General features: G+C 71.7%; 60 protein-coding genes and 3 pseudogenes (1 of these 63 only partly in view). 36 read left to right on the top strand and 27 right to left on the bottom strand.

Translation table 11 applies throughout. From position 1 onward, the window contains the following. The 3 genes in view from ACQ86J_RS27440 to ACQ86J_RS27430 are tightly spaced (each overlapping or abutting the next) and all read left to right on the top strand, a layout consistent with a single transcriptional unit that may run on beyond the window. Positions 1-228: the end of an alpha/beta hydrolase gene (locus ACQ86J_RS27440; protein WP_431268031.1), read on the top strand. Its footprint begins 648 nt before the window's first position; only the last 228 of its 876 coding nucleotides appear in the window; its start codon lies beyond the left edge, outside the window; the stop codon is at positions 226-228. After that, positions 225-1,013, top strand: a complete 789-nt coding sequence (locus ACQ86J_RS27435) for an Ldh family oxidoreductase (RefSeq protein WP_431268030.1) — start codon at positions 225-227, stop codon at positions 1,011-1,013. The genes ACQ86J_RS27440 and ACQ86J_RS27435 overlap by 4 nt, the downstream gene beginning before the upstream one ends. Next, a complete protein-coding gene (locus ACQ86J_RS27430; protein WP_431268029.1) occupies positions 1,010-1,273 on the top strand; it encodes an Ldh family oxidoreductase in 264 nt (87 codons plus the stop codon). Before ACQ86J_RS27435 ends, ACQ86J_RS27430 begins: the two co-directional genes overlap by 4 nt. A 40-nt stretch (positions 1,274-1,313) precedes the next feature. On the opposite strand, the gene ACQ86J_RS27425 is transcribed toward ACQ86J_RS27430, so the two are convergent. After that, positions 1,314-2,147: a tripartite tricarboxylate transporter substrate-binding protein gene (locus ACQ86J_RS27425; RefSeq protein WP_431268028.1), complete on the bottom strand. Its 834-nt coding sequence runs from the start codon at positions 2,145-2,147 to the stop codon at positions 1,314-1,316. A gap of 514 nt (positions 2,148-2,661) precedes the next feature. Between ACQ86J_RS27425 and ACQ86J_RS27420 the strand changes: the two genes are divergently transcribed. The 13 genes and pseudogenes from ACQ86J_RS27420 to ACQ86J_RS27360 all read left to right on the top strand — a co-directional run bounded on the left by ACQ86J_RS27420 (position 2,662) and on the right by ACQ86J_RS27360 (position 12,483). After that, positions 2,662-3,531, top strand: coding sequence for a fumarate hydratase (locus ACQ86J_RS27420; protein ID WP_431268027.1), 870 nt, complete (start codon positions 2,662-2,664; stop codon positions 3,529-3,531). Positions 3,532-3,704: 173 nt separating this feature from the next. After that, the gene (locus ACQ86J_RS27415; protein WP_431272553.1) at positions 3,705-4,175 is read left to right on the top strand and encodes a fumarate hydratase C-terminal domain-containing protein; all 471 of its coding nucleotides are present in this window, start codon (positions 3,705-3,707) and stop codon (positions 4,173-4,175) included. A gap of 86 nt (positions 4,176-4,261) precedes the next feature. Next, complete coding sequence (locus ACQ86J_RS27410; protein WP_431268026.1) at positions 4,262-5,212, top strand: 2-hydroxyacid dehydrogenase; 951 nt, start codon at positions 4,262-4,264, stop codon at positions 5,210-5,212. Between the two features lie 240 nt (positions 5,213-5,452). Beyond that, positions 5,453-6,223, top strand: coding sequence for a GntR family transcriptional regulator (locus ACQ86J_RS27405; RefSeq protein ID WP_431268025.1), 771 nt, complete (start codon positions 5,453-5,455; stop codon positions 6,221-6,223). Between the two features lie 224 nt (positions 6,224-6,447). Beyond that, positions 6,448-7,089, top strand: a complete 642-nt coding sequence (locus ACQ86J_RS27400) for a glutathione S-transferase family protein (protein WP_431268024.1) — start codon at positions 6,448-6,450, stop codon at positions 7,087-7,089. Then, positions 7,082-8,325 (top strand): annotated as a pseudogene (locus ACQ86J_RS27395) (CaiB/BaiF CoA transferase family protein). The gene ACQ86J_RS27400 and the pseudogene ACQ86J_RS27395 overlap by 8 nt, the downstream one beginning before the upstream one ends. Before the next feature lie 16 nt (positions 8,326-8,341). Next, positions 8,342-9,034, top strand: coding sequence for a carboxymuconolactone decarboxylase family protein (locus ACQ86J_RS27390; RefSeq protein ID WP_431268023.1), 693 nt, complete (start codon positions 8,342-8,344; stop codon positions 9,032-9,034). Continuing rightward, positions 9,028-9,885: a Bug family tripartite tricarboxylate transporter substrate binding protein gene (locus ACQ86J_RS27385; RefSeq protein WP_431268022.1), complete on the top strand. Its 858-nt coding sequence runs from the start codon at positions 9,028-9,030 to the stop codon at positions 9,883-9,885. Before ACQ86J_RS27390 ends, ACQ86J_RS27385 begins: the two co-directional genes overlap by 7 nt. Beyond that, entirely contained in the window at positions 9,855-10,001 is a 147-nt protein-coding gene (locus tag ACQ86J_RS27380; protein WP_431268021.1) for a hypothetical protein, read from the top strand. The genes ACQ86J_RS27385 and ACQ86J_RS27380 overlap by 31 nt, the downstream gene beginning before the upstream one ends. Positions 10,002-10,005: 4 nt before the next feature. Next, complete coding sequence (locus tag ACQ86J_RS27375; RefSeq protein WP_431268020.1) at positions 10,006-11,001, top strand: Bug family tripartite tricarboxylate transporter substrate binding protein; 996 nt, start codon at positions 10,006-10,008, stop codon at positions 10,999-11,001. Between the two features lie 38 nt (positions 11,002-11,039). Then, positions 11,040-11,420: pseudogene (locus ACQ86J_RS27370) on the top strand (enoyl-CoA hydratase-related protein); the annotation flags it as partial. Positions 11,421-11,457: 37 nt separating this feature from the next. Next, complete coding sequence (locus ACQ86J_RS27365) at positions 11,458-11,826, top strand: enoyl-CoA hydratase-related protein (RefSeq protein WP_431268019.1); 369 nt, start codon at positions 11,458-11,460, stop codon at positions 11,824-11,826. Between the two features lie 369 nt (positions 11,827-12,195). Next, on the top strand, positions 12,196-12,483 hold the full coding sequence (locus tag ACQ86J_RS27360; protein ID WP_431268018.1) for a hypothetical protein: 288 nt from the start codon (positions 12,196-12,198) through the stop codon (positions 12,481-12,483). A gap of 4 nt (positions 12,484-12,487) precedes the next feature. Here the strand turns inward: ACQ86J_RS27360 and ACQ86J_RS27355 are convergent, their stop codons facing one another. Beyond that, positions 12,488-12,667, bottom strand: coding sequence for a hypothetical protein (locus ACQ86J_RS27355; protein ID WP_431268017.1), 180 nt, complete (start codon positions 12,665-12,667; stop codon positions 12,488-12,490). Positions 12,668-12,795: 128 nt separating this feature from the next. Here ACQ86J_RS27355 and ACQ86J_RS27350 point away from each other — a divergent pair, with 128 nt between their 5' ends. From ACQ86J_RS27350 to pcaG, 5 genes are all read left to right on the top strand, one after another. Continuing rightward, positions 12,796-12,996 carry an alpha/beta fold hydrolase gene (locus tag ACQ86J_RS27350; RefSeq protein ID WP_431268016.1) on the top strand — a complete coding sequence of 67 codons (201 nt, stop codon included), beginning with the start codon at positions 12,796-12,798 and terminating at the stop codon, positions 12,994-12,996. Between the two features lie 83 nt (positions 12,997-13,079). Further along, positions 13,080-14,069: a Bug family tripartite tricarboxylate transporter substrate binding protein gene (locus ACQ86J_RS27345; RefSeq protein WP_431268015.1), complete on the top strand. Its 990-nt coding sequence runs from the start codon at positions 13,080-13,082 to the stop codon at positions 14,067-14,069. A 58-nt stretch (positions 14,070-14,127) separates the two neighbouring features. Further along, a complete protein-coding gene (locus ACQ86J_RS27340; RefSeq protein ID WP_431268014.1) occupies positions 14,128-14,256 on the top strand; it encodes a hypothetical protein in 129 nt (42 codons plus the stop codon). Continuing rightward, positions 14,253-14,843, top strand: coding sequence for a protocatechuate 3,4-dioxygenase subunit beta (locus ACQ86J_RS27335; protein WP_431268013.1), 591 nt, complete (start codon positions 14,253-14,255; stop codon positions 14,841-14,843). The genes ACQ86J_RS27340 and ACQ86J_RS27335 overlap by 4 nt, the downstream gene beginning before the upstream one ends. A gap of 13 nt (positions 14,844-14,856) precedes the next feature. Continuing rightward, positions 14,857-15,477 (top strand): protocatechuate 3,4-dioxygenase subunit alpha, encoded by a 621-nt coding sequence (gene pcaG / locus ACQ86J_RS27330; protein WP_431268012.1) that lies wholly within the window; start codon positions 14,857-14,859, stop codon positions 15,475-15,477. A 214-nt stretch (positions 15,478-15,691) separates the two neighbouring features. On the opposite strand, the gene ACQ86J_RS27325 is transcribed toward pcaG, so the two are convergent. Both ACQ86J_RS27325 and ACQ86J_RS27320 read right to left on the bottom strand, forming a co-directional pair. Beyond that, positions 15,692-16,228 (bottom strand): hypothetical protein, encoded by a 537-nt coding sequence (locus tag ACQ86J_RS27325; protein WP_431268011.1) that lies wholly within the window; start codon positions 16,226-16,228, stop codon positions 15,692-15,694. A gap of 10 nt (positions 16,229-16,238) precedes the next feature. Continuing rightward, positions 16,239-16,445 (bottom strand): ABC transporter substrate binding protein, encoded by a 207-nt coding sequence (locus ACQ86J_RS27320; protein WP_431268010.1) that lies wholly within the window; start codon positions 16,443-16,445, stop codon positions 16,239-16,241. Positions 16,446-16,806: 361 nt separating this feature from the next. Between ACQ86J_RS27320 and ACQ86J_RS27315 the strand changes: the two genes are divergently transcribed. Beyond that, positions 16,807-18,063: a sensor histidine kinase gene (locus ACQ86J_RS27315; RefSeq protein ID WP_431268009.1), complete on the top strand. Its 1,257-nt coding sequence runs from the start codon at positions 16,807-16,809 to the stop codon at positions 18,061-18,063. Between the two features lie 330 nt (positions 18,064-18,393). On the opposite strand, the pseudogene ACQ86J_RS27310 reads toward ACQ86J_RS27315, so the two are convergent. From ACQ86J_RS27310 to ACQ86J_RS27280, 7 genes and pseudogenes are all read right to left on the bottom strand, one after another. Then, positions 18,394-18,869: pseudogene (locus ACQ86J_RS27310) on the bottom strand (transposase); the annotation flags it as partial. Between the two features lie 220 nt (positions 18,870-19,089). Next, positions 19,090-19,407: a hypothetical protein gene (locus ACQ86J_RS27305; protein WP_431268008.1), complete on the bottom strand. Its 318-nt coding sequence runs from the start codon at positions 19,405-19,407 to the stop codon at positions 19,090-19,092. 3 nt (positions 19,408-19,410) lie between these two features. Continuing rightward, on the bottom strand, positions 19,411-19,803 hold the full coding sequence (locus ACQ86J_RS27300) for a hypothetical protein (RefSeq protein ID WP_431268007.1): 393 nt from the start codon (positions 19,801-19,803) through the stop codon (positions 19,411-19,413). Between the two features lie 53 nt (positions 19,804-19,856). Then, entirely contained in the window at positions 19,857-20,729 is an 873-nt protein-coding gene (locus ACQ86J_RS27295) for an NAD(P)-binding domain-containing protein (RefSeq protein ID WP_431268006.1), read from the bottom strand. Next, entirely contained in the window at positions 20,692-20,937 is a 246-nt protein-coding gene (locus ACQ86J_RS27290) for an FAD-dependent oxidoreductase (protein WP_431268005.1), read from the bottom strand. The genes ACQ86J_RS27295 and ACQ86J_RS27290 overlap by 38 nt, the downstream gene beginning before the upstream one ends. Next, entirely contained in the window at positions 20,930-22,021 is a 1,092-nt protein-coding gene (gene arsB, locus ACQ86J_RS27285; RefSeq protein WP_431268004.1) for an ACR3 family arsenite efflux transporter, read from the bottom strand. The genes ACQ86J_RS27290 and arsB overlap by 8 nt, the downstream gene beginning before the upstream one ends. Next, entirely contained in the window at positions 22,018-22,392 is a 375-nt protein-coding gene (locus ACQ86J_RS27280; protein WP_431268003.1) for an ArsR/SmtB family transcription factor, read from the bottom strand. The genes arsB and ACQ86J_RS27280 overlap by 4 nt, the downstream gene beginning before the upstream one ends. A 77-nt stretch (positions 22,393-22,469) precedes the next feature. Between ACQ86J_RS27280 and ACQ86J_RS27275 the strand changes: the two genes are divergently transcribed. Then, positions 22,470-23,720, top strand: a complete 1,251-nt coding sequence (locus tag ACQ86J_RS27275; RefSeq protein WP_431268002.1) for an MFS transporter — start codon at positions 22,470-22,472, stop codon at positions 23,718-23,720. On the opposite strand, the gene ACQ86J_RS27270 is transcribed toward ACQ86J_RS27275, so the two are convergent. From ACQ86J_RS27270 to ACQ86J_RS27245, 6 genes are all read right to left on the bottom strand, one after another. After that, positions 23,632-24,045, bottom strand: a complete 414-nt coding sequence (locus ACQ86J_RS27270) for a hypothetical protein (protein WP_431268001.1) — start codon at positions 24,043-24,045, stop codon at positions 23,632-23,634. The two genes, ACQ86J_RS27275 and ACQ86J_RS27270, sit on opposite strands and share 89 nt — an antisense overlap. Positions 24,046-24,154: 109 nt before the next feature. After that, entirely contained in the window at positions 24,155-25,540 is a 1,386-nt protein-coding gene (locus ACQ86J_RS27265; protein ID WP_431268000.1) for an FAD-dependent oxidoreductase, read from the bottom strand. 67 nt (positions 25,541-25,607) lie between these two features. After that, a complete protein-coding gene (locus ACQ86J_RS27260; protein WP_431267999.1) occupies positions 25,608-26,006 on the bottom strand; it encodes a PadR family transcriptional regulator in 399 nt (132 codons plus the stop codon). A 279-nt stretch (positions 26,007-26,285) separates the two neighbouring features. Continuing rightward, on the bottom strand, positions 26,286-27,173 hold the full coding sequence (locus ACQ86J_RS27255; protein WP_431267998.1) for an ABC transporter substrate-binding protein: 888 nt from the start codon (positions 27,171-27,173) through the stop codon (positions 26,286-26,288). 584 nt (positions 27,174-27,757) lie between these two features. Further along, the gene (locus ACQ86J_RS27250; RefSeq protein WP_431267997.1) at positions 27,758-28,906 is read right to left on the bottom strand and encodes a phosphatase PAP2 family protein; all 1,149 of its coding nucleotides are present in this window, start codon (positions 28,904-28,906) and stop codon (positions 27,758-27,760) included. Positions 28,907-28,993: 87 nt separating this feature from the next. Continuing rightward, complete coding sequence (locus tag ACQ86J_RS27245; protein WP_431267996.1) at positions 28,994-30,754, bottom strand: adenylate/guanylate cyclase domain-containing protein; 1,761 nt, start codon at positions 30,752-30,754, stop codon at positions 28,994-28,996. Positions 30,755-31,199: 445 nt separating this feature from the next. On the opposite strand from ACQ86J_RS27245, the gene ACQ86J_RS27240 reads away from it, so the two are divergent. The 3 genes from ACQ86J_RS27240 to ACQ86J_RS27230 are packed head-to-tail and all read left to right on the top strand — an operon-like array spanning position 31,200 to position 32,310. After that, positions 31,200-31,679: a hypothetical protein gene (locus tag ACQ86J_RS27240; RefSeq protein WP_431267995.1), complete on the top strand. Its 480-nt coding sequence runs from the start codon at positions 31,200-31,202 to the stop codon at positions 31,677-31,679. 53 nt (positions 31,680-31,732) lie between these two features. Next, positions 31,733-32,152 carry a S8 family serine peptidase gene (locus ACQ86J_RS27235; RefSeq protein ID WP_431267994.1) on the top strand — a complete coding sequence of 140 codons (420 nt, stop codon included), beginning with the start codon at positions 31,733-31,735 and terminating at the stop codon, positions 32,150-32,152. Next, the gene (locus ACQ86J_RS27230; protein ID WP_431267993.1) at positions 32,152-32,310 is read left to right on the top strand and encodes a hypothetical protein; all 159 of its coding nucleotides are present in this window, start codon (positions 32,152-32,154) and stop codon (positions 32,308-32,310) included. Before ACQ86J_RS27235 ends, ACQ86J_RS27230 begins: the two co-directional genes overlap by 1 nt. Positions 32,311-32,324: 14 nt before the next feature. Here ACQ86J_RS27230 and ACQ86J_RS27225 read toward each other — a convergent pair whose 3' ends face one another. From ACQ86J_RS27225 to ACQ86J_RS27215, 3 genes are all read right to left on the bottom strand, one after another. Further along, positions 32,325-32,483: a hypothetical protein gene (locus tag ACQ86J_RS27225; protein ID WP_431267992.1), complete on the bottom strand. Its 159-nt coding sequence runs from the start codon at positions 32,481-32,483 to the stop codon at positions 32,325-32,327. A gap of 98 nt (positions 32,484-32,581) precedes the next feature. Further along, complete coding sequence (locus ACQ86J_RS27220; protein WP_431267991.1) at positions 32,582-33,994, bottom strand: mannose-1-phosphate guanylyltransferase/mannose-6-phosphate isomerase; 1,413 nt, start codon at positions 33,992-33,994, stop codon at positions 32,582-32,584. Positions 33,995-34,085: 91 nt separating this feature from the next. Continuing rightward, the gene (locus ACQ86J_RS27215; RefSeq protein ID WP_431267990.1) at positions 34,086-35,354 is read right to left on the bottom strand and encodes a glycosyltransferase; all 1,269 of its coding nucleotides are present in this window, start codon (positions 35,352-35,354) and stop codon (positions 34,086-34,088) included. 299 nt (positions 35,355-35,653) lie between these two features. Between ACQ86J_RS27215 and ACQ86J_RS27210 the strand changes: the two genes are divergently transcribed. Continuing rightward, positions 35,654-35,860, top strand: a complete 207-nt coding sequence (locus tag ACQ86J_RS27210) for a hypothetical protein (RefSeq protein ID WP_431267989.1) — start codon at positions 35,654-35,656, stop codon at positions 35,858-35,860. Positions 35,861-35,920: 60 nt separating this feature from the next. Here ACQ86J_RS27210 and prfB read toward each other — a convergent pair. Beyond that, a protein-coding gene (prfB, locus tag ACQ86J_RS27205; RefSeq protein ID WP_431267988.1) for a peptide chain release factor 2 occupies positions 35,921-37,052 on the bottom strand; the annotation gives its coding sequence in 2 pieces (ribosomal slippage) (positions 35,921-36,982 and positions 36,984-37,052; 1,131 coding nt in all). A 143-nt stretch (positions 37,053-37,195) separates the two neighbouring features. Here prfB and ACQ86J_RS27200 point away from each other — a divergent pair. Beyond that, on the top strand, positions 37,196-38,761 hold the full coding sequence (locus ACQ86J_RS27200) for a DUF1800 family protein (protein ID WP_431267987.1): 1,566 nt from the start codon (positions 37,196-37,198) through the stop codon (positions 38,759-38,761). Positions 38,762-38,774: 13 nt separating this feature from the next. After that, positions 38,775-40,004: a DUF1501 domain-containing protein gene (locus ACQ86J_RS27195; RefSeq protein ID WP_431267986.1), complete on the top strand. Its 1,230-nt coding sequence runs from the start codon at positions 38,775-38,777 to the stop codon at positions 40,002-40,004. 49 nt (positions 40,005-40,053) lie between these two features. Here the strand turns inward: ACQ86J_RS27195 and ACQ86J_RS27190 are convergent, their stop codons facing one another. Continuing rightward, entirely contained in the window at positions 40,054-42,627 is a 2,574-nt protein-coding gene (locus tag ACQ86J_RS27190) for a penicillin-binding protein 1A (protein ID WP_431267985.1), read from the bottom strand. Positions 42,628-42,758: 131 nt separating this feature from the next. On the opposite strand from ACQ86J_RS27190, the gene ACQ86J_RS27185 reads away from it, so the two are divergent. Continuing rightward, positions 42,759-43,742, top strand: a complete 984-nt coding sequence (locus ACQ86J_RS27185) for an NAD-dependent epimerase/dehydratase family protein (protein WP_431267984.1) — start codon at positions 42,759-42,761, stop codon at positions 43,740-43,742. Then, positions 43,739-44,647 (top strand): glycosyltransferase family protein, encoded by a 909-nt coding sequence (locus ACQ86J_RS27180; protein WP_431267983.1) that lies wholly within the window; start codon positions 43,739-43,741, stop codon positions 44,645-44,647. The genes ACQ86J_RS27185 and ACQ86J_RS27180 overlap by 4 nt, the downstream gene beginning before the upstream one ends. 210 nt (positions 44,648-44,857) lie before the next feature. Here ACQ86J_RS27180 and ACQ86J_RS27175 read toward each other — a convergent pair whose 3' ends face one another. Then, the gene (locus ACQ86J_RS27175) at positions 44,858-46,057 is read right to left on the bottom strand and encodes an N-acetylmuramoyl-L-alanine amidase family protein (protein ID WP_431267982.1); all 1,200 of its coding nucleotides are present in this window, start codon (positions 46,055-46,057) and stop codon (positions 44,858-44,860) included. 634 nt (positions 46,058-46,691) lie between these two features. Here ACQ86J_RS27175 and ACQ86J_RS27170 point away from each other — a divergent pair. Together ACQ86J_RS27170 and ACQ86J_RS27165 are read left to right on the top strand one after the other, a co-directional pair. Beyond that, on the top strand, positions 46,692-49,457 hold the full coding sequence (locus ACQ86J_RS27170) for an Rne/Rng family ribonuclease (RefSeq protein ID WP_431267981.1): 2,766 nt from the start codon (positions 46,692-46,694) through the stop codon (positions 49,455-49,457). 119 nt (positions 49,458-49,576) lie between these two features. Next, positions 49,577-49,735: a hypothetical protein gene (locus tag ACQ86J_RS27165; RefSeq protein ID WP_431267980.1), complete on the top strand. Its 159-nt coding sequence runs from the start codon at positions 49,577-49,579 to the stop codon at positions 49,733-49,735. 129 nt (positions 49,736-49,864) lie between these two features. Here the strand turns inward: ACQ86J_RS27165 and ACQ86J_RS27160 are convergent, their stop codons facing one another. From ACQ86J_RS27160 to ACQ86J_RS27150, 3 genes are read right to left on the bottom strand one after another with little or no spacing between them, the layout of a single operon-like run. Further along, positions 49,865-50,200 carry a hypothetical protein gene (locus ACQ86J_RS27160; protein ID WP_431267979.1) on the bottom strand — a complete coding sequence of 112 codons (336 nt, stop codon included), beginning with the start codon at positions 50,198-50,200 and terminating at the stop codon, positions 49,865-49,867. Between the two features lie 38 nt (positions 50,201-50,238). Continuing rightward, positions 50,239-50,472 (bottom strand): hypothetical protein, encoded by a 234-nt coding sequence (locus tag ACQ86J_RS27155; RefSeq protein ID WP_431267978.1) that lies wholly within the window; start codon positions 50,470-50,472, stop codon positions 50,239-50,241. 10 nt (positions 50,473-50,482) lie between these two features. After that, on the bottom strand, positions 50,483-50,905 hold the full coding sequence (locus ACQ86J_RS27150; protein ID WP_431267977.1) for an antibiotic biosynthesis monooxygenase family protein: 423 nt from the start codon (positions 50,903-50,905) through the stop codon (positions 50,483-50,485). 265 nt (positions 50,906-51,170) lie between these two features. Here ACQ86J_RS27150 and ACQ86J_RS27145 point away from each other — a divergent pair, with 265 nt between their 5' ends. Beyond that, positions 51,171-51,710, top strand: coding sequence for an ArsR/SmtB family transcription factor (locus tag ACQ86J_RS27145; RefSeq protein WP_431267976.1), 540 nt, complete (start codon positions 51,171-51,173; stop codon positions 51,708-51,710). A 273-nt stretch (positions 51,711-51,983) separates the two neighbouring features. Beyond that, complete coding sequence (locus tag ACQ86J_RS27140; protein ID WP_431267975.1) at positions 51,984-52,976, top strand: MFS transporter; 993 nt, start codon at positions 51,984-51,986, stop codon at positions 52,974-52,976. Between the two features lie 78 nt (positions 52,977-53,054). Here the strand turns inward: ACQ86J_RS27140 and ACQ86J_RS27135 are convergent, their stop codons facing one another. Then, a complete protein-coding gene (locus ACQ86J_RS27135) occupies positions 53,055-53,549 on the bottom strand; it encodes a hypothetical protein (RefSeq protein ID WP_431267974.1) in 495 nt (164 codons plus the stop codon). Positions 53,550-53,648: 99 nt separating this feature from the next. Here ACQ86J_RS27135 and ACQ86J_RS27130 point away from each other — a divergent pair, with 99 nt between their 5' ends. Then, positions 53,649-53,822 (top strand): hypothetical protein, encoded by a 174-nt coding sequence (locus ACQ86J_RS27130; RefSeq protein ID WP_431267973.1) that lies wholly within the window; start codon positions 53,649-53,651, stop codon positions 53,820-53,822. Positions 53,823-54,011 lie beyond the last annotated feature (189 nt).

The raw sequence follows: 54,011 nt of genomic DNA, 5'->3' as shown, positions 1-54,011 counted from the left end.
GACGTGATTCACCAGCTCGCCCCCCGCCCCGTCCTGTTCATGCACGGCGCCGACGACACCGTAACGCCGGTGGAGCAGTCCATCCGCCTCTGGGAAAAGGCCGGGCAGCCGAAGGACCTCGTGCTGATCACCGGCACCGACCACTTCCCGATCTTCGGCAACGACAGTCGGGGCCGCGACATCCTCAAGGGCTGGATGAGCCGCTACTTTCCGGCGGAGGCGGCGTGAGCGTCCGGGTCGCAGCGCCGGACCTCCAGGCTTTCGCCGAGGGCATCTTCCGGTCGGCCGGGGTCGGCGCGGAGCATGCCTCGGCCTGGGCGGCTACGCTCGTCTGGGCGAACCTCCGCGGCGTGGACAGCCACGGAGTGCTGCGCATCCCGCGCTACCTCGAATGGCTCGGGAGCGGGGTGATCAACCCTGCCCCTGCCATGGTGATGCGCGTGGCGGCGGGTGCCGTCGGGCTGCTGGACGCGGACCGGGCACCCGGGCCGGTCGCAATGATGCGGGCCATGGAGGAAGCCGTAGCCATCGCGAGGCGGCTGAGCCTCGGCTGGGTCGTGGCGCGCGACATCACGCATGCGGGCGCGGTCGGCCACTTTGCCCTGCACGCGGCACAGGCTGGCCTGATCGGGATGGTGATGACCGCGTCCGGTCCGCTGATGGCGTGGCCAGGCAGCCGGGGTGCCGTCGTCTCGACCAACCCAATCGCCATCGCAGTGCCCGCGGGTTCGCGGCCGCCGCTGCTGCTCGACATGTCCACTGCCTCCGTCGCGCTTGGGAAGGTGATGGGTGCGAAGGATGCCGGAACTCCCATCCCTGAGGGTTGGGGCGTGGACGCGGCGGGCCACCCGACGACCGACCCTGCGCGGGTGGCAACCCTGTTGCCGATGGCCGGCGCGAAGGGCGCGGGGCTGTCGCTGATGATCGAGTGCCTTGCACGAGCGTGGCGGCGGGCAATCCGGTCATCGCCCCGGCGCTTCGGGGCGGCGGGTCAGCGGACGGGCCGAGGATGAACGGCATCGCAATGGCGCTGGATCCCGCGGCCTTCGGGGACGCGGCTGCGTTCGGCCGCGAGGTGGACGCCCTGTCCGAGGAGGTCGCTGCTGCCCCGGCCGCCGAGGGCACGACCCTGTTGCTGCCCGGAGAGAGAGGCGCCGGTGTGATGCGGGCGCGTCAGCGCGACGGCATCCCCCTCCCGCTTGGAACCTGGAAGCGACTCGCCGAGGCCGCTCGGATCCTCAGCGTACCGATGCCCGCGACGGTTCAGGCCTGAGCATCTCGCCCTGAAGCCGGCCGGGCGCGGCGGGACGCTTTCAATCCGGCCGGACCTGCCGCTCGTCGATGAGTCGGCGCCACCGCCCCATCTCGCTTGCGACGAGGCCGCGCAGCTCCGCCGACGTGCTGGTGCGGACCGTGCCATCCACCAACTCTGCCATTCGCCCGCCCACGGCCGGCTGATCCGCGAGCCGGAGGACCGCCCCGTTCAGCGCGTCCAGCACGGGGCCGGGCAGGCCCGGCGGACCCGCCAACCCAGCCCAAGTGGTCACGACGTAGCCTGGCACCGTGGCCTCAATGGTCGGTACTCCCGGGAGGGAGGCCGAAGGGCGCGACGACGTCAGCGCGACGGCTCGGACGCGGCCGGAGCGGATCTGCGGCAGGGCCGTGGCGCTCGTGACGATGGCGCATTCGATGTTGCCGGCCATGAGCGCGGTCATCGCGTCTGCCTCGCCGCGATACGGGACGTGGACCAGCGGTGTTCCGGTCATCGCGGCAAGCAATTCGCCCGCAAGATGGTGAGTCGAGCCGGTGCCGGCCGATCCGTAGCTAAGGCCGTTCGGCGCCGCGGCTCGCGCCAACAACGCGCGAAGGTCCGCAGCAGGATGATCGGCTCGGACCGTCACGACAAACCCGTATTCGACGACCTGTGCGATCCAGGTGAAACCATCGACAGGATCGAAGGTGAGATTGCGGCCGAAGGCGGCGCTGACCGCGTGGCCGCCGGTCATCAGCCCCATCGTGTAGCCGTCGGCTGCCGCACGCGTCAGGGCGGCCGCAGCGACCATGCCACCGGCGCCGGGGCGCGCCTCAACGACCACGGGCTGGCCGAGGTGACTGCCAAGCGGCGCAGCCAGGATGCGGGCGAGCACGTCCGCCGAACCACCGGGTGCAAACCCGTGCCAGAGAGCGACGGGGCGCTCCGGATAGGCCGCCAGGACCGGGGTGGCGAGCAGGGTCGGGACGGTTCCGATGAGCGCCCGGCGGGACAGGCGAGCAGCGCCTACAGGTCGCGTGCGGCTCATCTGGGCTGAGGCCGTACGTGCGCGACGGTCAGTTGTTGTGTTCCCGGGCTCCGCCGTTGGCGGAACGCGTGCGCTGACAGCCATTCGGCGACCTCACATAGCATCCGTGTCGTTCCCGTCCCAGAGCACAGCGTCGTCTATGCCGGCGCCATAGCTCAAGGATATTCGAAAAGTCAATTATATTCGAATTTTCTTTGTCGATGCGACGTGCGGCCGAAAGCTGTCTCTCTTTAGGTGACAGCGAGATGCTCGACCTTGCGGCAACCTGCCATGACCTGTAGACCAAGGGTATTAGGCCAGTTATATGACTTTTAAAGGGGGCAGGCCGCCCAGTCCCGCGGCGCAAAGGAACCGGACGTCCATGCCGATCACCTACGACATGATGAAGCAGGCCACCGCCCAGCTCTACGAATGGTCGCTCCGCAAGGTGCCCGACGATACCCTGGACGCCCTGCGCCGCGCGCAGGAGACCGAAACCAATGAGGTCGCCCGCAGAACCCTCAGCATCCTGCTCAAGAGCGCGATCGCGGCGGAGACGCAGAACCGACTGGTCTGCTCGGATTCCGGCGTACCGGTCTTCTTCATCCAGATCGGCACCGCGACGCGGCTGGAGGGAGACATCAAGCGCGCGGTCTCCGACGGCTTCGACCACCTGGTGGCCACCACCAACCCGCCCCTGCTCAAGCACGTCACTAATCCGCTGACCAATGAGCGCGGCTATCGCGGCAAGGACATGCCGCTGGTGACCTGGGACCTGATCGACGGCGCAGACTATGTGGACATCACCTGCCAGCCCAAGGCGCTCGGCTCCGGCCGCTGGGCCGCGCTGGAGATCTTCACCTTTCCGACGCTGGAGCAGATCGAGAAGTACGTCATGGATTGCGTGCTGAAGGCCGGCTCGCAGCACTGCCCGCCTGTCAGCATCGGTGTCGGCATCGGCGGCACATTCGACATCGCGGCCAAGCTCGCAAGCAAGGCGACACTGCGGCCATACGGCACGAAGAACCCGGAACCGACCCTGGCGGCGATGGAGGAGCGGCTGCTCAAGGCGGTGAACGGCACCGGCTTCGGGCCGATGGGCACGGGCGGCGACACCACCGCGCTGGGCGTGCATGTCGAGTACGCCGCCGGCCACGGCTTCACGCCCGTTGCAGTATCCTTCAACTGCTGGATCAACCGCCGCACTCGCGCCCGGGTCTACGACGACGGGCGCATCGAGCGGATCGAGTAGGGAGGCCGATGCCATGACGGAAGAGATCCGCCGCCTGCGCCTGCCGTTGAGCGAGGACGACACGCTCTCCCTGCGCGCGGGCGACATGGTGCTGCTGGAAGGCGAGATCGTCATCACCGCCGGCCTGCCGACGCACCACCGCCTGATCGAGTGCATCGAAGGCAAGCGCCGAGCTGCCGCGCGACCTGCGCGGCGCCGGCCTGTTCCACCTCGGCAGCTACTCGCGGGAGACGCCCGAGGGTGGCTTCGAGGTATTGTACATGAACCCCACGACCAGCACGCGCTTCAACCCATTGATGCCGCGCCTGATCCGCCACTTCGGCCTGCGCGCGGTGGGCGGCAAGGGCGGCCTGGATGCGGGCTGCGTCGAGGCGATGCGCGAGGTGGGCTGCGTCTACTTCTCCTTCGTCGGCGGCGGGGCGCCGCTGCTCTCGGACGCGATCCGCGAGGTGGTCTCGGTGCATTGGAACGACCTGGTCTCGCACTACCGCCTGGTCACGCTGCGGGTCGAGGAGCTGGGCCCGGTCACTGTCGGCATCGACGCCCACGGCAACAGCCTCTATGGCGACCTGAGCCAGGCCGCGGCCGACCGCCTGCCGGCGATCATGGCAGACCTCGCCGCCGCCCGCGCCAAGGCCGATTAACCTGCCCGGCTGGACGGGCACCGATGCTGTCCTTCGCTTCGGGGCAGGCACCTGACCTATGCCTTGAGGAACGACGGACCACACCGATGGATGAGGCCATGGAAACCGTCCTGCTGCTCGCCGCCATTCCGCAGGATCTGCGCGACGTCCTCGCCGGCGTCTACGATCTGGCGCGTCTGCCGGACACGTCAGACGGTCCCCCGACCGGGTGCCGCATCGCCGTGACCATCAGCATGGCCGGTGCGGACGCGGCAGTCATGGACCGCTTGCCGGGCCTGTGCCTCATCGCTTGCCAGGGCGCCGGTCTGGACCGGATCGATCTCGCCGCCGCGGCGGCGCGGGGTATCGCGGTGTCGCATACACCCGACGTGCTGACCGAGGATACGGCGGATTTCGCGATCGCGCTGCTCTACGGCACCGCGCGCAAGGTGGTGTTGGCCGATCGCTTCGTGCGCGATGGACGCTGGTCGCGCGAGCGCATGGTCCCTTCCACCCGCCTGCACGGCAAGTGCGCCGGCATCGTCGGCCTGGGCCGCATCGGCGAGGCGGTCGCGCGCCGCGCCGCCGGCATCGGTATGGCGGTATCCTACACCGGACCGCGCCCCAAGCCGAACCTGCCCTACACCTTCGTGCCCTCGGTGCAGGATCTGGCTGAGCGGAGCGACGTGCTGATCCTGGCCTGCCCCGGCGGCGAGGCCACGCACCACCTGGTCGGCGCCGACATCCTGTCCCGCCTGGGTCCGGGCGGCTTCCTGATCAACATCGCCCGCGGCACGGTGGTGCAGGAAGCGGCCCTGCTGGAGGCGCTGGAGGAAAAGCGGATCGCCGGCGCCGGCCTCGACGTCTTCGCGGCGGAGCCAGAGCTCGACCCGCGGTTCCTGCCGCTGGAGAACGTGGTGCTGGCCCCGCACTACGCCTCGCTGACGCACGAGACCCGAGCGGCAATGATTGGACGCCTGCTGGGCGACATCGCGGCGTTCCGGGCCGGCACGCCCTTCCACGATGCGGCCGCGGCGTTTCGCCATTTGGCGCGCTGACCCCGGCACTCGGCTCGCCTCCAGTGCAGGCCTGCACAGACCGGAACGGCTCCGCCGAAGCCGCCACGATGGCCCGGTCGATCGCGCGGGGTCACGGCGAGGCGCCCGGCGTCGCGGCGAGAAAGGTGCATGATCTGGCCTTTTGCGTCCTGCCGCCCTAGCCTTGGGCCGATGACGATGGCGGCCGCCGCCAGCCCCGCGAGGGGCCACGCGGCCTGCGCCAGGAGAAGGGCTCGAAGGATGGAAGGCACGACCCGGACGGCTGCCGGGACAGCCGGCACAGGCAAGGGGCTGGACCTGAGCCGGAGCGCCGTGCCACGTCACATCCAGCTCACCACCCTCTTCCGGCACAGGATCGAGCAGGGCGCCTGGAAGATCGGGCAGCAGATCCCGACGGTGGACGAACTGGCAACCGAGTGTGGTGTGGCGCGCGCCACCATCCGCCAGGCCATGGATCAGCTCGAGGCGGAGGGGCTGATCGAGCGCTTCCGGGCCAAGGGCACCTTCGTCCGCCAAGCCCCGCGCGAGCGACTCTGGTGCGAGGTCGAGACAGACTGGAACGGGTTGCTGCGCTCGCGCGAGGGCGCGGAAATCGAGATCCTGGCGGACGAGGCGGGCCGCGAGCCCCCCACCATCCCGCAGGGCATCGGCCGGCTGGCTGCGCGCTACCGCCATTTGCGCCGCCGCCACTCCCGCAACGGCCAGCCCTTCCTTCTGGCGGATGTCTGGCTGGACGAGCGGCTCTCGCCCAAGGTCACCGCCGCGGACCTGCGCAGCAAGACCGCCCTGAAGCTGGTGGCCGGCATCCCGGGCGTGCGCATCAGCGATGCACGGCAGACGCTGACGATCGGCGCCGCGGATGTGGAGACCGCCGCCGCGCTGAACCTGCCGCTGAACGCGCCGGTGGCGCTTGTGCGCCGCATCGCCGTGGACGCGCGCGGCGTGCTCGTCCTGGTGGCTGATGGCATCTACCGCGGCGACATGGTGCGCATCGACATCAAGCTGAAGTAGCCCGGCGGCGCCGGGAAATCCGTGCCCGCAGGCGGAGACATCCGCTCCCGATCGCTGCGTCTCCTGGGCCGAACATGTCCCGGCGCGTTCGCACGGCGCTCAGCATGCGCAAAGCGCCAAAGAAATGGCTGGACACGGCCTCTGCGACCCGCCTAATAGGCCATAGTGCTAGCCTAAATACTTAAGCGGCGCCCTGGCCGTGCTGCACCCCGGAGAATGCCGTCATGGCCGAAGTGCCGCCCGAAATCCGCATGCGGCTGCACTGGTCGCCACGCTCGCCCTTCGCGCGCAAGGTCATGCTGGCGGCGCACGAGCTCGGCCTCGCCGACCGCATCGAGCGCGTCCGCACCGTGGTCCGCATGACGCGGCCGAACCCGGAGCTGCTGCCGGACAACCCGCTCAGCAAGATTCCGACCCTGGTGCTCGCGGACGGCACGGTGCTGACCGATTCCGTGGTTATCTGCGAATACCTCGACGCGCTCGCCGGCGGCGGCATCCTCTTCCCCGCCAGCGGGCCGGAGCGCTGGACGGCCCTGGCCCGCCACGCGCTCGCCAACGGGCTGCTGGATATCCTCATCCTGTGGCGCAACGAGCGCGACAAGCCGGAGGACAAGCGGCTGCCGGAGCTGCTGGACAGCTTCGCCCTCAAGACCCGCACCGCGCTCGACCGCCTGGAGCGCGAGGCGCCGGACCTCGCCGCCACGCGCTTCGGCATCGGCCACATCGCTCTCGGCTGCTGCCTCTCCTACCTCGACTTCCGCTTCCCCGACCTCGGCTGGCGCGAGGGCCGTCCCGCCCTCGCCGTCTGGCACGAGGGCTTCCTTGCCCGTCCCTCGGCGCAAGCCACGGAGATCGTCGATGAGTGACGCGAACACCCCGGCCCGCAGCGGCCCGCTTTCCCATATCCGCGTGCTCGACCTCAGCCGGATCATGGCGGCGCCCTGGGCGACGCAGATCCTGGCTGACCTCGGCGCTGACGTCGTCAAGGTGGAGCGGCCCGGCGCGGGCGACGACACCCGCAGCTGGGGCCCGCCCTTCCTCGCCGACCAGGACGGCAAGCCGACGCACGACGCCGGCTACTTCCTCGCGGTCAACCGCGGCAAGCGCTCCGTCACCGTCGACTTGGCGCAGCCGGAAGGCCAGGACATCGTGCGCCGCCTCGCGGTGGGGGCCGACGTCGTGATTGAGAATTTCAAGGCCGGCAACCTGGCACGCTACGGGCTGGACGCCACCTCGCTCCGGGCGGTGAACCCTCGGCTGATCTACTGCTCCGTCACCGGCTTCGGCCAGGATGGGCCGCGCCGCGACCAGGCCGCCTACGACTTTGCCATCCAGGCCATGGGTGGGCTGATGAGCGTCACGGGCGAGCGCGACGACGCCCCGGGTGGTGGTCCGCAGAAGGTCGGCGTGCCGATCGTCGACCTGATGACCGGCATGTACGCCGCCGTCGCCATCCTGGCCGCCGTGGCGCGCCGCGCCGAGACCGGCCAGGGGAGGTCATCGACCTTGCGATGCTGGACGTGCAGGCGGCCTTCCTGGCGAACCAGGCGATGAACTGGCTGGTCGGCGGTCGCGTGCCCGAGCGCGGCGGCAACCGCCACCCGAACATCCAGCCGCAGGACGTCTTTCCCTGCGCCGATGGACAGATCGTGCTGGCGGTGGGCAACGACGGCCAGTTCGCCAAGCTCTGCGAGGTCATCGGCCGACCCGACTGGGCGCGGGACGAGCGCTTCGCGAAGAACGCCGCACGCGTGCGCAACAACCTGGCCTTGTCGGCGCTCCTGGCGGAGCGGTTCGGCGATTTCAGCAAGGCCGAGCTCACCGCCGCCCTCGATGCGGCCGGCGTGCCTTGCGGGCCGATCAATACCATCCCGCAGGTGTTCGCGGATCCGCAGGTCGTGCACCGCCGCATGCTGCGCGAGCTGCCGCACCCGGTGGCCGGCACGGTGCCGCAGGTGGTGAGCCCGATGAACTTCGCCGAGGCGCCGCTTACCTTCGACCGTGCCCCGCCGCTGCTCGGCCAGCACACGGCCGAGGTGTTGCGCGAGCTCGGCCTCGACCCGGCCCGGATCGAGGCCCTCGCCGCGCGCGGCGTCGTCTGAAGGAGAGACCATCCCCATGGCCCGCATTCCACTGCCCTCCGCCGACGAGATGACGCCCGAGCAGCGCCGCGTGCACGACGGCATCGTCGCCGGGCCGCGCGGCACCGTCATCGGCCCGCTCCGCGCCGTCATCCACAACCCGGCGCTCGCGGAGCGCTGGTCGGCGCTGGGCGAGATCCTGCGCTTCGGCACCTCGCTGCCGAAGCGGCTGAACGAACTCGCCATAGTCGTGACGGGCCGCCGTTGGACGAGCCAGATCGAGTGGTGGGTGCACGCCAGAGCCGCCGCCGAGGCGGGCCTGTCAGCGGACGCCATCGAGGCGATCCGGCTGGGCGAGCCGCCCGAGTTCGCCGATCCCGATGAGGCCGTCGTCTACGAGTTCGCCCGCCAACTGCAGCAGACCGGTCGCGTGCCGCTCGACACGTACCGCGCGGTGGAGGCGCGTTGGGGCGCGGCGGGCGTGGTCAAGCTCACTGCCGTCATCGGGTACTACACGATGGTCTCGATGACGCTGAACGCGCACGAGATCCCCCTGCCCGAGGGCATCGCCGCGCCACTGTCGCCGCTGCCGGCAGCGAAGAGACGGCCTCACTCCTCTGCCGCCGGCGCGGCTGCGGACGGCAACCGCCGCGGCCGAGTGAGGAATGGGCGCGGGCGGCGGCCGCCATGCCCGACAGCAGCCATGCCGAACAGGAGACGTCCATGCTGACAAGACGAGCCGCGGTGGCGACCTTGCTCGCTTCCGGCGCCGGGATCCGGGCCGCCGGCGCGCAGGCCGCCTACCCGGACCAGCCCGTGCGGATGATCGTGCCCTTCGCCCCGGGCGGGCCGGGCGACACCGTCGCCCGGCTGATCGGCCGCGTCATGGGGGACCGGCTCGGCAAGCCCGTGGTGGTGGAGAACCGCTCGGGCGGCGGCGGCGTGATCGGCGTCGAGGCGGCGGCGCGCAGCCGCCCGGACGGCCACACGGTCGTGCTCGCCTCGACAGGTGCGCTCGCCATCCTGCCGCACCTCATGCCGCGGATGCCCTACGACCCGCTGCGCGACCTCGCGCCCGTGTCCCTCGTGCTGGCGGTCCCGCAAGTCATCGTCGTGGGCAAGTCGCTGCGGGTGCGGACGCTGCAGGACCTCGTGGCGGAGGCGAAGAAGCGGCCCGGGCAGATCACCTACGGCTCGGCCGGTAACGGAACGACGACGCACTTGGCCGCCGAGCTGTTCCGCCTGCGCGCCGGGATCGAGCTGGTGCACGTGCCGTACCGGGGTGCCGCCCCGGCGATGGCCGACCTGCTGGCCGGCCAGGTCGATATGCTCTTGCCGGACGTCCCGGTGGTGCTGCCGCACGTCCGCGACGGCGCCGTCGTCGCCCTCGGCGTGGCGGCGCGCGAGCGCAACGCCGCCCTGCCGGAGGTGCCGACCATCGCCGAGGGCGGCGTACCGGGTGTCGAGTCCGGGACCTGGTACGGCTTGCTGGCGCCCGCCAGCACGCCCCCGACAGGATCGCGACCCTGCAGGCCGCGGCCGCTGCGGCGGTGGGCGATGCGGCAACCCGCCGCGCGCTGATCGAGCAGGGCGGCGACCCCGTCGGCGGCACGCCAGAGGCGTTCGCCGCCACCCTGCACGCCGAGACCGCCAAGTGGGGCGAAGTCGTGCGCGCCGCCGGCATCCGGCTGGAGTAGAGCCATGGCAACCCTTCTCGCCGCCCGACGCCGGCTCCTGGCCGGCCTGGTCGGTGTCGCCGCCGCGCCGCGCACCCTCCGTGCCGCGGAGGGGTCCGGTGCGGGCTGGTCTCCTGCCCGTCCTCTTCGCCTGATCGTCCCCTTCGCGGCTGGCGGCTCGGCCGACCAGACGGCCCGCATGCTGGCCGAGCCCATGGCCGCGGCCCTGGGTCAGCCCGTGGTGGTCGAGAACCGGCCCGGCGGCGGCGCGACCCTCGGGGCGCAACTCGTGGCGCGTGCGGCGCCCGACGGGCTGACCCTGCTCTACGGCACGCCGGGGCCGCAGATCATCAATCCGCACCTGATGCGCAGCCTGCCCTACGATCCGGAGCGCGACTTCGCGCCGATCGTAGGCGTGAAGCGGGCTCCGAACCTGCTCTGCGTCCACCCCTCCGTCCCTGCCCATTCCGTGCCGGAACTGATCGCGCTGGCCAAGGCGAAGCCGGACAGCCTGGCTTTCGCCAGCTCGGGCGTCGGCGCCTCCAGCCACCTCGCGGGCGAGATGCTGAAGCACATGGCGGGGATCGAGATCCTGCACGTGCCCTACCGAGGCACCGGCCCGGCCATCACCGAGCTGCTGGCCGGCAATGTCCAGATGGCAATCGACACGCTCTCCGTCCTGCTGCCGCATGCACGCAGTGGCGCGCTCCGGGCGCTTGCGGTCAGCACGCCGCAGCGCTCGCCGCTGGTGCCGGAGCTGCCGACCATCGCCGAGACGCTGCCCGGCTTCGACGCGGCGCCCTTCAACTACCTGGCGTCGCCGGCGGGCACGCCGGCCGCCGCCATCGCCCGGCTCAACACCGTGGTGAATGCGATCCTGGCCGACCCGGAGTTCCGCCGCCGCATGGCCGAGATGGGCGAGGAGCCCGTGGGCGGAACGCCGGAGGAGCTGGCCGCGACCATCCGCGCCGAGATCCGAGCGCTGGAAAGCGGTGATCGCCGCGGCCGGCATCAAGGCTGAATGACGGACATCCGGAACGAACGCAAGAGGAGCGAACCATGGACGGACTGACGGATCTCGAGGCCTTCTCAGTCGAGGTCGCGGAGCACGTGGCGACGGTAACGATGCAGCGCCCGCCGGTGAACGCGCAGAACCGGCGCTTCCGCGAGGAGATCATCCGCATCTTCGACACGCTGCACGACACGCCGGAGGTGCGCGCGATCATGCTGACCGGCGCGGGCCGGGCCTTCTCGGCCGGCGCCGACCTCAAGGAGCGCCCGGGCCTGTCGGACGAGCGGGGCGCCTACCCGCGCCATAACCGCCTGGTGCGCGCCAGCTTCGATTGCGTAATGGAGTGCGAGAAGCCGGTGGTCGCGGCGATCAACGGCGCCGCCATCGGCGCGGGCTGCGTGCTGGCCCTGTGCTGCGACATCCTGGTGGCGAGCGAGGACGCATTCCTCTCCATGACCGAGGTGGATGTCGGACTGGCCGGCGGCGTCAAGCATGTCCGTCGTCATTTCGGCAGAATCCGACGCACGGCTGATGATCCACACGGCGCGGCGCATCACCGGGCCGGAGCTGTACCGCATGAACGTGGTTTCGGCCTGCGTCCAGGGCTCGGAGCTGATGCCGACGGCGCTCGGCATCGCGCGGGAGATCGCCGGCAAGGTGCCGCTGGCGACCCGCGCCGCGAAGCGCTCCTTCATCCTGACCGAGGAGCTGCCGCTGCACGAGGGCTATCGCTACGAGCAGTCGCAGACCGTGGCCCTGTCGAGCACGGAGGATACCAAGGAAGCGCAGCTCGCCTTCACTGAAAAGCGCAAGCCGGTCTTCGTCGGGCGCTGACCCCAACGGCCTGGACCGGATGGGCACGGCCGCGTCCCGTCCCCGGCACACAAGCGGCGAATATGGTCGTCACCGGGGACAGCCCCGCAATCCTCTGACCGCGGTCCGGCCGCCGCAGATGGGCGCTGGACCGGCAGGCCAGCGGCGTGGCCGCCGAGATGCCGATGGAGGTCGGACGACGGTCCCGCGGGGGCGGCGACGTCCCCGAGCCGGACAGAGAAGGACCGAGCTAGGCACCATCCCGACGCCGCCGGCAATCTCATAGGTCATAATACTGCCCTATTGACGTAAAGTGGCAATGCGGACTAGGTCCCTGCAGCGGACGTCGAATAGCTCCCGTCGGCACGAGAACCACGGAGGAAACGCACGATGACCGGGAGCAGCACGCCCAAGTCCCGCCGGACCATCGTCGTCGCGCTGGGCCTCGCCCCGGCTGCCGCGTCCGCAGCGGCCTCCGCGCTTGAGCACCATGTCGTGGAGCGCGGCGCGGCGCGCGTCGAGGTGCTGGTCCAGGGCAGCGGGCCGACGGTCGTGCTGCTGCCCTCGCTCGGCCGCGGTGCCGAGGATTTCGACGGCATCGCGCCGCACCTCGCCGCGGCCGGCTTTCGCGTGAGCCGCGCGGCATCGGGCGGTCGGAGGGACCGACCGAGGGCTTGAGTCTCTACGACCTCGCGGCGGACGTCGCGGCGGCAGTCGAAGGAACCGGCGGCGCCGGCGATTCGACCCCCGCCATCGTCGCCGGCCACGCCTTCGGCAACTGGGTCGCCCGCGCGCTCTCCGCCACCCGCCCGAAGCTGGTCCGCGCCGTGGTGCTGCTGGCGGCGTCGATCGGCACGGACATCGATCCCGGCATCCGCGCCTCGATCGACGGCAGCTTCGACCCGGCCCTGCCGGAGGAGAAGCGGTTGCGCCACCTACGGCGGGGTAACTACGCTCGCGGCAACGACGCCCGACCGGCGCTGGCAGCGGGTGGCCGAGCGCGTGCCGGTGCTCTACGTCGCCGCCGCCGAGGACGCGATCGCGCCGCCGCCGACCCTCAAGCGGCTGCGGCAGGAACTCGGCCCGCAGGTCTCGCTGAAGGACGTCCCGCGTGCCGGCCATGCGCTGCTGCCCGAGCAGCCGGAGGCAACCGCCGAGGCGGTCGTCAGGTTCGCGCGCGGGCTGCCATGACCGGCGTCCCCGATTTCCTTCAGCCGCCCCGAAGCCCCCGGGGCTGCCCCAACCGCATCCGCTTCGTCGAGGAAGGACCGACCATGGAACGCCCCGTCACCAGCCGCCGCGCGCTGATCGCGGCACTCGGCGCCTTGCCCGCGACCGCGACCCTGGCCAGGAGCGCCGCGGCGCGGCCCGGCCGCATCGGGCGCGCCATCGTCGGCTTTCCGCCGGGCGGCACCGCAGACATCGTCACCCGCATGTACGTGGAGCAACTGCGCAGTTCCATGGGCAGTCAGATGATCGTGGACAACGGTCCGGGGGCGGGTGGCCGGATAGCGCTGGAAACGCTGAAGCCGCTGCCCGCTGACGGCAGCGCCTTCGTCGTGACCCCGGCGAGCATGCTGACCATCTACCCGCACCTCTATACGAAGACGCTGCGCTACGATCCGGCCAAGGACTTCACGCCGGTGACGCCGGTCTGCATCTTCCCCTTCGGCTTCGCCGTCAGCGCCCGCCACCCGGCGCAGAACGTGCGGGACTTCATCGCCTGGGCGAAGTCCCGCGGGACGGTGGACTGGGCGAGCCCGGTCCCCGGCTCCATGCCGCACTTCATCGGCACCCAGTTCGCGCGGAAGGCGGGGCTTTCGTTGAATCACGTCCCGTACCGCGGCTCGGCGCCGGCCGTGCAGGACCTGCTGGCCAGGACCATCCAGGCCGTGCTGCTGCCGATCGGCGAGTTGACAGCGTTCCACCGCAGCGGCGACGCCCGCCTCCTCGCCATCACCTCGCCCGGACGGCTTCCGCGGCTGCCGGAAGTGCCAACCTTCGCAGAGGCCGGCCTGGGCGAGCTGACCCACGAGGAGTGGTACGGCGCCGTGCTTCCGGCCCAGGCGCCGGCGCAGATCGTCGCCGCGCTGCAGGCCGGTATCGCTACCGCCGCGGCATCCCCCGACATCCGCAACGGGCTCGGCCGGCTCGAGATGTTGCCGCTGGTGCTGGATCCCGATGCGTTCAGGACGCGCATGCTGCGGGAGCGCGACAGCTGGGCGCCCATTGTCGCCGCCTCCGGCTTCAACCCGGACGAATGACGCCCGGGCATTCGCTCCGCTCCACCCGCACGACGTCACCTGTTGAGGACAGGACACCATGAGCGCACAGGATGTACCGAACCGCTTCGATCCATGGCCCACGGGCGTCGAGCCCGAGGTACCGGTCCCCGGCTATCCCAACACCTGGATCTACACGCCCTCCCAGCCGCTGCACCTCGACCGGTGACCCGCACGGAGGCAACGGGCCCGCTCGATCTCCAGCGCAAGCTGCCCTGCGGCGACAGCAACCTGGCGGAGCTCGCGCCCGGCCGGATCGCCATCGGCCAGCTCATGCACCTCTCCGGCCGCATCCTCGACGAGGACGGCCGGCCGGTGCGCGGCGCCATCGTCGAGCTCTGGCAGGCGAACGCGGCGGGGCGCTACTACAACCCGCTGGACCAGCGCGCCGCGCCGCTCGACCCGAACTTCGTCGGCAACGGGCGCGTGCGGACCGATGAGGAGGGCCGCTATGCCTTCTTCACCATCAAGCCGGGCGCCTATCCCGTCCCGGTCAAGGACACCTGGTGGCGACCGCCGCATATCCACTTCTCGGTGCTCGGGCCGTCCTCGCTGTCGCGGCTGGTCACGCAGATGTACTTCGCCGGGGATCCGCTGAACGCGCTCGACCGCATCCTGAACTCGGTGCCCGACGCCGCGGCGCGGGAGCGCCTGATCGCGCGCCACCTGCCGCCGGCGGAGGTCGGCGACGGATGGCTGGGCTTCGCGCATGACATCGTGCTGCGCGGCCGGCACGCCACGCCGGCGACACCGTGAAAGGGACAGAGCCGTGACCACCGATCGCCCGAACGCACCGATGCCGCCAAGCTCTCAGCATACCATCGGCCCGTTCTTCCCGCGCACCTTCTTCCAGAAGGGCGACAACGACCTCACCCGCATCGAGGCCGAGGCGGCGCCGACCCGCCGCGGCGAGGCGATCCTGCTGCGCGGCAGGGTTTTCCGCGAAGTCGGCGTTCCCTGCGTGAACATGATTGTCGAGGCTTGGCAGGCAGATGCCGATGGGCATTTCAACCATCCGCTCGATCCCGAACGGCACCTGGCGGACCCCGGTTTCCTGGGCTGGGGTCGGGCCTGGACCGACGAGGAAGGGCGGTACGAGTTCCGCACGGTAATTCCCGGCGGCTATCCCGACAGCGTCGGTCCGCGCGCGCCGCACATCAACCTGACCGCCATGGGGGCGGGCCTGATGCGGCGGGTGTTGACCACCGTGTTCTTCCCGGACTTCCCGGACGAGAACGCGACCGACCCGGTGCTGTCCCCGCTTCCCGCGCCCCTGCGTGAGCGGCTGGTGGCGGTTCCGGAAGGCGAGGAAGAGGGTGCGCGCGTCTTCCGGTTCGACCTGCGCCTGCGCGGCGCGCCGCATGAGGAGACCCCGTTCTTCGAGGACTGACCGGGTTGCGCTTCCGATGGCCGGGGCCCCCGCGCGCTGCCGCCGTCAACACCCAGCCTGCACGGGAAATGAGGGAGGACTCACAGACAGGCTAACCTTCAGAATGGTCAGGCGGCCCCACTCTCGCGGTGCTGATTGCAGAGACGGCCGCTGGTGCAAGGTACGAGCGGTCATACTGCCGCGACGCCTTGCCCGGGTGTCGCGTGGGCGATGGTCACCCACCCGAACGCGGTGTCCTAGTCCATCCTGACCACGCCATCGCGGCTAAGCTCGAGCTCGGCGAGCAGCGTGCTGGCCAGCACGCTGCGCCGCCACAGCGCTGCTCCTCCTCGGCCGGCGCGTTCAGCAGGAGCTGCTGCTCCATCGGCGCGCCAGCCGGCAGGCCGGGCAGCAGAGCACGGATCCGCGCGAGGACGTCCGGCGCGCGCCAGAGCAGCGGCAGCCACAGCCGGCACACCCCCTTGCGCAATGGCAGCTCGAGCAGCTTGAGGCAGGCGCGCAGCAGCTCGGTTACCTCGGCCGCGGGCTCGGTCAGACCTCCAGCGCGGCCGGCTCCACGCGGAAACATCTCGCGGCCGAGCTGCGGCCGGCGTTCCAGCCATTCGGCCAGGCGCCGCGCCGCCTCGCGGTCCGCCAGCCGCCGGCGCAGGTCGGCGGCCTCGCACTCGGCCGCGGCACTCTCCGCCGTGCCAGCCGGCAGCAGCAGCCAGACTGCCATGATGGTCCACTCGGCCAGCCACGACAGCCGCACCGCCCGGCGCTTACTCGTTCACCCGGTCAGCGCGCCTAACCACCTCCGGCGGGATCGTCATGCTGATCGCCCTGGTCATCTTGAGGTTTACGATCAAGCCGTGCCGCGTGACCGCCTTGACCGACAGGTCGCCGGGTTTGGTGCCCTTGAGGATGCGGTCCACCATTCCCGCCATGCGCCGTGCAGTCTCGAGGATGCTCGTCCCATTGGCGAGCATCGGCTCGTGGACCGCTCCGCCGACGGCAGACATCGAGGAAGCCGCGCCGCCGTCGTCAGTTCGGCAATCCGCTCACCATGGGCGTTGGTGACGGGCAGCTCCAGAACCAGCAGGGCGTCAGCACCTGGCTCGGCTGCGGCGTAGCCGGGCAGGCATACCTCGGCCATGCGGCCGCCCTCCTCATAGCGTTGCCAGAATTTCGGGCCGCCTTTCGCTCCTTTCTGGAAGTTGTCCAGAGCCGGGACTGCGGAGCCGCGATGACTGGCTACTCAACAGTCCTGACGATTGCTCCCGAACCAAGGTAGTACGCTGCCGTTTGTGCTGCCGATGCGTTCTGGCATCTGAATAAGGGCAAGAGGCCGTGCGCGTGGATCAGGGTGACGCAGACGATGAGGTGCCGCCCGGATCCGATCCCCGGGTGCTTCAAGAGGAATTGCAGCGTACGAAGGCTGCGCTGGCTGAGGCCCGGAACGAGGCTGCCGAGGCGAAGGCTCAACTGGATGTGGCCCGGCACGCCGAAGGCGTACTATCGGACTTTGCTGCATCCGCGCCGGCAGCGCTCTGGGTAGCCGACGCCAGGAGTGGGCAAGGCGTCTACGTCTCGCCCGGCGTCGGCTCCCTGCTCTGTGCGGCGCCCGAAGAGGTTCTGCCTGAGGCGGGCCGCTGGCTCGAGCTTGTCCACCCCGATGATCGCCCCGCAGTCAGGGCACGCTTCGAGGCGCTGCTGCGGGGAGAGGCAGCGGAAGTCGCCTATCGCATTTTGCCGCGCGGTGAGGCTGCGGCAGGCGCCACGAGCCGTGCCGCCGCGGCCTGGGTGAGCGATATCGGCTTCCCCATCGCCGACGCGCGTGGGCGCGTGCGGCGCGTGGCTGGCTTCGCCCATGCCGCGGAGGGAGGAACTGGCGAGGAGGGACTGCGGCGCCTACTGCTGGCCGAGCTGAACCACAGGGTCCGCAACGCTCTCGCCGCAGTTCAGTCCGTGGCCGCGCAGACCGCCCGGGTTGCGCCCGACCCTCGCAGCTTCTGGGAAGCCTTTGCAGGGCGGCTCCGCGCCATGGCACGGGCCCACGACATGCTGGCCGGGCGCGGATGGCCTGAAGGGGTCGAGTTACGGGCCTTGGTTGAGGCGGAACTCGCCCCTTATCTGCACGCTGCTGGTCCGTCCGGCCCGACCGCGGAGATCGACGGCCCCTCGGTGCAGCTCCGCCCGGCGATGGCCGTAGCGCTGGCGTTGGCACTCCACGAGCTCGCCACCAATGCGGCCCGGCATGGCGCCCTGTCCGTGCCGACGGGCCGCGTGCGTGTCCATTGGTCCTGCATCGAGACGAGCATTACATCAGAAGGCATGCACAAGGCTCTCACCCGCTCGCTTCGTCTGGAATGGCTGGAGAGCGGTGGCCCCACGCTGCCCGAGCGGCCCGCCAGGCGCGGGTTCGGGGCACGCTTGCTCACGGGCGCTCTTCCAACCCAACTCGGCGGGCACGTATCGCTTGAGTTCGCGGGAAGTGGGTTGCATGCCGTGCTGGAGGCGGCCCTGTCTCCCAAGGGCGAACCGCTCTACGCTCCGCAGGCCGATCCGGCGGCCAATATTGGCAAGAGCAATCCACCGACACCCTAGGTTATCTACCGCATAAACAGACGATGCCATAAGTTGGTTATAAGCAATCTCTGGTTCCGTCGCCTTGATTCGAGAATGACTTCCGAAGTGTCGCCTGCGTAAGAGACGCGCCAAGCTGTCGACATTTGATTCGAGCGGAAGAGGCTTATCGTTGCGGGTATGGCTAGCCTAGGTGTCGCAGAATTCGGCTCTCATCCTGCCGCCGAGAAGCCGTTTTCTAATAAGTATGAATAGACTCGCGGTGGGGTGAGCAGCGGCGGCGGTCCGCAGCGTTCGATGGGGTGTCTGACGTCCCTCAAGGCTGCCGATGTGGACCCCCGCCGCCCGGGCTTAGCTTGCGCGCCCGGACCAGCCCTGCACACCCCGCGTTAGAGCGGCTTCCGATCGGTCTGCATCGTATCTGGCGGCAGCGAAGTAGTTGGCGCATTCGGTTGGCGTGAAGGTTGGGACGATGCGGCCGATCGTGGCCCAGAGGCCGTTGAGCGTGCGTTCGGCGGCCTTTCGGAGCGTGGCCTTCAGCTTGGCGAAGGCATTCTCGATTGGGCCAAAGTCGGGGCTGTAGGGCGGAAGGTAGAGCAGGCTCGCACCCGCCGCCTCGACCGTATCCTGACGCCCACGCCCTTGTGGCTGCCGAGGTTGTCCATGACCACGACATCGCCGGGCCGCAGTTCGGGCACGAGCATCTGGTCGACATAGGTCTGGAGGAGCTCGCCGTTGATCGGCCCGTCCAGCACCATGGGCGCGGCCATGCCCGTGTTGCGCAGGCCTGCGACGAAGGTCGTGGTCTTCCAGTGCCCGCTCAACACCTGCGATGCCGTGATCGATGCCCTCCGCAACGCCTGGACTGCACTCACCGCCGAGCGAAGTCGCAGCTTGGCCAGCTACCCCTACCTGCAGCAGGTCAAGGTTCAGGCGGGTTGGACTCAGTCCGGCCCTGCGACGGAGCAGCCAGGGCAAGCGACGCGAACGCCGCGACGAGCAGTCCCATTCTCATCCAGACCTCCTGGTCCAAGACTTGGGCAAGCGTCATTCGGAAAACTCTTCGGCCAGGCTGCGCCCATTTTTGTCGCGCAGCAGGTGCAGCGCGACGCCTGCGGCGCCGAGGACGGTGAGGGCGCTGGCCAGGAACACCCCGCCCAATCCAGCCCAGCCCGCGATCAGCCCAAGCGCAGGGCTGCCGAAGCCGAGCGCCACGTCGAGGACGGCGTTGTAGGCGCCCATGCCCAAGCCGCGGCTCTGTGGCGGCGCCCGACGGACTGCTTCGATGCCCGGGCCCGGGTAGACCAGCGCGAAGCCAAGCCCGGCGAGCGACGCCCCGACCGCGGCCGCGGCGCGGGTCGGCACCAGTTAGATGAGCGCCAGTCCGGCCGCCTCGATCGGCACGGGAGCCAGCGCAACCCTCGCCCCGCTGAGCCTGTCCGGCACGTGACCCAGGAACAGGCGAGCCGCGACCAGGGAAGCCGCGAAGGCGCTGAAGAGGAGCCAGACCACCCGGGCCACCTTGAGAATCGCCGGGCGGGTACCATGCTGCGGCGGAATGGAAGCAAGGGGTACGACGAGCGCGATGGCCGCAAACGGAACCAGCGTCGTCGAGGCCGCAATCGCCGGGACGCCATCGACGGCGTAGAGGGTGGTCCCCACGGGAGCCCCGAGCGCGAGAGCGGCGAACATAGCCATCCCGCCCCAGGCGGTCACCCGTCCCGCATTCTCCGGACCGGCAAGGGTCAGTGCCCAGCTCACCCCGCCTGTGACGATGAAGCGCTCAACAGCGCCGAGGAGTGCACGCCGGTCCGTCAGCCCAGGGCCGCCGCGACCTCGGCGACCGTCGCCCGCGCTGTCCGGGTGATGCCGGCAAGGGTGGCGGAGGCCATGCCCGTCCAGTCGCCGTAACCGAGCAACCAGAGCCGCGGCTCGCCAAGTGCCCGGCCACCCGGCGCGACAGGGGCGCGGCCATCCGGCGCCAGGATGCCCAGCGGTGCCAAGTGATCGAGGGCCGGGCGGAAGCCGGTGCACCAGAGGATCGCGTCCGCCGCGATGCGCGCGCCGTCCGGCCAGACTGCGCTCTCCGCCTCCAGCCGCACGAAGGGCCGCCGGCTGCCGGAGAGGGCACCGCGCGCCCGCGCCTCCCGTACCGGCGGAACCATGACGATGTCGCCGAGGCCGCCCTGCAGCGCCGGCGGCTGGCGTCCCTCGCGCTCGGCCTGCCAGCGGGCGGTGGCGCGCTCGAACAGTACGCGGCCATCCACGTCATTGGGCAGGAAGACCGGCTCGTGCTCGGTGATCCAGATCGTTCGCGCGGCCACGCGCGACACCTCGGCCAGGATCTGCGCGCCGGGATTGCCGCCGCCGACGACCAGCACGGAGCGGCCGGCGAAAGCCTCGGGCCGCCGGTAGTCCGCCGAATGCACCTGGATGCCGCGGAAGAGGTCGCGGCCCGGCACGGCCGGGATGAAGGGGCGGCTCCAGGTGCCGGTGGCGCTGATCACCGCCCGCACCCGCCAAGCGGCGCCGCTCTCGGCTTCCAGCAGCAGCCCGTCGGCGGTGCGGCGGACGGCCGCGATGCGGACCGGCCGGTTCACCGCCAGGGCGTAGCGGGCCTCATAGGCGGCGAGATAGGCGACCACCGCGTCACGCGGCGGATAGGTCGAGGCGTTGGGCGATGGCATTGGCCAGCCCGGGAGCGAAGCTCCACTGCGCCGGCGAGAACAGCGTCAGCGAGTCCCAGGCATGCTGCCAGGCACCGCCCGGCTGCCTGCCGGCGTCGAGGATCGCGAAGGCGAGGCCGGTGCGTCGGAGGAAGTAGCCGGCCGCGAGCCCGGACTGGCCGCCGCCGATGACGGCGACATCCAGACGTTCGATCGGCGCTTCAGGCACGGGCGCCGCGGCCTGCCTCCGCCTGGATCGCGGCATCGCCGGGGAACCACGATTGCCCGAGCCGCAGCGCGACACTCACCAGCAGCACCAGTACCGGCACCTCCACCAGCGGTCCGATGACCGTGGCGAAGGCCACCGGCGAGGCCAGGCCGAAGGCGGCGATGGCGACCGCGATCGCCAGCTCGAAGTTGTTCGAGGCCGCGGTGAAGGCGACCGCCGTCGTCCGCGGATAGTCGGCCCGGATCCAGCGCCCCATGGCGAAGGAGACCAGGAACATGACGAGGAAGTAGATCGCCAGCGGCAGGGCGATGCGCAGTGCATCCAGCGGCAGGCGCAGCACCTCGCCGCCCTTCAGCGCGAACATGGCGAGGATGGTGAAGAGCAGCGCCGCGAGGGTGATGGGCCCGATCCGCGGGAGGAAGCGGCTGCGGTACCACTCCTCCCCGCGCCGGGCGATAAGCGTCCGTCGCGTCAGGAAGCCGGCGGCGAAGGGCAGGCCGAGATAGAGCAGCACGGCGCCGGCGATGGTGCCGAACCCGACCTCCACCACGCGCCCCTCCAGCCCGACCAGTGGCGGCAGGACCGAGAGGAAGAACCAGGCATAGGCGCCGAAGAAGACGAGCTGGAAGAGGCTGTTGAAGGCGACCAGCCCGGCGACGTACTGCCCATCCCCGCGGGCGAGCTGGTTCCAGACCAGCACCATGGCGATGCAGCGGGCCAGGCCGATCAGGATCAGCCCGGTCATGTATTCCGGCCGATCGGAGAGGAAGAGCACGGCCAGGGCGAACATCAGCACCGGCCCGATCAGCCAGTTCTGCACCAGCGAGAGCAGCAGGATGCGCTTGTCGCGGAAGACCTCCGGGAGCGCCTCATATCGCACGCGGGCGAGCGGCGGGTACATCATCAGGATCAGCCCGACGGCGATCGGCAGGTTGGTGCCGTTCACCGAGAGGGCGTCGAGCGCCGCCGGCAGGCCCGGCACCAGCGCGCCGAGGGCGATGCCCGCCGCCATGGCCGCGAAGATCCAGAGGGTGAGCCAGCGGTCGAGGAAGGACAGGCGGCGGGGCACGGCTTCGGCGGTCATGCGCGGTCTCCGGGCTGGCAGCCGGCCGGCCCGGCGCAGGCGGCAAGGGGAAGGGCAGCGTCGAGCAGCGGCGCGCAGGCCTCCGGCCGGCCGCCGCAGCACTGCTCGACCAGGAAGCCGACGAGGTCGCGGATGCCGCCGAGCTCGATGGCGTAGTGGATCACGCGGCCCTCGCGGCGCGACCGCACCAGGCCGGCGCGGGCGAGGATGGCGAGGTGGGTGGACATGGTGTTGCTCGGGGTGCCGATGCGGCGGGCGACCTCCCCGGCCGGCAGCCCGTCCGGCCCACACTCCATCAGCAGGCGGAAGGTGCGAAGGCGGGTGTCCTGGGCGAGCGCGCCCAGTGCCTCCACAGCGACTTTTTCATCCATGATTCGAGATTACCGGAAATCTTAGGGCAAGCAATCCGGCCCTGCCCAGCGTCCGGGATGGCCGCTAGCATCGTGCCGTGACCGAGAAGACCGAGTCCCGCAGCGCGCCACGCTTCACCGCCGCCGTTGTCGCGGCGCAGGTGCTGGCGCAGATCGGCGCCTTCACCCTGCCGGCGCTGTTGCCGGGTTTCATCGCCCGATGGTCGCTTTCCGCGACCGAGGCGGGCTGGCTGATCGGCACCTTCTTCGCCGCCTATGTCGCCGCGGTTCCGATGCTGGTCGCACTCACGGACCGCGTGCCGGCGCGCCGCATCTACCTGCTCGGCACCGGCCTCACCGCCCTCTCGCATCTCGGCTTCGCGCTGGTTGCGGACGGGTTCTGGAGCGGTCTCGCGCTGCGGGCCGTCGCCGGCATCGGCTGGGCCGGCTGCTATATGCCGGGGCTGAAGGCGATCGCCGACCGGCTGGAGGGCACGGTGCAGTCCCGGGCGGTGACTTGGCACGCCGCGGGCGTCGGCATCGCCGGTGCCGCATCCTTCCTCGTCGCAGGCGCGCTGGATGCGCTGGCGGGGCCGCGGGCGGCCTTCCTGTTCGGCACGGGCGCGGCCGCCACGGCCTTCTGCATCGGCGCCGTGGTCATGCCGGGGACGCCGCCGCACCGGGCTGCCGCGCCCGGTGCGCTGCTCGACTTCCGGCCGGTCTTCCGCAACCGCGCCGCCATGGCGTGGATCGCCGGGTACACCGTCCATACCTGGGAACTGGCGGCGCTGCGGGCCTGGGGCGTCACTTTCTTCGCCGCCGTCATCGCGCGGCAGGGCGCGCCGGACTGGCTGCCGGGGCCGAGCGTGCTGTTCACCGCCGCGGGCCTGCTGGGGATCGCGGTTTCGATCACGGGCAACGAGGCGGCGCAGCGGCTGGGCCGCGCCCGGCTGGTCGCGGCGGCGATGGGCAGCGCCGCGGTCCTGTCCCTCCTGACGGGCTGGTCGGCGCTGGTTTCCGCCCCGCTTGCCGCCGCCTGCGTGCTGGCCTGGAACGCCGCGATCTACCTCGACAGTTCGGCGCTGACAGCCGGGACGGTGCAGGCGGCGGAGGCGGACCGCCGCGGCGCCACCATGGGGTTGCACAGCATGTGCGGCTATGCCGGCGGCTTCCTCGGCCCGCTCGGCGTCGGCCTGGCGCTGGATTTGGCGGGCGACGGCGCGATCGGGTGGGGCCTGGCCTTCGGCCATCTGGGGGCGGTCACGCTGGCCGGCCTGCTGATCCTGCGGCGGGTCGGGCAGCGCCCCGCAGCGCCACCGGCAGCAGCGGCACGCCCAGCCGGCCCATGAGGATCGCGTCGCCCTCCTTGCCGAAGAGCACGAGCGGCGCGGCGCCGCGCAGGATGGCGCGCAGCCCGCTGCCCATGCCGCAGCAGAGGATGGCGGCGGCGGCGGCCCAGCCCGGCGCGAGCAGCAGGAGCAGCGTGCCGAGCGCGACGAGGCCGGAGGAGGCGACCAGGGTCCAGACGGGATGCGCCTTGCGGCCGAAGGCCATCTCCAGCACGCGGCCGCCGACCTGGGCCGGCCCAACCAGCGCGCCGAGGGCCACCGCGGCGGCCAGGTCCAGCCCGCGCGCCTGCAGCAAGGTCAGCAGGTGCACGGCAACCACCGTCATCACGCCCTAGGCCAGGGTGTCGATCAGGGCCAGCAGGGTGAAGCCGAAGCTTTGGTCCGGGCGCAACGGTCCGGGCGCGCCGCGGCGGCCAGCGCGGTCGCGGCACTCATCAGCCGCAGCAGCCGGACTTCGGAGCGGCGGCGACGGCCGGCATCGCGGCGGGGGCGCCACAACACCCGGAGGCCGCCAGGGGCGCGACCTCCACCGCCGGCGCGCAGCAGGCCGAACCGCCTGCTGTCGGCCGGTCGGTCGAGCAGACGCCCGTCTCCGGCAATTCGAGCCGGACCTCGCGCGCCGCCTGCCAGTCGCCGGCGAGCGCGGCGGCGATGCTGCGCACCTGCTCATGGCCCGTCGCCAGCAGGAAGGTCGGCGCGCGGCCGTAGCTCTTCATGCCGGCAATCCAGAAGCCGGCCTCCGGGTGGCGCAGCTCCGCCTCGCCATGCGGGCGGACGGTGCCGCAGGAATGCAGGTTGGGGTCGATCAGCGGGGCGAGGGCGGGCGTCGCTTCCACCGCCGGGTCGAGTCCGAGGCGGACCTCCCGCAGGAAGGACAGGTCGGGGCGGAAGCCGGCGGCGACGATCATTCGGTCAGCCTGCGCCGTGGTCACCCGCTCGCCCTGGCGGCCGGTGACGGCCAGCGCCTCGCCGTCCCGCGCGATGCGGTCGATCAGGAAGGGCGCGAGGGCGGTGACGGCGCCGCTCTCGACGAGCGCCTGCGCCCGGGCGCCGAGGTCGCCGCGCTGGGCCAGGCCGTCGCGCGCGCCGCCGCCGAAATCCACGGCGCCCAGAGGCCGGCGGAAGGCCCAGAGGATGGACGTGCCCGGGGCCTGCTTCGCCAGTTCGACCAGATCCAGGACCGCATTCATGGCGGAGTGGCCAGCGCCGACCACCAGCGTCGTGACACCGGCATAGGTGTCCCGCGCCGTGCCCAGCGCATCGGGGATACCGTAGGCGATGCGCTCGGCCTGCCGCGCCTCGCCCGGCGCGGGCATGCCATGGGCGCCGGCCGGGTTCGGGGCATCCCAGGTGCCGGAGCAGTCGATCACCGCCCGCGCCCGCACCGCCTGGATGCCGCAGCAGGTCTCGACGTGCAGGACGAAGGGCGCGGCGTCACGGCCGGCGCCGTCATGCAGGCGGCCATGGTCCGCGCGCGCCACGCCGACGACCCGGGTGCCGGTGCGGATTCGGCCGCGCAGCGCCGGCGTGGCGGCCAGCGGCGCCAGGTAATCCCGCACCAGCTTCGCGCCGGTCGGGTAGGCCTCCGGGTCGGGCGCCGACCAGCCCTCCGCCTCCAGCAGCGCGCGGGTGGCAGCGTCGGTGTTGTAGCGCCAGGGGGAGAACATCCGCACATGGCCCCAGGCGCGCACGGCGGCGCCGATCCCTGGTCCCGCCTCCAGCACCAGCGGCTCCAGCCCGCGGGCGAGGAGATGGGCCGCGGCGGCGAGGCCGACGGGCCCGGCCCCGATGACCACGACGGGAAGGCAGGCCTCGGTCATGGCTATTCTCCTTTAGGCATAGAGGGTCGAGGTATCGTGACCTGATGCGGGTCCGCGAAGCAGCGCATCAGCAGCAATCCTTGCGGCTGCGGGCGTTCCGCCGGGCGGCGAAGGCGCGGCCGGTGTCCTGCAGGGCGGCAGTGGCCTCCATCCAGGCCTCCAGCGCCACATGGAAGGCGGCGCGCCCGGCCTCGGTCAGGGCATAGACCCGGCGCTGGCGGCCCTGCACCACCTCCTCGGTCGCGGTGACGAAGCCGCCGGCCTCGAACTCGCGCAGGACGGGGTAGATCGTGCCCTCGGTCGGCGAGCAGCAGCCGCCTGTCACCCGTTCCACGGCGCGGGCCACGTCGTAGCCGTGCATCGGGCCGTCCTGCAGAACGCGCAGGATGAAGAACTTGGAGAGGCCCATCTTGATCGTGCCGGCCCAGTAGTCGCGCGACGCATAGTCCACACGGGCTGGCGGCAAGCGGCGGAGAGGTTCCATGTCGAAAGCCTATGCCTTGCACCTCTATGCATCAAGCCCGGACTGATCCCGGGTGCCTGCCAGCGAAGTTGCAACAATCAAAGACCGAGTTGCCCTCGGCGTTTTCGCTACGAACTCGCACCAAATATCGCGCGCGTAACAGTGCCAAAACTCCTCACGTGCTGTTTGCAGCGCCGCAGCTGGCTAGTGGATTACGCCTGACGGAGAGCCCAAACAGGGACTCCGTTGCTCGGCTCGGTATGTCGGTCTGTCTCCCAAGCCTTACTTGATCACCCGGTCGGCGCGCCCAAGGATCTCGGGTGGGATGGTCACACCGATCTCCTGCGCCACTTTGAGGTTGACGACCAAGCCGTGCCGCGTGACCGCCTCGACGGGCAGGTCGCCAGGGCGTGCGCCGCGCAGGATGCGGTCCACCATTCCCGCCATGCGCCCTGCCGCCTCAAGGATGCTGGTCCCGTAGGCAATCATCGGCGCGTAGGCCGCCCGGTCCGCGGCGAACATCGAGGGAAGCCGCATCGCCCTGGCCAGCTCGGCGATCCGCCCGGCATGGGCATTGGTGACGGGCACTTCCAGGACCAGCAGAGCCCCTGCGCCCGCCTGCCGGATGGCCGCGAAAGCACCGTCTAGGTCCGGGGCAGGCCCTTGCAGCAGCAGCGCCTGCGGGTGCAGGCCTTCGGCCTTCGCCGCAGCTTCGTTGGCAGCCATCAGCGCCCCCCTGATGGCCGCGTCGCCGAGGATCGCCACCCGCTGGAGCCCGGGAATAGTCTCCTTCAGCAGCCGCATCTGGCTGCGGGGCTGCTCCGGGTCGAAGCTGGTCACCCCCGTGACGTTTCCGCCGGGCCGCTCCATAACACGGACCAATTCGTCCTCGACCGCATCGACTACCACGGTGAAGACGATGGGGATGTCGGCGGTCGCCCGCATCGCCGCCCGGGCCGTCACGGCACCGACGACGGCGATGACATCGACGCCAAGCCCGACCAAGTCGGCCGCGAGGTCGGGCAGCCGGGCCATCTGGTTCGTGAATCGGGCTTCGAGGGCGATGTCCCTCCCCTCGACGTAGCCCAGCTTCGCGCAGGCCTTCACGGAATGCGTCGAGCGGGGGTTGGAACCAGGCGCAGCGGGGAGCATCACCCCGATCTGCGGCATCCTCGTGGCCTGTCTTGCTGACGGAACCATGGCGAGCCTCTTCAGGTCGGCAGCCAGACTAACACCTGTGCCGGCCTCCGCCCGCTCAGCGCTTCTTGCTGACGACTGAAGATTGCCAACTGTTCGACGCGCACCACAGTTCTCCTCGCGGGCGCGGGTCCGCGCGTATCGGATCCGCCGCTCCCTCGCCCTCCACCCCCATCGCCACTGTGTCTATGCGCTACTGCTCCTTCGTCTCTTTCGGTTCAGGCAGGAGCCCCTGGCGTTCGGACGCCAGCCCTGGTTCGTCACAAGGAAGATGCTGCCCGCGGTGGCGTGCCTCCGGCATGGCCTAGGTCGGCAAGGCTGCCCGGAGGGAGCATGACGAGACGGTCTGCCTCGGCGTCTGCCAGTTTCCCGCCCCAAGCACTTCGGACGGCGGCACCTGAAAAGGTCGGATCGCGGGTCGCGCACGGGCCACACCGGCCCCTGCGCACCACGGAAGCCAATGAGCCTCATCGTTCACCACGCGTTTCAGGAGCCCCGATGTTCGCTTTGATAAACCGAAGCTCGGGGGTTCGATCCCCTCACCCGGTACCAGCCTGTCACCAGCCCCATTCCGCCCGCGCCGCCTGCAGCATCCCTCCCGGTGCCCCCAGCAGCACGCCATCGCCGTCGAAGCCCGGCACCGGGGTCGCCCGCAGCGCCCCGCCGGCATCGAAGGAGGGTGGCGTCGTCAGGAACAGGCTTGGGCAGCGCAGCAGGATGGGGAAGGATTTCTCGGCCAGCACGCGGCCGGCCATGGAATCGCTCGGGAAGTGCAGCCCCAGCATCTCCCGGTTCCGGGCAATCCGCGCCGCCATCCGGCGCAGCGGCCGGTCCGCGGCCGGATAGGCCGTGCCGTCCCGTTTGCGCGGCGCCGTCACCGCCTTTGGCATCACCTGTTCCAGCAGCAGCGCGACCATCCAGGCCTCCGTCGCATGGCCGCTGGGATAGGAGGGATGGCCAGGCGGATCGACCGGCGGCATCAGCCGCGGCGAGACCATGGAGGGCCGCGCCCGCCGGAAGAGGCTCTTGTAGTAGACCGCCTGGTGCTGGGCGATCCGCTGCGCCGCGGCGGCCAGCCGCACCGTGATCGGGTGGGTGCCGGCGTGGAAGCTCAGCACGCCCTCGAAGTAGCGCAGGATGTTGCCGGCCTGGACCTGCGCCTCGGCCAGCGTCGGCAGGCGGAAATCGACCAGGTCCGACAGCTCCTCGATCTCGGAGGCGAGGCCGCGTTCGACGGTCTTCGGGTCGGTTATGTCCACGGCCGTGGCCGGGGCGTTCGCGTCGCGGACTCGCCGCGCCAGCATGGCCTTGAAATGCATCGAGGCCTCGACCTCGGCCTTGGACGGCGTCGCGCCTCCGGCCCAGGGATCCTCGATCTTCGGCAGCACGGCGTGCCAGGCCGGCGGGCCACCGGCAACCTGCCGGTAGCCGACGAATCCGGCCAGCACCGTGATGCTGTGGTGGTAGGCAGTCCAGCCGCGGTCGGGCCAGGGGGTATCGGCCGGCAGCGGGCCCCAAGGCTCCAGGATGTCGCGCGGCGGCCAGCCGCTGCCCTGGCGGACATCCTCCGGCCCGAAGGGCAAGGGCGAAAGGCCGATCGGCCGCGGCTGGGCCCAGCTGCCGGCCGGGGCGTCGCCGCCCGCCATGCCGTCCATCCCGTCCATGCCGTCCATGCCGTCAAACGGCCCGACCGCGCCCGCGCCCATGATCGCCTCCCCGGTACCGGCGGATTGTATCCCGCACGCGATCGGGCCCGCCGCGCTGTGCCGTGCCGCACAGGCCGCCGACGGGCCCTATTCGGGAAGCCCGGCGGCGCGCAGATGCTCCATGCAGCGCTGCCGCAGCGCGACCTGCTCATAGGGCAGCCGCACCCGCGCATAGATGCCGAGGCGGAAATCCGGCTCCAGCTCCAGCAGCCGCGCCGCTTCCGCCCGCGCCTCCTCCAGCCGGCCGAGCCCGGCCAGCGCCACGATCACCGACCGGCGGACCGAGGTGTAGAACGGGTTCTCGCTGACCGAGAGCCGCGCCCATTTCAACGATTCCTCGTAGCTGCCCTGGGCGTAGTGGGCGATCGCCAGGAAGCTGTACTGATAGGCCCGGCCCTGGTCGAAGGGCGCCAGCTGCAGCCCCTGCTCGGCATGCCGCACCGCCTCCGCCCCACGGCCGAGATAGGCGAGGTTGGCGCCCGAGAGCACCCAGGCCATCGCGCTGTTCGGGCAGGCCTCCAGCGCCTGGTCCAGGTAGGGCCGGCCGGAGGCGCAGTCGTGGAACAGGTAGGACCGGAGATGCCCGTAGGTCGCCAGCGCCATGGCATTCTGCGGGTCGAGCTCGATCGCCCGCTGCGCCAGCGCGCTGGCTGCCTTGGCGTCCTGCGCCGGGTCGGGCGACCAGCCCTGGCCGACCCGCAAGCCGTGCCAGCGCGCCGCCCAGGCCACCGGCATGGCGAAGTCCGGGTCCTCGGTCATCGCCGCCGCCAGATGATCGCGGGCCTGGTCGAAGACGTCGCGGAACAGGCTGTGGATGCCGGCCAGTGCCTTCAGGGTATGGTCGTAGGCGGTGAAGCTCTCCGGCCGCTGCCGCATCGCCCGCGCCAGCTCGGCGCTGCGCACATTGGGCGCGATGCCGGCGACGACGCGGCGGACGATGGCGTCCTGCACCTCGAAGAGCTGCTCCGCCCCGGTGTCGATCCGGTCGCCCCAGAGCGTGCCGCCGCCTTGCGTCTCGCAGAGCTGGACCGAGATCCGCAGGCCCTCACCGCGGCGTCGGATGCTGCCCATCAGCACGTAGCGGACGCCGAGCGCGCGGCCGAGCTGGCGCGGGTCGGGCTCCGCCCCGCGGAACACCAGGGTGGAGGTGCGGGCGATGACGAACAATTCGCGCAGCGCCGCGAGCGAGACGACGATGTCCTCCACCACCCCGTCGGCCAGGTAGTCGTCGGCCGGATCGCCGCCGAGGTTGTGCAGCGGCAGCACCGCGATCGAGGGCAGCGCATGCGGCGAGGGCCGCGGCAGCGGCAGGGCGACGCGCTGGGCATAGGTGTCGATCGCGTGGATGCGGATCGGCCGGGCGATGTTCTTGAGCTCGAGCAGGCCAAGGTCGCGGGCACCGGCGACCGCCTTGGCGAGGCTGGCATCCGCCTGGTCGAGCACCGGCTGCGACAGCGCGATGCCGCCGGGCTGCGCCTGTTCCTGCAGCCGGGCGGCGATGTTCACCGCGTCGCCGAAGATGTTGCGGTCCTGCGCCAGGACCTCGCCCACATGCAGGCCGATGCGCAGGACGATATGCGGCGTCTCGGCGGCCGTCCGGTTGCGGTCCAGCATCGCCCGCTGCAGCTCGAGCGCCCAGCGCAGCGCATCCGCCGCGGTGGCGAATTCGGCCAGCACGCCGTCGCCGCGCAGGTCCACCACCCGGCCGCAATGCACCGTGGTGACCGGCTGGATCAGCGTCCGCAGCAGCGCCATCCAGCGCGCATGCGTCCGCCGCTCCTCCGTCGCCATCAGGATCGAGTAGCCGACAATGTCGGCGAAGGCGACCGCCGCGGGTCGCGCCGTCACCAGGGCGCGGCCGGCGTCTTCGCCCCTGTTCGGCCGGTCCGGCAACACAGGCAAACATCCATGTGACGGGGGATTGTATACCGATCCACCGTCCCACCGTGCTTCGCTTCCTGGCAAGGGTGCGGTGCAGCGAGGGCTCTCGCTTTCGCGCGAGGCAATTGGCCGCGCGCGATGGCCTGCCCGCGCGTCCGCCCTGCCGCGCGGGACCACCCGACCGGAGGCACCCCATGGACCCCAACCGGCTGATCAGGTTCTTCGTCGCCTTCCCGACCGGTGCCGGCCTGCCGGGTGACCCGCGCGAACTCGTCCGCAGGGTGCAGCGCCTGACGCGGCGCGGCTGCACCCCGGGACGCGGACGCCTGAGCCGTCCCTGGTCGACCGGCCGTCCGACCGGGTCAAGGCGCCGCGCGCGCTGCAGTCGCTTGGCCTGGCCCCGGTCGAGGACGTGGTCGCCTTCGAGGACACGCCGGAAAACGCCGCCCTGCTGATCGGCCAGTTGGAGCAGTCCGGCATGGCGGTCGAGGCCGGGATCGACCTGCCGATGGCGCCACAATCCTGGTGGTGCCCCGGCCAGGGCCCGCGCCTCTTCGGCGACCGGGCCGAGGCCGAGCGGCTGATCCGCGCCGGCGGGCTGCGCGACGCGCAGGGTGATGGACGGGTGAACCTGGTCATCGTCGACCAGGGGCTGCCGGCGGACTTCCCCTTCGCCGGCGAGCGGGACGGCTGGTCGGTCAACGACCCCAAGGCGCAGGAGACCCGCCTGCCCTTCCAGGGCAAGGGCCGCCACGCCGCCATGGTCGCCCGCAACGCGCTGGCCTTCGTCGACCCGGCGAGGGTCAAGCTCTGGGACCTCCCCTGCTGCCGGACCGGATCGACCGGCTCGGCATCTTCCTGTCCTACGCGCATGCCGCCTTCGGCCAGCTGATCGGCTCGATCACCGAATACCGGAAGCAGAATCCCGGCTCGGGCTCATGGGTCGTGGCCAATGCCTGGGGTATCTGGGACACCAGCCAGGACGACCCGCACCCGAAGCTGAACTACGCCCGCAACCTCAACCACCCACTGAACAAGCGGGTTGCGGCGCTGGATGGCAAGGGCATCGACCAAGTGTTCGCCGCCGGCAATCGCGGTCAGTTCTGCCCGCCGACGCGCTGCGGCCCGCAGGATCGCGGCCCGGGACGGAGCATCCATGGCGCGAATTCGCATCCCCGGGTGCTGACCGTCGGCGCGGTGCGCGCCGACGGGCTCTGGGTCGGCTATTCGGCCGAGGGGCCGGGGGCGCTGGCGGCGGCGAAGCCCGATCTCTGCGCCCCGACCCTGTTCCGCGAAGCGCTGAAGCCCTTTGAGGGGAGGACAATCCCGGCACCTCGGCCGCCTGCGGCGTCGCAGCCGGGGTGATGGCTGCGGCCCGGACGCGCCGGCCTTGGGACCAAATGACGCCAGAAGCGCTGCGGGCACTGCTGCGGGAGCATGCGGCGACGCAGGGCACCGACCCGGCCAGCCGGTCGCGCTGCGGCGCAGGCATCCTGAATGCCGCGCCGGTCGCGGCGCTGTAGCGCCGCGGGTCCGGCTATTGCAGCGGGTCGTATGGCTTAATCGTCTCGACCACCCGCTGTGCCGCCGGGGTCTGGCGGATCGCCAGCCATCCGGCGACACCCAGCATGCACAGGCCAAGCACTACCAGGGTGGCGATACGGCCCAGGCCACGCTTGGCATGCGCATCGGACAAGGCAGGCGACTCCGCTCGATCTCGCATTGCGATGTCACACAGCCAACGCTGGAGGTCCAGCATAATTTCCCGGCATGGTTGTGCGCCGGGGCCGACACTCACGCGCGCCCGTAGGTATCCTCGATGCGGACGATATCATCCTCGCCAAGATAGGCGCCCGACTGCACCTCGATCAACGTGAGCGGGATCATCCCCGGATTCACCAGCCGGTGCACGCAGCCGAGCGGCAGGTAGATGCTCTCGTTCTCGCGCAGCAGGATCTCCTCGCCGTCGCGATGGACGATGGCGGTTCCGTTCACCACCACCCAATGCTCGGCCCGGTGGAAATGCTTCTGCAGGGACAGCTTCTGCCCCGGGCGGACGCCGATCTTCTTCACCTGGAAGCGGTCGCCCTGGATCAGGCCTTCGTAATGGCCCCAGGGGCGGTAGATGCGGCGATGCTCCGTCGCCTCCTTGCGGCCGGCCCGGCGCAGCTGCTCGACTAGCAGCTTCACGTCCTGCGCCCGGTCGCGCGGCATGACCAGCACCGCGTCCTCGGTGGTGATGACGACCGTGTCCTTCAGCCCGACGATGCCGGTCAGGATACCCTCGGACCGCACGTAGCAGCCCTGGCTGTCGACCATCTCGACCGGCCCCTCGGCGAAGTTGCCGCCGGCATCCTTGGCCGCAACCTCCCACATCGCGGCCCAGGAGCCGAGGTCGGACCAGCCGATCGCGGCCGGGACCACCGCGGCATGGTCGGTCTTCTCCATCACCGCATAGTCGATCGAGATGGCCGGGGCCGCCGTGAAGGCCGCGGCGCCGAGCCGGACGAAGTCGAGGTCGCGGGTCGCCTCGGCCAACGCCTGGCGGACGCTGCGCAGCACCTCCGGCGCATGCCGCTCCAACTCCGCGACCAGGGTCGCGGCGGTGGCGACGAACATGCCGCTGTTCCAGAGGTGCCGGCCACCGGCGAGGAAATCCACCGCCTTGGCGGCATCCGGCTTCTCGACGAAGCGCGCCACCCGCTGCACGCCGGGGGCGCCGGCCAGGTCAGCGCCGGCCTCGATATAGCCGTAGCCGGTCTCGGGCGCCGTCGGCTGCATGCCAAAGGTGACGATCTGGCCCGCCCGGGCGGCGACCACCGCGCGGTCGAGCGCGGCGTGCAGCGCGGGCAGGTCGGTGATTGCCGCATCGGCGGCCATCAGCCACAGCACGGCATCAGGCGCCTCGGCATGCAGCAGCAGGGCGGCGGCGGCAACGGCGGGGGCGCTGTTGCGGCCGACCGGCTCCAGCAGGATGCGGGCGCCGTCGATCCGCGCTTCGCGCAGCTGTTCGGCCACCAGGAAGCGGTGCGCCTCGTTGCAGACCACCAGTGGGGCGCCGAAGATCGTGCCGCGGGCCCGCGACGCGGTTTCCTGCAGCATGGTCTGGGTGGAGACCAGCGGCCAGAACTGCTTCGGGTAGCCTTCCCGCGACAGCGGCCAGAGACGGGTGCCCGTCCCACCCGAAAGGATCACCGGAACGATCACTGCAAGCCCGTCCTTTGACTAACGCAAACTCGATTACAGGATGGCGACGCAGGCGACAATCAGGCCTCGCTGCGCCGCAACAAAGGCAGGATCAGCCAGCCGTCCCGACATCCGGCTCCGGCTCCGGCTCCGGCCGCCGCCCGGCCGCGACCGCGTCGATTAGGTCGAGCAGTTGCGGCAGGCAGCGGCGTTGCAGGTCGTAGCGTTCGACGATGGTGCGTCGGGCGGCGCGGCGCAGATCGTGATAGGCCTCCGGCCGCGCCAGGGCCTTCACAACTGCCGCGGCGACCTGTTCCGGGGCATGAAAATCGACCAGCAGCCCGTTGCGGCCGTCCTCGATCACCTCCTGCACCGGGGGCGTGGCAGAGCCGATGACCAGCGCCTCGTTCGCCATGGCTTCCAGCATCGACCAGGACAGCACGAAGGGATAGGTCAGGTAGACATGCGCCGAGGACAGGCTGAGCACCGCCTGCAGCGCGGCATGCGGGATCTTGCCGGTGAAATGCACCCGGGTGAGGTCCAGCCGCTCGCCGAGCTCGGCCAGCAGGATCTCCCGCCAGGTGCCGCCCTCGCGCGGCTTCGAGCCGTAATGCGGGTCGTCGCCGCCGACAATCACCACCTGCGCCGCCGGCCGCTGCTCGAGAATCACCGGCAACGCGCGCATGAAGCTCGGGAAGCCGCGATAGGGCTCGAGCCCCCGCCCGATGAAGCTCACCACCTCGTCGCCCTGGCGCAGCACCCGGCCGTCGGCCAGGGCGAATTCCGGGGCGGGCAGCCGGCGGATGACCTCGGTATCCACCCCCTCATGCACCACCGACATCCGGTCCCGCGCCCAGTCGGGGAAGCGGCTGTGCTGCCAGCGCGTCGCGGTATGGCCCCAGTCCGAAACCTGGAGGCAGAGCAGGTGGTTGGCGTTCAGCATCCGGACGCGGCAGGCATCGTCGATCTGCACAGGCTCGCCGGGCGGGTCGAAGCCGACATCGCCGCCGGTCGAGGCGTAGTAGTATTCGTAGTAGTAGAGCATGCGCGCATCCGGCCAGACGTCGCGCAAGTACAGCCCCTCCCCCCAACCGGGATGGCAGCAGAGCAGGTCGGGGCTGAAGCCGCGCTCCTTCAGCGCCAGGGCGGCGCGGGCGACCTGCTGGCCGCGGAAGGTCGCGTTTTCCAGCCGGCGAAGATAGCGGTGGGTGCCCTCGGCCCCGGTGGGCGGGGCCTTGTAGCGCAAGTGCTGCACGCCCGGCAGCGGCTCGGCGGCGTTCTCGCCCAGGGCGACAACCTGCGTACCCGGCCGGCGCGCCAGGGCCGGGGCGACATGCCGGTACTGCGCCGGGAAGTTCTGGTGGACGAACAAGGCCCGCATGCGGCACGCATCCTGCGCTGCAATAGACTATCGACACGTCCGGAGCGGGTGGTGGCCCGGGACCGGTCTGCGGCATTCGGTTCCGCGGATGGCGTCATGCACCAGGTCCGAATAGGCGGCAAACAACTTGGTAATCCGTGAACGGCGCGCTCGTGAGGCGCGGGATGCACACGTTTGCGCGCGGCGCGCAACGAAAGGCCCTGCTTGCCTTTAGGCTGATGTCATGCAGCCCGCATTTGACCGGACCGATTGGTCGGTCCTCTCCACCCTGCTCCGCATGGCCCAGCGCGACGGCTGGCGTGTGGAATCTCGCCCCCGACCGTGTCCTGGTGTCGAGCCGCCGGACCATGGAGGGCGTCGTCACCCTGCCGGCGGTGCTGGTCCGCCATGCCCGCAGTTGCGGCTGGCAGACGGCGATCCGCGGCGGGGAGGTCGCGCTGCGCCACCCGGCGGTGCGCCAGGGCGTGACCGTGCGGCTAGGCGGGCCCGCGCCCGGCGCGCGCTAGCTCGGCGGGACGCCGACGTCGCTCATCATCGGCCAGTAGCGCGCCTGCGCCGCCGTGCCGCTAGCGAGCGTTGGCGCTCGCCTCGGAACGGGTGGCGCCGACCCGCGCTGCCAGCGCAGCGGCCATGAACTCGTCGATCTCGCCATCCAGCACGGCGGCCGGGTTGCCCTTCTCGAGGCCGGTGCGGAGGTCCTTCACCAGCTGGTAGGGCTGCAGCACGTAATTGCGGATCTGGTGGCCCCAGCCGATATCGGTCTTGCCGGCCTCGATGCCGGCGCTCACCGCCTCCCGCTTCGACAATCCCAGCTCGTAGAGCCGCGCCTTCAGCATGTTCATGGCGATGGCGCGGTTCTTGTGCTGGCTGCGGTCCTGGGTCGAGGCGGCGACGATGCCGGTCGGGATATGGGTGAAACGGACGCCCGATTCCGTCTTGTTGACGTGCTGGCCGCCGGCGCCAGAAGCACGGAAGGTGTCGGTGCGGAGGTCGGCCGGGTTGATCTCGATCTCGATCTTGTCGTCGATCACCGGGTAGACGTAGATGCTGGCGAAACTGGTCTGCCGCTTGTCGTTGCCGCCGAACGGGCTGATGCGGACCAGGCGATGCACGCCGGTCTCGGTCTTCAGCCAGCCGAAGGCATTGGGGCCGCTGACCTGCACGGTGGCCGACTTGATGCCGGCCTCCTCGCCCGCGCTCTCCTCGGTCAGGGAGATCTTGTAGCCGCGCTTCTCGGCCCAGCGCTGGTACATGCGCAGCAGCATCTCGGCCCAGTCCTGCGCCTCGGTGCCGCCTGCGCCGGCATTCACTTCGAGATAGGCGTCGTTCTGGTCGGCCTCGCCCGAGAGCAGGCTCTCGATCTCGCGCCGCTTGGCCTCGGCGGCCAGCTGCACCAGATCGGCGACGGCGGCGTCGGCGGTGGCGGCATCGCCCTCGGCCTCCGCCATCTCGATCAGCTCGAGGCTGTCCGCGACCGATTGCTCAAGCTTGCGGACGCCATCCACCTGGTCGGCGATGCGGCCGCGCTCGCGCATGAGGGCCTGGGCCGCGGCGGCGTCATTCCAGAGGCTGGGATCCTCGGCCCGGGCGTTCAGCTCGTCGAGGCGGCGAAGGGCGGCATCCCAGTCAAAGATGCCTCCTCAGCAGGGCCACCGAGGCGGTGATCTGCTCATTCAGGGATTCGGCGTCAGCGCGCATGCCGGACGGGTAGTGCAGCGGCGCCGACCTGTCCAGCGGCACCTGCGGTTAAGAAGAGCGACACTCCTTCACGCGAGTTCACTCGACCCTTGCGCAAGCCAGGCGATACTATTCCACCCAATCGGCTTCCCCAGGAGGTTGCCTTGGCCGCATCCGAGCCAGTACTCGGCATCGACGCCGCCCACCGCATCCTCGGCCGCGCCGCCTATGGCGCCCGGCCTGGGGAGGCCGAGGCGCTGGCCCGCCAGGGGCTGCCCGGCTGGGTCGACCGCCAGCTGTCTCTGCCGGCGGAGGATCCGGCGGTCGAGGCCAGGCTCGCCGCCATCCGGCTGCCGATCCGCTACCCCGCTGCCGAGGGCCGCTGGCCGGCGCTCGAGGAGGAGCGGCCGCTGACCAGGCTGGCCATGAGCCAGCAGGAGAATTTCCGCTTCTACCCGCGCAAAGAACGGCCCGTGGCGTCGCCGGAGGTGGATCGTGGCCGGCTGGAGCTGCTGGTCGCGACCCTGGTCCGCAAGGTGACGGCGGAGGCGCAGCTGCGCGAGCGGCTGGTCGAATTCTGGCACGACCACTTCGCAGTCAACGCCGCGGCCGGCAACAACGTGCAGGTCTCGCTGATCGACCTCGACCGCCGCATCCGCGGCGAGGCGCTCGGCAGCTTCCGTGCGCTGCTCGAGGCAACGGCGACCGCCCCGGCGATGCTCTATTTCCTCAACAACCAGAGCTCCCGCGCCGGCGCGCCCAACGAGAACTACGCGCGCGAGCTGCTGGAGCTGCACACCCTCGGCCGCCCGGCCTATTTCGGCGCCGCCCGCACCACGCGGGACGTGCCGCGCGATGCCGAGGGGCGGCCCGCCGGCTATGTTGATGCCGATGTTTGGGAGGCGGCGCGGGCGCTGACCGGCTGGTCGGTGGCGGCGGGCCAGTCGATCGACGGGGTGCGGCGGCTGCCGGACACCGGCGACTTCGCCTTCGTCGAGGCCTGGCACGACCAGTACCAGAAGCTCTTCCTCGGCCGCGCGCTGGAGCCCTTCGCCGGCGCCATGGTGCATGGCCGGACGGTGCTGGACACCCTCGCCGCGCACCCGGCGACCGCCCGCTTCGTCTGCACCAAGCTGGCCAGGTGGCTGGTCGGGGACCCGGTGCCGGACGCCGCGGTGGCGCGCGCGGTCGCCGCCTTCCGCGCCAATGTCGCCGCCCCGGACCAGATCGCCCGGGTGGTGCGCGCCATTCTCGCAGGGCCGGAGATCGCCGACCCGCAGCTCGGCCGGATGCGCCGGCCGCTGGATGCGGTGGCCGCCGCCGCGCGGGCCTATGCGGTGCCGCTAGCGCCGAACGCGGCGCTGTTCGCCCAGATGGCGGCGGCCGGCCAGCTGCCCTTCGGCTGGCCAGCGCCGGACGGGCAGCCGCTCGACGCGGCGCAGTATGACGGCGCCGGCGCGCTCCGCACCCGCTGGGGGCTGCTGCTGGCGCTGGCCCGCAATGGCCTGAACACCGGCGCCTCCCCTCTGTTCGAGGCCATGGCCGGCCAGCCCGTGGCGGAGGTGGCGGCGAAGCTGGCGCGGCTGGCGCTCGGCCCCGCCGGCAGGCCGGTGGGCGCAACGGTCGCCGGGGTCTGGGTTGCCGCCGGACGGCCGGAGCGGCCCGGTATGGCCGAGGTGGCGGAGCTGGCCGGCTGGATGCTGGCCGCGCCGGCCTTCCAGCAGGTTTAGAAGGGAGCAAGCCATGACCATGCTGCTCGGCCGCCGCGGCCTGCTTCGTGCCGGACTGGCCGCCACCGCCCTGCCCGGCTTGCGCGGCATGGCCTTCGCCAATCCCGCCCCGACGCGGGAGGTGCCGCTGCTCATCCTGGTCTTCCTGCGCGGCGGGATGGACGGGCTGCACTTCCTCTCCCCGGCCGACGACCGGGATTTCAACGAATTACGCATCCCGACGCTGCGCAACGCCGCCGAGGGCGAGCGCGCTGGGGAGCGGCTGGACGCCGTGCCGGGCACCGATTTCCGCCTGCACCCCGAAGCCGCGGCGCTGGCCAATATCTGGCGCGAGGGACGGATGGCGATCTGGCCCGCCGCCGGCGTGCCGCAGCCGACCCGCAGCCATTTCGAGGCGCAGTCCATCATAGGCTGGGGCGAGGGGAAATCGGGCGAAGCCCACAGCCGCGCCGGCTGGCTCGCCACCTGGGCGGAGGCCACGGGCGGCGATGCGCCGGTGGTCGCGCTGTCGGGCCAGGACCGCCCCGTGCCGGAGCTGATCGGCGGCCGCCGCGGCCTGGCGGTGCCGGGCCTGGCGCGGGGCGTCGAATTGCCGGGGGGCGAGTTCGGCGCGACGATGCTGGAGGCGCTGCACATGCGGGCGCGCGGCCCGGTGGCCGAGGCCGGCCAAGCGGCGCTGGCCAGCCTGCGTGGGCTCGACCGGCTGCTGCCGCGCAATGCCGCGGGCCAGGTCACGCCCTATGCCCCGGCCAATGGCGCGGATTACGGCCCGGCCGCCGAATTCGGCCGCGGCTTGGCGACCATCGCCCAGGTGGCGCGGCTGCAGCCCGGCCTGACCGCGGCGGCGGTCGATCTCGGCGGCTGGGACACGCATGAGGGCCAAGCCGGGCGGTTCGACGGCCGGGTCCGCATCCTCAACCGCGGCCTCGCCGCGCTTGATGCCGACCTGCGCGACCTACCACGGCGCTGGACTGTGCTGGTGTGCAGCGACTCTGGCCGGCGGCTGCGGGCCAATCGCAGCGGCGGCACCGACCATGGCCGGGCCGGGACGGTCTTCGCCTTCGGCGGCGGCGGGACGCGGGGCTTCGGGTTGGGACAGCGGTTCGGCCCCTGGCCGGGCTTGGCCGCAGACGCGCTGGAGGATGGCGTCGACCTGCGCGTCGCGACCGACTACCGCGACGCCTTCAGGCAGGTAGTGGCGGAGCTGGCGCCAGGGGCGCCTGGACCCTTCCGTCAAGGCTAGGTCGGGGAGGGAAACAGGTGTTCCCTCCTCGAACCCCACCCTTCCCTTTTCAACGTCGGGTGCCGTGGCGCGGCGAGTACCAGCCTCCGCTCAGTACAGCCCGCCCAGGCTCTGCTCGGCACCGGCCGCGGTGCTGTTGCCAGCCGATTCTGCCGCCGACCGGCCGGGCGCTGTTCTCGGTGCCCGGCTTGAAGGCCTCGAGGATTGTCGCGCCGCCATCCTGCATCCGCACCAGCGCAACGCCGGGCGGCGCCTGGAAGGGCACCGGCGGGCTGTTGCGCAGCGCCGCCTCGAGCACCTCGCGGAAGATCGGCGCGGCGTTCTGCCCGCCGGTCTCGTCCTTGCCGAGCGTGCGCGGCTCGTCGAAGCCGAGCCAGACCGCGATGACGATGTCGGGGGTGAAGCCGACGAACCAGTTGTCGAAATAGTCGTTCGTGGTGCCGGTCTTGCCGGCGATCGGCCGGTTCAGCCCCTTGCCCGCCGCCATGCCGGTGCCCCGCTGCACCACGCCGGTCAGGATGTTCGTCATCTGATAGGCGGCGATCGGGTCGGCGATCTGCGGCCTGGCATCGACCAGCTTCGGCGGCTCCTCGCCCGGCGCGGCGGCATCGCAGCCTTGGCAGGCGCGCGGATCGCTGCGCCAGATCACCTTGCCGCGGCGGTCCTGCACGCTGTCGATGAAGCTCGGTGTTACCCGCTTGCCGCCGCTGGCGAAGCCGGCATAGCCGGCCGCCATCCGCAGCACCGTGGTCTCGCCCGAGCCGAGCGCCATCGCCAGGTAGCGCGGCATGTTGTCGATGACGCCGAAGCGCGCCGCGGTCTCCGAGACCTTGGCCATGCCGACTTCCTGCGCCACCCGGATGGTGACCAGGTTCAGCGACTTCTGCAGCGCGGTGCGTATCGAGACATAGCCGTTGAAGCTGCCCTCGGTGTAGTTCGAGGGGCGCCAGGGACCCTGCGGGGTCATCACCTCGATCGGCCCGTCGAGGAAGCGCTGGTTCGGCGGGACGCCTGCTTCCAGCGCCGGCAGGTAGACGAAGGGCTTGAAGGAGGAGCCGGGCTGGCGCTGCGCCTGGGTCGCGCGGTTGAACTGGCTCTTGTCGAAGGACCAGCCGCCGGCCATCGCCAGGACCCGGCCGTTGCTGGGGTCGAGCGCGACGATCGCCCCCTCGATCTGCGGGATCTGGCGCAGCGCCAGGCGGTCCGGCCGGCCGGCGGCGCCGGGCAACACCTCGACCGTCACCACGTCGCCGACCGCCACCACGTCCTGCATCCGCCGCATCGGCGCAAAGCGGTTCTCCGGCAGGGCCTTGCGGCTCCAGACGACGCCGTCCATGCCGAGGCTCGCGGTGCGCGGCTGGCTCGGGGCGCGTGCGTCGGCCCGCTCGACCCAACCGAGCTTCGCCTCACGGTCGCGCACCTCCAGCACCACGGCCAGCCGCCATTCCGGCAGGGTGCCGCCGGGCCGCTGCACCGCTTCCAGCTGCGGCATCCAGTCGGTGGCGCCGGTCGAGACCCGCGCCACCGGCCCGCGCCAACCGCCGCGACGGCGGTCGTAGGACATCAGCCCGCTGCGCAGCGCCTGCTCGGTCGCCGCCTGCATCGGCGGCTCGATGCTGGTGCGGACCACGAGCCCGCCCGTGGTGGTCTGCTCCGCACCGAAGCGGTTGATCAGCTCGCGCCGGACTTCCTCGGTGAAGTGCTGGCCGACCTGGACCACTTCCGGCCGCCGCAGCAGCCGGGGGACGATCGGCTCGCGCTTCGCGGTCGCGGCCTCCTCCGCCGTGATCGCGCCGTCCTCGGCCATGCGGTCCAGCACCCAGTCGCGGCGGGCGCGCGCAGCTTCCGGGTAGCGCAGCGGGTTGTAGTTGTTGGGAGCCTTGGGCAGGGCGCCGAGGAAGCCGATCTCGGCGACCGTCAGCTCGTCGAGGCCCTTGTTGAAATAGGCCTGGGCGGCGGCGGCCACGCCATAGGCCTGGTAGCCGAGGAAGATCTCGTTCAGGTAGAGCTCGAGGATGCGCTCCTTCGGCAGCGCCTCCTCGATCCGGATCGCCAGGATCGCCTCCCGCGCCTTTCGCATCATGGTGCGGTCGGCGCCGACCAGCATGTTCTTGGCGACCTGCTGGGTGATGGCGGAGGCGCCGCCCATCCGCCGCCCGGTCCCGTATTGCTCGATATTGGTGACGACCGCGCGGAGGATGCCGAGCGGATCGACGCCGTGGTGTTCCCAGAAGCGCTGGTCCTCGGCGCTGACGAAGGCAGCCTGGACCTTCTTCGGGATGGCCTCGATCGGCATGAAGACGCGGCGCTCGGCGGCGAGCTCGGCCAGCAGCCGGCTGTCGGCGGCATAGATGCGCGACATCTGCGAGGGCTGGTAGTCGGCCAGCCAGCGATAGTCCGGCAGGTCGGCGGCGAAATGGCGATAGAGCCCAAAGGCGGCGACGGCGCCGCCGATGAGGCCGACCGCGACCAGCGTGAACAGCAGGCGAAAGACCCCGCCGAACAGCGAGGGCCGCCGGCGGCGCGGCTTCTCCGGCTTTGCGCGGCGGGCGGGCGGCGGGGCTGCAGGCGCCGGGGGCGCCGGTTCGAAGCCGGGATCGATGCGGGGATCGGAGGGGGGCATTGTGAGCGTCTCATACACTGCCGGCGTTGCAGCGGCGACCACAGCCCGGTGAGACGCACTTAAGCCGGCCTTCACTCTTTCCAAGCCAAATGCGCGCGGGGGCAAATGCCCCGCAGGAGAAGGCCATCCGCATGGGCAAGATGCTCGTGACCGGTGCCGCGGGCTTCGTCGGCCGGCACCTCACCCGCGCGCTGCTGGAGGCTGGGCATGAGGTCCATGCCGTCGACAGCATCCACCCGCTGACCGGGGCGGTGGACCCGGCCGCGGGCTGGCCCTTATTCGAGCCGCGCGACTATCACGGATTCCACTTCCACCGAGAGGATTGCCGGAGCTGGTTCCGCCGCAATCCCCATCCTGGCTTCGACGTCGCCTTCCACCTGGCCGCCATGGTCGGCGGCCGGCTGATGATCGAGAACAACCCGCTGGCGGTGGCCGACGACCTCGGCATCGACGCTGCCTTCTTCCAATGGGCGGCCCAGGCGAGACCCGGGCGCTGCGCCGTCTTCAGCTCCTCGGCCGCCTATCCGGTGCGGCTGCAGAGGCGGGAAGGCCATGTGCTGCTGGCCGAGGAAATGATCCGCCTCGACGGCGATATCGGCCTGCCCGACATGTCCTATGGCTGGGCCAAGCTGACTGCGGAATACCTGGCCCGGCTGGCGCACCAGCGGCACGGGCTGCGGATGATCTGCTTCCGCCCCTTCTCCGGCTACGGGGAGGACCAGGACGCCGCCTACCCCTTCCCCGCCATCTGCCGCCGGGTGCTGGACCGGCGTGGCGCGCGGGTGCTGGAGGTCTGGGGCAGCGGCCGGCAGATGCGCGACTTCATCCATGTGGAGGACTGCATCCGCGGCATCCTCGGCATGCTCGACCGGATCGAGGACGGCTCGGCGGTCAATCTCTCGACCGGCATCCTGACCAGCTTCACCGCGCTCGCCGGCATGGCCGCCGAGCTGGCCGGCTGGCGACCGGAGATCCGCGGCCTGTCGGACCGGCCGGAAGGCGTCTTCGCCCGCGCCGGCTGCACCCGGCTGCAGGAAGAGCTCGGCTTCCGGCCGAGGATCAACCTGCGGGAGGGGATCGACCGTGCCCTGCACCGGCTCGCGGTGCCGGCGTGACCATCCGCACCGTCGCCGTCTTCCACTGCACCGCGCGGGTCGGCTCGGCCTGGTGCTGCGCCGAGGGCATCTCGGTGACGCTGGCCGCCATGGGCTACCGGGTGATGGATTGCGGCCACCCGCGGCATGGCGCCCCGCCGGTCGAGGCGCTGCGCCAGGCCGACCTGATCATCCTCGGCGCGGTCGAGTGGTATGGCGACCTGCTGCTGTCGCATTACGGCGCCGACTGGGCCGCACTGCCGATGCCGAAGGCCGCTTGGTACGCCGAGTCGGCCGAGCGGGACGACCGCGAGTTCCCCTTCGCCCGCTATCAGGGCCTGGCCGACCGGCACTATTTCCCGGCGGCGCAGGATGCCGCCCGCTTCGGCGGCACCTGGCTGCCCTTCGGCGCCGATACGGTGCTGTTCGCCCCGCGCCCGGTGCCGAAGCGGTATGCGGCGGCCTTCCTCGGCTCGCTCTATCCCAAGCGGGCGGAATTCCTGGCGCGGCTGGGTATCCCGCTCGACCGCATGGCGCCGGTCTCCGACCCTGACCCGATCCGCTCCTTCGCCCTGCTGGCGGAGGCCTATGGCTCGACCGAAATCTTCGTGAACCTGCCGGCCTGGTCGCGCCTGCTGGTCACAAAGGTGACCGAGGTGATGGCCTGCGGGACCATGCTGGTCACGCCGGCCCTGGACCATCCCTCGGCGCTGGCCAACATGGCGCAGTTCGAGGATGGCCGGCACCTGGTCTACTACCCGCCCGACCGGCCGTACCGTCTGGCGGAAATCTTGGCGCATTACCGCCACGCGCCGGCGGAGCGGGAGGCGATCGCCGTCGCCGGCCGCGCCGAGGTGGTGCGTGCCCACAGCCTGCGGGCGCGGCTGGAACGGCTGATCCGGGATGCGGAGACGGGGTGGGGCTGACGCCCCGGGCCGCCTTCAGCTGCCGAGGCGAAGGCCGCCCTTCAGCTCACGGAACTCCTCACGCCGTGCGGCGTGGTCGGTGATCAGGTTGGTGAAGGCGACAGCGGAAAGGCCGAGCAGAAAAGGCAGCATGCGGGAGCACTCCAGGTTGATGCTCCTCCCTATCCCTGACTTTTATGTTGCACCGCACCATAACCGTTTCAAGGAAAATCAGCCGCGTTCGGCCAAGATGGGGCCGCGTGCGCCGAGGAAGCCGTGCACCGTCTCCGCCAGGGCTGCGGCCAGCCGGGCGCGATGCGCCGGCCGGTTCAGCGCGGCCTCGTCCTGCGGGTGGGACAGGAAGCCCAGCTTGACCAGGGCGGACGGCACGTCCGGCGCCTTCAGCACCACGAAGCCGGCGCGCCGGTGGGTATTGGGCAGCAGCGCCACCTCGTTCTCCAGCGCCGCCACTGCCAGCCGCGCCAGCTTCTCCGACCCCGCCCGAGTCTCCTGCCGCATCAGGCTGAGCAGGATGCGCTGCACGTCGGGCGGCACGCTGGGCAGCCGCAGCCCGCCGGCCCGGTCGGCCTCGTTCTCCCGCCGGGCCAGGGCGGCGGAGAAGCTGTCGGTCGCGGTCTCCGACAGGGTGTAGACGCTGGCGCCGCGCGCCCCGGGCGCGCTGTCCGCATGCAGCGACAGAAACAGCGCCGCCTCGCGCCGCCGCGCCAGCTCGATCCGGTCGCCGAGTGGGATGAAGACGTCGCGCGAGCGGGTCAGTGCCACGCGGCAGCGCCCGCCGGCTTCCAATTGGCGTTTCAACTCCAGCGTCGCGGCCAGGGTGATCCGCTTCTCCTGCGTGCCACGCGCGCCGATCGCGCCGGGATCCTTGCCGCCATGGCCGGGATCCAGCACCACCAGCGGCAGCGGGCCGCGTGGCACCGCGGCGGCGGCCAGGCTGCGGCCATCCGCCAGCCGGGCGAATCCGGCCGCCGGGCCCGGCGCGAGCCCGATGGTGAGCCGCCCGCCGCTCAGCTTGGCGTTCGGCGCGGCGACTGGCGCGGCCAGCACAATCACAAGCTGTTGAGTAGAACCGCTGCCCTGCCTTTCGAGGGATTTGACCACTCCCATCCCCAGCTGCCGCGCCGGGCCGCGCCAGGGCAGGCCCGGCAGGTCGAGCAGGAGCCGCGGCGGACCGTCCAGCGCGGTGAGCCGCCAAGCGGTCGGGCGCTCCATGACCAGGGCGATGAGGGTCCGGCCCCGCTCAACCTTGACGGAAAGCCAGGAAGACGGCCGTTGGGCGGCCTGGGCCGGCCCGGCCGCCAGCGCCGCCGCCAGGCCGAGCAGCGCCCGCCGCCCTTGCCCCGGGGCGCAATCAGGGCATTGCCCACCCGCCTCGGACCCGTCCCCCGGTCCGGCCAGAAACTGCCACATCAGTGCATCGTCCCCCGAGGATGCGCCCGACTCTGTAGCAGCCTGGCGCGAGTCGATGCCACGCCGATGCATGCCGGCCTTGTGGAAGGCCGCGCCGGTCGCCTAAGGTGAGTAGCCCCGGCGGCGCCCGCTGCCGGCGGAGATTTGGGCGCAGCCGCGCCGGCAGGCCATATCCCCACCCTTGGGAGGCTGTCGATGCGGCGCGCGGCACAGGCCTGGCATGGGGTCGCGGTCATCCGCCGCACCCGCGTTTCGCCGGGTCGCCTAGCCGGGTACCGCCCCAATGGGCAGGTCCGGCTCGCCCGACTCCGTCCTTGCGGGACCTGTCGCGCCAAGATCCTTGGCAGTCCCTGACCTGATCGGGATTGCCCCAGGTGCCAGCGTGACCGACGCCGCTTCACCCGCTTCCCGCGGGCGTCGCGCCTGGCGCGTGGGCACGAACCTGGGGCGCCGTCCCGGGCGACCGCCGCGCGCCGATCAGGCGCGCCGGAAGCCCGTGGCTGCCCCGCCGGAAGAGGACGGAACGCCGCCGCATGCCTTATGCCCGCGCCGCGCAGTCGTCCTCGACCGGGTCACGCCACCCCGATCCGCCCCGCCGCACCCAGGTGCCGCGGGGCGCGGAGCAACCGCTTCGATGACCAAGCGCATGCTGATCGACGCATCCCACGCGGAAGAAACCCGCGTGGTGGTGCTGGACGGCACAAGGCTCGAGGAATCTGACCTCGAGGCCGCCACCAAGCGACCGCTCAAGGGCAACATCTACCTGGCCAAGGTGGTCCGGGTTGAGCCCAGCCTGCAGGCCGCCTTCGTGGAATACGGCGGCAACCGGCACGGCTTCCTCGCCTTCAGCGAGATCCATCCGGACTACTACCAGATCCCCGTCGCCGACCGGCAGCGCCTGCTCGAGATGCAGGCCGCCGAGGCGCGCGAGGAAGAGGAGGACGAGGAGGAGGACTCCGTCCCCGAATCGGCGATGGACCGCGCCGCCGCCGAGGGCGAGGCGCGCCAGGCGGAGGAGCCCCAGCCGGAGGACACCGGCGCCGAGGGGCCGGAGGCCTCGGCGGCGGCCGAGGCCGCGCCGATTGCCCTCGAGGTCGAGCTGCAGGCCGCAACCGCCGAGCCGCCGGCCGACACCGCCGCGGAGCCTGACGCCGCCGCCGAGCCCGCCCCGGCGATCGAGGCCGAGCCGCAGCCGGACGCATCGGTCGCGCGCGGCACCGGCGACCAGCCGGCGCTGGACCTGCCAGCGGCCGAGGGCGCCGGCGAGCCGCCGCTGGCCAATGGCCACGACCACGGCAACGGCGCCGAGGAGGCGGAGGAGGAGGACGCCCCGCCGCCCGAGACCATCGGCGGCGAAGGCACCGAGGAGGTGGCGCGCGAGCGCCGCACCACGCCGCGCTTCATGCGCCACTACAAGATCCAGGAAGTGATCCGCCGCCGGCAGATCATGCTGGTCCAGGTGGTCAAGGAGGAGCGCGGCACCAAGGGCGCGGCGCTGACCACCTTCATCTCGCTGGCCGGCCGCTTCTCCGTGCTGATGCCGAACTCGCCGCGCGGCGGCGGCGTCTCCCGCAAGATCACCTCCTCGACCGACCGCAAGCGCCTGCGCGAGGTAATCGACGAGCTGCTGCTGCCGCAGGGCATGTCGCTGATCGTCCGCACCGCCGGCGCGCAGCGGCCGAAGCCGGAGATCCGCCGCGACTGCGAATATCTGCTGCGCCTGTGGGACAACATCCGCGAGCGCACGCTGCAGTCCACCGCGCCGGCGCTGATCTACGAGGAAGCCGACCTCATCAAGCGCAGCATCCGCGATGTCTTCTCCCGCGACGTCGAGGAAGTGCTGGTGGATGGCGAGGACGCCTTCCGCGAGGCGCGCGAGTTCATGCGGATGCTGATGCCGCAGCAGACCCGCAAGATCCAGCTGTTCCGCGATGGCGGCCTCTTCGCCCGGCACGCGGTCGAGCAGCAGCTTGACGCCATGCACTCGCCGAACGTGCAGCTGCGCTCGGGCGGCTACATCGTCATCAACCAGACCGAGGCGCTGGTCGCGATCGACGTCAACTCGGGCCGCTCGACGCGCGAGCGGCACATCGAGGACACCGCCTTCCGCACCAACATGGAAGCGGCGGACGAGATCGCCCGGCAGCTGCGGCTGCGCGACCTTGCCGGCCTGATCGTCATCGACTTCATCGACATGGAGTCGAGCAAGCATGACGGCATGGTGGAGCGCCGGCTGAAGGAGGCGCTGCGCTTCGACCGCGCCCGCATCCAGGTCGGCCGGATCAGCCATTTCGGCCTGCTGGAGATGTCGCGCCAGCGGCTGCGCCCCAGCCTGACCGAGACCACCTTCGTCACCTGCCCGCATTGCCAGGGCCGCGGCCAGGTCCGCAGCATCGAAAGCGGCGCGCTGCAGGTGCTGCGGGCGATCGAGGAGGAGGGCGCCAAGCGCCGCGCCGCCGAGATCGCGGTGCATGTCCACAGCTCGGTCGCGCTCTACCTGCTGAACCGTAAGCGCGACAAGCTAGCGCAGATCGAGGCCCGCTTCGGCATGGCCGTGGTCTTCGAGCCGGACGACACCCTGCTGCCGCCGACCCTCAGGATCGAGAAGCTGCGCGCTGCCGATCCGGGCCGGCCGATCGAAACCGGCCCGGCCGCGCTGCGCATGGACTACGCGCCGGAGGCCGAGCCGGAGGAGGCCGAGGAGCCCGAGGCGGCGGAAACCACCGAGGCCGATGCCGAGTCCCCGGCCAATCCGGAAGGCGAGACCGAGGCCGAGCGCGAGAACCGCCGCCGCCGTCGCCGGCGCCGCCGGCGTGGCGGCAACGGCACAAGGCCGGATGGCAGCCCCGCCCAGGATGCGGCCGGCGAGGGTGAGGAGGAAGAAGGCGAGGAGGACGAGGTCCAGGCCGCGGCCGAGCAGGGCCTGGATGGCCAGGGCGCGGCCGACCAGGGCATCGGCGACCAGGCCGGATCCGAACCGCCTGCCGCCGAGGCCGAGCCCTCGGCCGAGGACGCCGGGCCAGATGCCGAGTTGGAGGCCGAAGCCGAGGCTGCCCGCGAGGCGCAGCGCCGCCGTCGGCGCGGCCGGCGCGGCCGCGGCGCGCCGAATGGCCGCGAGGGCGACGAAGCCCCGCCGCCGCGGGCTCCGCAGCCGCAGCCCCAGGCCCAGCCGCGCTACATGGGTCCCACCCCGGCCGATCCCTTCGCCGGGCAGGTGGATGACATCCTGGCGGCGATGGAGGCGGCCGAGGCCGCAGCCGAAGCCGCTGCGACCGCCAGCCGCCGCGCCCGCGCCGCCATCCCGATCGCCACGGCGACCGTGAGCGCGGCACCGGCCGAGGAGGCGCCGGCCGAGGCGCTGCCGGTCGAGGCGCCCGGAGCTTCGAGGCCCACCCCCTGACCGAGCCCGCCGCGGCCGAGCCGGTAGCGGCGCCCGCCGCCCCCGAAGTCGAGGCGATCACCACCGCGCCGGAGGTCGGCCTGACCGAGGCGGCACTCTCCGACCCGGCGCCCACGCCGGTGGCGGCCGCCCCGACGCCCGAGCCCGAGCCGGCGCCCGCCCCGGTCGCCGCGCCCGAACCCGCCGAGACGGTGGTGCAGGGCCCCGTGGTGCAGCCCGTCAGCGTCGATGCGCTGGACGATGCCGCCCCACGCCGCCGTGGGTGGTGGAAGCGCTGATCCTCCGGGACGGGAGGGCCGACTGGTCCTCCCGGCCGACCAGGGTGCCGATACGCAGAAAGCGCCGGGCATGGCATGCCCGGCCTTTCCTGCATTCTCGGAGCCTGGGCGGCGGACGCCGCCCCGCCGTCAGGCGCGCACGGCGGCGGCCGGGGCGGCCGAGAGCCGCTGCAGGTCCCGCATGGTGGAGCGCAGCAGGCTGAGCTTGCCGGTCGAGAGCGGCCCGTCGCGTTCATCCCCGGCCCGGCGCACCACCGTCGCCAGCTTCACCATAACCTCCGCCAGGGTTCCGGCCGGTGCCTTGGCCAGCGCGGTGATGGCGCGTCCCTCGGCCTCGACCAGCAGGTCGAGCAGGTCCTCGTCCGCGGTCTCCGCGGTCTCGACCTGGATCAGCCGGGCGGACAGGGCGGCGATGTCCGGCTGCGGGGCGGCCGGCGCGGTGCGGAAGGGGATGACCTGGGACATGAATGGCATTCCTGGCAGGAGGTAGGGGCTCGGAGAGGTCAGGCGAGGGCCAGGCCGGCGCCGTTCTGCACAGGCAGGACGCAGGCGGTGGGGCATTGGGTGACCCGGCCGCCGCGCGCGGCGAAGGCTGCGAGCATCGCCGCGACCTCCGCTTCGTGCGGCGGGGGCAGTTCCTTGCAGCGCGCCTTGTGCGCAAGCATGGTTGCCAGACTGGACCGGCGGGCCTGGGCGGCGGCGGCGGCGGCGGACAGGGGACGGGTGGCGCTGCTCATCTGACAGACCTCACGAAACCGCGATCTGTAGATTGAATACAATCTGACGAAATCGTGAGCAAGCCCTTTTTCGGGCTCCCGCCCTACCAGCCGTGCAGCGCCAGGGAATCCGCCGGCGCCTGGTCCCGCCGCTCGGCCATGCCGTAGTCCCGCAGCACGGCGGCGACCCGCAGCCGGTAGCCGGCGAAGATTCCTCCCGCCCCGCGGCCTGCGAGCCGCGATGGCCGGGATGGATACGCCAGCACGCGACCGCGGCCTCGTCCTCCCAGAAGGACAGGCTGACCAGCTTCCCCGGATTGCTGATGCTCTGGAACCGCTCGACCGAGATGAAGCCCGGCACCTTCTCGAGCTCCGGCTTCAGCCGGGCGGCATGCTCCAGATAGTCCTCGAACCGCCCCTCGGCGGGCTCGACCTCGAAGATCACGGCGATCATGGCGGCACTCCCTTACCGGGCGAGACTGGCATGGCCCCGGCCCGCCTGTCCTTCGCGCGGGCCCGAAGCGCGACACCGCGCTCCAGGCTAGGCTGCGCCGCATGACCAGCCCCGCCGCCTTCGCCGCCACTGCCGCCCTGCTCGCCGAGCCGCCCCGCGCCGCCATGCTCCAGGCGCTGCTCTCGGGCGAGGCGCTGACCGCCGGGAGCTGGCCCGCGTCGCCGGCATCGGCGCCCCGGCCGCCAGCGCGCATCTGGCGCGGCTGGTGGAAGGCGGGCTGGTCACGGTCCACCCGCAGGGCCGCCACCGCTACCATCGGCTGGCCTCGGAGGAAGTCGCCGCGGCACTCGAGACGCTGGGCGGCCTCGCCGCCGCCATGGCCCCGCCGCCCCGCCGCTGGCCGCATGGCGAAGCCTTCCGCAGCGCCCGGCTCTGCTACGACCACCTGGCCGGGCGGCTCGGCGTCGCCGTCCATGCCGGGCTGACCGGCCGCGGCTGGATCGCCCCGGCGCCGGGCGGCTGGGCGGCGACCCCGGCCGGGGAGGCCGGGCTGGCGGCGCTCGGCATCGACCTCGCCGCCGCCCGCCAGGCGCGGCGCTTCGCCTGCGATTGCATGGACTGGTCGGAGCGGCGGGCGCATCTGGCCGGCGGGCTGGGGCGGGAGATCGCCGCCTGCTGCCTGCGCCGACACTGGGTCTCCCGCCTGCCGGGCGAGGGCGAGGGCGACCCGCTGGCCCGCCGCCGCCTGGCGGTGACGCCGGAAGGCGCGCGGCGGCTCGGCGAGGCGCTCGGGGTCGCCGCCTGATGCCGCTGGATGCCAGGGACGCGCCGGGCCTCGCCCCGGCCACGCGGCTGCTGCTCGCCCTCGCCCTGATGACCGGCGCCAGCCAGTTCCACCGCGCCGCGCTCGGCGTGGTGGGGCCGGAGCTGGCGGCGGCGCTGGGGGCCGGGCCGGGACTGCTCGGCGCCGCGAACGGCGCCTTCTTCCTCGCCCTGCTGCTGCTGCAGGTGCCGGTCGGCCTGGCGCTCGACCGCATCGGGCCGCGGCGGACGGTGGCCTCGGCTTGCGGCACCGGCGGTGCTCGGCGCGTTGGGCCAGGCGCTGGCGCCGGATGCGGGGTGGTTCCTCGCCGCGCGCTTCCTGCTGGGCTTCGGCTGCGCCGCCTCCTTCATGGCCTCGGTCGTGCTCTGCGCCCGCTGGCATGCCGGGCCGGGGCTGACCACCGCCCTCGCCCGAGTCTTCGCATTGAGCCAGGGCGGCATCCTGCTGGCGGGGGCGCCCTTCGCCGCGGCCACGGCAGTCTTCGGCTGGCGCGGCGCCTATGCGCTCTCGGGCCTGATGACCATCGGCCTCGCCGCGCTCTGGTGGCGCTGGGTGCGGGACGACCCGCCGGACCGGCCGCCGCCGGCACGCCCGGGCGAGACGCTGGCCGGCGCGCTGCGCGGCCAGCTGACGGTCTGGCGGACGCCCGGACTGCTGCCGGTGCTGGCGATGCACCTGGTCGGCTACGCCGCCATGGCCACCGTGATCGCGGTCTGGGCCGGGCCCTACCTGTCCGAGGTGCATGGCCTCGCCCCCGGCCCGCGCGGCGCGGTGCTGTTCGGCATGGGGCTGGCGCTGATCTTCGGGCTGCTCGGCGTCGGGCCGCTGGAGCGCCGGCTGAACACCCGCAAATGGCTGGTCGCCGGCATGGCCTCAGGCGCGGCGCTGACCCTGGCGACGCTCGGGCTTTGGCCGCAGCCGCCGCTGGTCCTGGCGGTCGCGCTGCTGGTCGGGCTCTGCCTGTTCTCCTGCTACCCGGTGGTGGTGGTGGCGCATGGCCGGTCGCTGTTTCCGGACCACCTGGTCGGGCGCGGCGCGACTACGGTGAACCTGGCGCAGACCCTCGGCAGCGCGGCCCTGCCGGCGGTGACCGGCTGGGCGGTGGCCTTCGCCCCTGCCGACGCGGCCTGGCCGATCGCCTTCGGCACCCTGGCCCTGGCGCTGCTGCTCGGCCTGGCGGGCTACCTGACCGGCCGGGACGCGCCGCCGCGGCCTTCGAACAGATCCCGATCGGACGGAATCACCTGACCAAGCGAAAATGCTTGCAATATCACGAAGCTAGAGCGGTTGCTTTGAATCATGGCGAAGGGGAACCGGTCAGGCGGCTCAGGCGTCCTCCTCCGGCGCCCCATCCAGCACCCGCTCGATCCGCGGCCAGACCCGCTTGAAGACCTCCTCAAAGGCGGCCTGCTGCGCCGGGTCGCCGAGCGGCGCGGCGGTGTCGGGGTGCAGCTCGCGCGCCAGCAGCCGCCGCAGCGCCGCGATCTGCTCGCGCGGCACGGCCAGCGCCGCCAGCCGCGCCTCAGCGGCGGCGGCGCGGCGGGCGGCGGCCTCCGCCTCTATCCGCAGCCGGGCGATCTCGGCCCAGGGATCGGCCGCGGCCGGCGCGGCTTCGGCCCAGCGCCGCCGCCGTTCCCCCAGCACCGGATGCGCGCCGTCCGGCCCAGCCGGGCCGACCACGCCCTCCGCCTCCAGCCGTCGCAGGAAGCTAGCCGCTGCGGCCGGCGTCGCGTCCAGCCCGCGCGCCATGCCCTCGAGCGTCAGCCGTACCTGGCCGCGCACCCAGGGCAGCGCATCCTCGTAGCGCAGGAAACGGGGCATCGGCGGGCCGGCCTTTCATTGGCAGTCTGGTCAATCCCATGTCCTATAGCCGTCCGATGATGACCTGGACGCGAGATCCGGCCGTTTCTTGTTCTGCTGATGATCACAGCGCCCGCCGCCCGGGCCGAGGACTGGGGTGCCTGCCGGGCGGCGGTGGAGGCGGCCGAGCGCGAGGCCGCCCTGCCCCCGGCCTGCTGCACGCCATCGCCCGCACCGAAAGCGGCCGACGCGACCCCGCGACCGGCCGCGTCGAGCCCTGGCCCTGGGCGCTGAATGCCGCCGGCATGGGGATGCACGCGTCCAGCCGCGCGGAGGCCATCGCCACCGTCGCCGCGCTGCAGGCCCGAGGCATCCGCTCGATCGATGTCGGCTGCCTGCAGGTGAACCTGCTGCACCATCCGGGCGCCTTCGCCTCGCTGGAGGACGCCTTCGACCCCTCGGCCAATGCGCGCTACGCCGCCC

The organism is Dankookia sp. P2, assembly GCF_050632255.1.
Taxonomy (GTDB): Bacteria; Pseudomonadota; Alphaproteobacteria; order Acetobacterales; family Acetobacteraceae; genus Paracraurococcus.
This window is presented reverse-complemented; position numbering and strand designations above follow the sequence as displayed.

Bases quoted from the DNA above. Each gene is read 5' to 3' on its own strand.
- ACQ86J_RS27185 (WP_431267984.1), top strand. From the start codon at position 42,759: ATGGGCAAGATGCTCGTGACCGGTGCCGCGGGCTTCGTCGGCCGGCAC.
- ACQ86J_RS27215 (WP_431267990.1), bottom strand. From the start codon at position 35,354: ATGCGGGCCTTGTTCGTCCACCAGAACTTCCCGGCGCAGTACCGGCAT.
- ACQ86J_RS27270 (WP_431268001.1), bottom strand. From the start codon at position 24,045: ATGACGGTGGTTGCCGTGCACCTGCTGACCTTGCTGCAGGCGCGCGGG.
- ACQ86J_RS27255 (WP_431267998.1), bottom strand. From the start codon at position 27,173: ATGCCGCAGATCGGGGTGATGCTCCCCGCTGCGCCTGGTTCCAACCCC.
- ACQ86J_RS27280 (WP_431268003.1), bottom strand. From the start codon at position 22,392: ATGGATGAAAAAGTCGCTGTGGAGGCACTGGGCGCGCTCGCCCAGGAC.
- ACQ86J_RS27160 (WP_431267979.1), bottom strand. From the start codon at position 50,200: ATGTCCCAGGTCATCCCCTTCCGCACCGCGCCGGCCGCCCCGCAGCCG.
- ACQ86J_RS27135 (WP_431267974.1), bottom strand. From the start codon at position 53,549: ATGCCCCGTTTCCTGCGCTACGAGGATGCGCTGCCCTGGGTGCGCGGC.
- ACQ86J_RS27390 (WP_431268023.1), top strand. From the start codon at position 8,342: ATGGCCCGCATTCCACTGCCCTCCGCCGACGAGATGACGCCCGAGCAG.
- ACQ86J_RS27170 (WP_431267981.1), top strand. From the start codon at position 46,692: ATGACCAAGCGCATGCTGATCGACGCATCCCACGCGGAAGAAACCCGC.
- ACQ86J_RS27175 (WP_431267982.1), bottom strand. From the start codon at position 46,057: ATGTGGCAGTTTCTGGCCGGACCGGGGGACGGGTCCGAGGCGGGTGGG.
- ACQ86J_RS27385 (WP_431268022.1), top strand. From the start codon at position 9,028: ATGCTGACAAGACGAGCCGCGGTGGCGACCTTGCTCGCTTCCGGCGCC.
- ACQ86J_RS27190 (WP_431267985.1), bottom strand. From the start codon at position 42,627: ATGCCCCCCTCCGATCCCCGCATCGATCCCGGCTTCGAACCGGCGCCC.
- ACQ86J_RS27155 (WP_431267978.1), bottom strand. From the start codon at position 50,472: ATGAGCAGCGCCACCCGTCCCCTGTCCGCCGCCGCCGCCGCCGCCCAG.
- arsB (WP_431268004.1), bottom strand. From the start codon at position 22,021: ATGACCGCCGAAGCCGTGCCCCGCCGCCTGTCCTTCCTCGACCGCTGG.
- ACQ86J_RS27195 (WP_431267986.1), top strand. From the start codon at position 38,775: ATGACCATGCTGCTCGGCCGCCGCGGCCTGCTTCGTGCCGGACTGGCC.
- ACQ86J_RS27410 (WP_431268026.1), top strand. From the start codon at position 4,262: ATGGATGAGGCCATGGAAACCGTCCTGCTGCTCGCCGCCATTCCGCAG.
- ACQ86J_RS27400 (WP_431268024.1), top strand. From the start codon at position 6,448: ATGGCCGAAGTGCCGCCCGAAATCCGCATGCGGCTGCACTGGTCGCCA.
- ACQ86J_RS27355 (WP_431268017.1), bottom strand. From the start codon at position 12,667: ATGTCCGTGCCGATCGACGCCGCCAGCAGCACCACGGCGCGGACCAGC.
- ACQ86J_RS27250 (WP_431267997.1), bottom strand. From the start codon at position 28,906: ATGGGCGCGGGCGCGGTCGGGCCGTTTGACGGCATGGACGGCATGGAC.
- ACQ86J_RS27320 (WP_431268010.1), bottom strand. From the start codon at position 16,445: ATGCTCGCCAATGGGACGAGCATCCTCGAGACTGCACGGCGCATGGCG.
- ACQ86J_RS27265 (WP_431268000.1), bottom strand. From the start codon at position 25,540: ATGACCGAGGCCTGCCTTCCCGTCGTGGTCATCGGGGCCGGGCCCGTC.
- ACQ86J_RS27375 (WP_431268020.1), top strand. From the start codon at position 10,006: ATGGCAACCCTTCTCGCCGCCCGACGCCGGCTCCTGGCCGGCCTGGTC.
- ACQ86J_RS27345 (WP_431268015.1), top strand. From the start codon at position 13,080: ATGGAACGCCCCGTCACCAGCCGCCGCGCGCTGATCGCGGCACTCGGC.
- ACQ86J_RS27130 (WP_431267973.1), top strand. From the start codon at position 53,649: ATGATCACAGCGCCCGCCGCCCGGGCCGAGGACTGGGGTGCCTGCCGG.
- ACQ86J_RS27230 (WP_431267993.1), top strand. From the start codon at position 32,152: ATGGCTGCGGCCCGGACGCGCCGGCCTTGGGACCAAATGACGCCAGAA.
- ACQ86J_RS27150 (WP_431267977.1), bottom strand. From the start codon at position 50,905: ATGATCGCCGTGATCTTCGAGGTCGAGCCCGCCGAGGGGCGGTTCGAG.
- ACQ86J_RS27430 (WP_431268029.1), top strand. From the start codon at position 1,010: ATGAACGGCATCGCAATGGCGCTGGATCCCGCGGCCTTCGGGGACGCG.
- ACQ86J_RS27420 (WP_431268027.1), top strand. From the start codon at position 2,662: ATGCCGATCACCTACGACATGATGAAGCAGGCCACCGCCCAGCTCTAC.
- ACQ86J_RS27365 (WP_431268019.1), top strand. From the start codon at position 11,458: ATGTCGGACTGGCCGGCGGCGTCAAGCATGTCCGTCGTCATTTCGGCA.
- ACQ86J_RS27360 (WP_431268018.1), top strand. From the start codon at position 12,196: ATGACCGGGAGCAGCACGCCCAAGTCCCGCCGGACCATCGTCGTCGCG.
- ACQ86J_RS27405 (WP_431268025.1), top strand. From the start codon at position 5,453: ATGGAAGGCACGACCCGGACGGCTGCCGGGACAGCCGGCACAGGCAAG.
- ACQ86J_RS27295 (WP_431268006.1), bottom strand. From the start codon at position 20,729: ATGCCATCGCCCAACGCCTCGACCTATCCGCCGCGTGACGCGGTGGTC.
- ACQ86J_RS27340 (WP_431268014.1), top strand. From the start codon at position 14,128: ATGAGCGCACAGGATGTACCGAACCGCTTCGATCCATGGCCCACGGGC.